Genomic DNA, 57,671 nt, shown 5'->3' on the forward strand with positions numbered 1-57,671 from the left:
CCGGCTTGGTGGATGCGGGCGAAGGCAACAATGGTTCTGCCGTATCTCTGCAAACCGGTGACGTGTCGGGCGACGTTGTCTCGGCGGTTGTTGTGAACGAAGGTACGCTGCAAGGTCGTGGCGACGCGGTTGAAGGCAACCAGGTCGGGGACGGTCTGCGCCTGTTCACCAGCCAGGATGACGCCTCTTTTGCGGGTGTTGTGGTCAACGAAGGTCTGATTGCCGGGTCCGAAGACTCGGATGCTGCCGCTGGTATCCGCGTCGATGGCGGTCTGAACCTGCTGGGTGCAATCCTAAACGAGGGCGAGATCCGTGGCACGGTCAATGCCATCGACGCTTCAGATGCAGGCACTGTTACAATCGTCAACGACGACGCAGGTGTGATCAACGGCAATGTTCTGCTGAGCGCTGGCGACGATATCTTTGTCGATCTGGGCACCACCAATGGCAACATCGACGGTGGCGCTGGCGATGATGTTCTGATCGCCGGCGATGCAGACAACGTTCTGACAGGTGGTCTGGGCAATGACTTCATCGACGGTGGCGACGGCAACGACACTGCGGACTTCTCGGAGCTGGATGTTGCGGTCGAAGTTCGTCTGGACGCCAACGGCAATGGCACGGCCACACGTGACACCGGGTTCAACGTGTCTATTGAGAATGCAGTCGTTGCTGCGCCGGATCAGTTCGGATCAAACATCACCGATGGTGCGGCTTTTGTCGAACAGGCGGCTCAGGGCAACCTGTACTATAACATCCATACCGCGGACTTCCCCGGTGGTGAAATCCGTGGCCAATTGCTGGTCGACAGCGACGTGACGGAACACGGTATTCGCACAGTGACCCTCAGTGGTGGTTTGGATGCAGCGCAGGAACCTGGGCCAACTTCGGACAGCGAAGCCACAGGTGACGCAACTGTTGTGATCACTCAGAACCTGGCCACCGGCGAAGTCACGTATTCAAGTGAACTGAGCGTTGTGGGGCTGAACGAAGCTGACCTGAACACTCCCATCCCTGGCGTCGTGTCGGCCATCCATCTGCACAATGCACCTGCTGGTCAGAACGGACCGGTCGTGCAGGATACGCTGGTGGATGCAGGGGCCACGCTGGACGTGAATGCTGAAGGTGGCACCGGTGTCATTGGGCAGGACGTCATCGAAAACCAGATTGAAACCGACATCCTGCGCTCCATTGAAAACGTTATTGGGTCCGATGATGGCGACGTGATCATCGGCAGCGATCAGACTAATGTGCTGAACGGTGCGGACGGTGATGACCTGCTGAATGGTGAAGGCGGTGACGACGTCCTGATCGGTGGTGAAGGCGCGGATACGTTCCAGTTTGGCACGAACTTCGGAAATGACACCATCGAGGATTTTGAAATTGGTCGGGATCAGCTGCAATTCGGTGATTTCGGATCCGATTTTGGCAACCAAGTCAACGTGGCCCAAGACGGTGACGATGCGGTGATCAGCTTCGGAAACGAAGGTTCGGTCCGTCTGGCCGGCATCAACTCAGCTGACCTGAGCGAAGACGATTTCGTCGCTTAAGCAAGCAATAGGCGGGGCGGCTTGAGGTCGCCCCGTTTTTCCAAACCGGAAAGGATCAACACGATGTTGCAGAAAACCAATCCCGTCAAAGCCGCTTGGGGGTCGCTGCGCAAAGGATTTGTTGCGGTCGCCTTCTTTAGCCTGTTTCTGAACCTGCTGATGCTGGCCGGACCAATCTATATGCTCCAAGTCTATGACCGCGTGCTGACCAGCCAGAATGCTGACACGTTGATCGCCCTGTCGTTGCTGTTGGCGGGCGTCTTCGCGGTGATCGCCTGCCTTGATCTGATCCGGATGCGTATTCTGGGCAGGCTTGCGGCCCGGTTCGAAATGAATGTTGGCGCCCCCGTTCTTGGGGCCGCCATGAAACGCCGGGTACAGGGTGAAGCCGCTGCGGGCGACAATCTCGTTGAAGACGTGAACGGGTTTCGCGAGTTCATCTCGGGTACAAGCCTGACCGCCTTTTTGGATGCCCCTTGGATACCGATTTACCTGTTGGTTTTGTATGTTCTGCATCCCCTTCTCGGGCTGCTCGGATTGGCCGGAGCCCTGACGCTGACCGCGATGGCCCTGATTAACAATGCCCGTGCACATCAACCGATGCAGCAGGCCGCAGAGGCCCGTGGGCGCTCGGACGCGTTGTTTCGAACCGGGGACAACAATGCCGAACTGGTCCATGCTCTGGGCATGAAGTCCGATCTGGTTCGGCGCTGGACGGCCCTTCAGGTTGATGCGCATCGCCAGAAGGCCCGTGTTGCTGACCGGATTGCTAGTTTTTCGGTCATGTCCAAGACACTGCGCATGGGGCTGCAATCTGCGGCGCTTGGCCTTGGCGCGGCACTGGCCATCACGGGTGAAACCACGGCTGGTGTCATGATTGCGGCCACGATCGTACTGGCCCGTGCACTGGCCCCAATCGATCAGTTGATTGGGCAATGGCGCACTTTTCTGGCGGCACGCGGCTCATATACAAAGATTACCAAACTGACCGAAGAATTCGCAGAAAAACCCGCCAATCTGCACCTGCCCCGTGCGTTCAAATCTTTGGATGTGAAAATCGCACAGGCGGCCCCGCCACGTGCAGTTAATGCCACACTTCGCGGCATTGATTTCAACCTGTCAGCGGGTGATGTGTTGGCGATTATCGGCCCCAGTGGATCCGGCAAAACAACGCTGGGTAAGATGTTGGCCGGGATTTGGCACCCGCAGCGCGGTGAGGTTTTGCTTGACAGCAGCCCAATGTCGAAATGGAACCAAGAAGATCTGGGCAAGCAGATCGGATATCTGCCGCAGGACGTAGAACTGTTTGACGGCACCATCCGCGAAAACATCGGTCGCTTTGCAATGTTCATCGACGACGCCGAGGTGCTGCGCGCTGCTCGCGAGGCCGGATTGCATGAGCTGATCAGCGGCTTGCCTGATGGGTATGAAACGCGCATTGGCAAAGGGTTTTTCTTGTCTGGCGGACAGCGACAGCGTCTTGCTCTGGCCCGGGCGCTTTATGGTGACCCGTTTGTGTTGGTGCTGGATGAGCCGAACTCGGATCTGGATGCCGATGGCGAAAAAGCGTTGCGCGACGCCATTCTTGCAGCTCAGGCCAGGGGCTCAATCAGTATCGTGATGACCCACCGCCCGGCCACCTTGCAGGCGGCCAACAAGGTCATGGTTCTTCGCAACGGATCCCAAACCCAATTCGGCGACAAGGGCGACGTATTGAAGGTCAAAACTCAAAATGTACTTAAATCGTCCGCGCAACGCGCTGCATCTGGCAAGCCCGCCCTTCGCCTTTCAGAAAACACCCGCATTAAAGGAGCCGCCCAATGACCCGGATCGTTCCCTATACTTCGAACAACACCGCGCCCGATCTTCATGATGCGCAAGTTGTTGACATGTCTGAAGCTACAACCGGTATTCGACTATATGTTCTGGTTGGTCTCTTCACTCTGATGGCCTTTGTCGGCGGAAGCATCTACTGGGCGTTCGCATCCAAACTTGACGGTGCTGTTGTGGCCCCTGCATCCTTCGTCGTTGAAGGAGACCGCAAAACCGTCGAGCATCTGGATGGTGGGATCATACGGTCCATTCTGGTCACCGATGGCGCGTTTGTTGAACAGGGACAACCGCTGATCCGCTTGGACAGCACCGAAATCGACGTTGATCTGAACGTCCTGGGCAGCCAAATCGGCGAACTTTCTGTACGCCGCGCCAGGCTGATCGCGCAGATGAAAGGGCAGACACGGTTTGACGAATCCCAAGCGTTTCAGCGCTTTGAACAAGGTATGAGCCGCGTGCAATGGGCCTCTGCTTTTCTGACGCAAAAACAACTGTTTGATGCCGAATACCGCGCCCGCGCGACCGGGGTGGAAATCAACGCACAACGTATTTCGGCGCTTCGCGATCAAATCGATGGCCTCAACGAGCAACGGATCAGCACGCAGAACCAGATGGCCATCACGCAGACAGAGCTGGAAGGCTTGCGGACCCTTTTGGACAAGGGCTTGGTTGCGGTCACACGGGTCAGTGCGCGGCAGATCGAGGTTGAACGGCTTTTGGGCGCCGATGCTTCGCTTCGGACACAGATTGCCCAGGCGGAAAACCAGGTCAGCGAGTTGAAATTGACAATGATCAGTCGGCAAAAGCTGAGGGATGAAGTCCTTGCAGGTGAGTTGGCCGTTGTCGATGCACAGCTTGACCTCTTGCGTCCGCAATTTGCCGGTGTTGTGGAGCGCCGCAAGCGGATCGAGATCCTAGCACCAACCAGCGGTCGGGTTGTAAACCTTGCTGCGTCAACCACGGGCGGGGTGATAAGGCCCGGTGAACACATCATGGAAATCGTGCCCGCCGATCAAGAGTTGATTGTCGAAGCACGTGTGAAACCAGGCGATATCGACAAGCTGAAGGTCGGACAAGCCACGCGTATTCGTATGTCTGCCTTCGCCCAGGCCGACGTTCCCGAAGCGCAGGGCGCCATTTTTGATATCTCGGCCGACGCGTTGGAAGATGAACGGACCGGCGAAGCCTACTACAAAGCGCGGGTCAAACTGGACGATCAGCAATCTGACGAGGTTGCGGCACTGGACCTGGTGCCCGGAATGCCTGCAGACCTTTTTGTAACCACTGGTGAGCGCGCAGTAATTGCCTTTTTGGCGCAGCCCATAAGTGATCGCTTGGCGCGAACATTTATCGAGTAAAGGATTTCAAAAGGCTTTTGGAATTAAGCTTATCTGTATCGAGTGTTTTGGTGAGTGAACGATGGTCGACGTCCTGTTCAGGGCGTTGGCCATCACTTTTTCGACGGTCCGCACCCGTAGTTAGCCATAAACATGTCCACAGCCTGCGTCGCAATTTCATCGATTTCGTCTTGGCGAAAGCAGTTTTGAATACCAAATGCAGCGCGCGACCAGATGCGCACCTTGCACAATTCCGAGAATTGTTCCGCTGCAATCTGCACATCCTCGATACACAGCTCTCCCTTGGACACCGCTTTTTCGAGGTACGCTGCCATTTGTCTTTGACCGTTCTGCGGTCCGGCCTCGTAAAAGGCACGGCCCAGTTCGGGGAACCGATCCCGCTCGGCAACACAAATCCGAAACACTTGCTGTGCGAATTCGGATACAAGAAAGGCCGTAAGCTGCGTGGCGGCGATCTGTAGGACTTCACGCGCAGGTTTGGTCTCATCAATCATTGAAAGAATGCGCTCAGACATCAGGCGACATTCGTTTTGCGCCACTTCCATGAACAAAAGGCGCTTGTCCGGAAAATAGCTGTACAGAGTTGCTTTCGACACACCGGCAGCGCGGGCAATGTCGTCTACACTTGCGCCTTCAAACCCGTCCGCCATGAAAACCTCTCGGGCCCCGCGCAAAACCTGATCAAACTTACGGCCTGTGCGCAGGATGGTGGCGGTCTGGGTCATGTCATCTCCGGGATTGAACGTTGTACCAGTTTATAAACCGCTCGGTTCAGATACAACGATTTTCGGACTCCGTCTTAGTCGAACCTTCCGCGCGCTCTACGAGGCCACCGACTTGCAGCGAAGACAAACCATGTTAGGAGTCGATCCATGGTCGATGTCTTTCTGCGCACCCTACCCTTTTTTGCGATAATCGGCCTGGGATACTGGGCGGGGCGCACGCGGTTTTTCACCGCCGAGGCCACCGCCTATCTGACCAAATTCGTCTTCTTCTTTGCTCTGTCAGCTATGCTGTTTCGCTTTGCGGCCACTTTGCCTTTTGCCGAAATCTTCAATGCGCGCCTCGTCGTTGGGTATTTGATCGTCACAATAGCAGTTTATGCTCTGGCGACCTGTGTCGCATGGATGCGCGGGCTGGATGTTCCAACGGCAGCCGTCGAGGCACAATGCGCAGCTATCGGCAATGTTGGCTTTTTGGGGCTGCCCATGCTGGCGCTTTTGTTCAGCGAGGCTGCGATCGGACCGGTAATGGTGGTCCTGACAGTGGACCTGGTTGTTTTTTCGTCCCTCATCGTGATCCTGATTAACGGAGGCCGCGATGGCAAGTTGACCCCCGCAACCTTAAAACTGATTGGGCTTGGGTTACTCAAAAACCCGATGATTGTGTCCATCTCGGCGGGATTGCTCTGGTCATCGATGGAAATCCCGGTCCCTGTACCTTTGTATGATTTTCTAACCATTCTTGGCGGTGCTGCTACCCCGGGTGCGTTGTTTGCCATCGGAGCGTCACTAGCCGACAAATCTGCTGAACGTGTCGAAATCGCCGTTTGGTTGAGCTTTTGTAAACTGGTGATTCACCCAGCCTGTGTTGCGGTTGCACTGATCTGGCTGGTGCCGATTGATACCTTTTCGGCCACGGTTGCAATCGCGGCCGCCGCTTTGCCGGTAGCAGGTAATGTTTACATGTTGGCGGCACATTACGGGGTAGCCCCACACAGGGCTTCGGCCGCCATTCTTCTTTCGACGGTTGCCAGCATCCTGACCGTGCCGCTGGTCATCACCTGGCTGAGCGGTCTTTGACCTTCAGCATTTCGAAAAATACTCTTGCCGAAGGTGGTCGGACTTTACGCGGCGTCTTTGGATCGTTAGCCATGTCGCGACTCGAATGTAAGGACTATGCCTGATGGAAACCCTCTCGGAAAACGCCTGTTTTGGCGGAGTGCAGGGCGTATACCGCCATGCCTCTTCGGCTTGCCAATGCGACATGACCTTTGGCCTTTTTCTTCCCGCCGAGGCAAAGGACGGACCGGTTCCGATCTTGTGGTACCTTTCCGGGCTGACCTGCACGCATGAAAACGCGATGACCAAAGCCGGTGCGCAGGCTTGGGCGGCAGAACAAGGGATCGCCGTTGTATTCCCCGATACCTCGCCGCGTGGCGAGGGGGTCGCTGATCATGAAGACTATGATCTGGGACAGGGCGCAGGGTTTTATGTAAACGCGACGCAAGATCCCTGGGCCCCACATTTCCAGATGTGGGATTACATCGCCGAAGAACTGCCCGCCTTGCTGGTTGAGAACTTTGCAATCGACAGCGAACGCCAGGCCATCACCGGGCATTCCATGGGCGGTCACGGAGCCCTGACTTTGGCGATGAATCTGCCCGGACGGTTCCGCTCGGTTTCCGCCTTTGCACCGATTTCGAACCCTACGGGTGCAGATTGGGGCCGCAAACAGTTAAGCGCCTATCTGGGCAGTGATGAAACCCTGTGGGCCAAGCATGATGCATCTTTACTGATGAAGGAAAAAGGGTTCGACGGCCCGATCCTGATCGATACCGGTGCCAATGACCAGTTCATGGATCTGCTGCGCCCCGAAGCGCTGGCCCAAGCCATCGCCGAGCGCCGTCAGCAGGCAACCTATCGCTTCCAGCCCGGTTATGACCATTCGTACTTCTTCGTTTCCACATTTATGGAAGACCACATCACATTCCATGCGGAAGCGCTGTACGGAGACTGAGGCATGAGCGAATATGACTATGACCTGATTATCATCGGGTCCGGCCCTTCGGGGCGGTCAGCAGCCATTCAAGCCGGTAAACTGAAGCGTCGCGTTCTTGTGATCGACCGCAAGGATCGCTTCGGCGGTGTTTCGGTTCATACCGGCACCATCCCGTCCAAGACCCTGCGTGAAACGGTTCTGAACCTCTCGGGCTGGCGTGAACGCAGCTTTTACGGCCGTTCCTATCGGGTCAAAGACCAGATTCGCGCCGAAGATCTTAAGGCCCGCCTGCATATGACGCTCGATCATGAGGTCGATGTGTTGGAACACCAGTTCAACCGCAACCATGTCGATACGCTGGATGGCCTGGCCAAGTTCGTTGGACCTCATGAGGTCGAAGTTGCGACCGACGCTGGCGAGACTACGCGGGTGACGGCTGCCAAGTTCCTGGTCGCAACTGGCACCAAAACCTATCGCCCGGAATATGTGCCTTTCAACGGCAAGACCGTGGTCGATGGTGACGAATTTCTGGAAATGGCGGAAATTCCACGATCCTTGGTCGTCATTGGTGCGGGCGTCATTGGGGTCGAATACGCCACGATGTTTTCGGCCCTGGACGTAAGGGTGACATTGATCGAACCGCGCGACACGTTTCTGGATTTCATCGACAGCCGTTTGATCCATGATTTCACGCATCAGATCCGAGAAAATGGTGTTGACCTGCGATTGGGTTCGGCTGTTGAAAAGATCGAAGATGCCGGTGAACATGTGGAAGTGACATTGGATAACGGCCGCCATGTTCGGGCAGAAATGCTTTTGTTTGCTGCCGGACGCATGGGCGCGACATCAAAACTCAATCTCGATGCCGTTGGGCTGGAAACAGATCACCGCAACCGGATCAAGGTGGATCGTAAGACATACCAGACAGCAGTGCCGCATATCTATGCGACCGGCGACGTGATCGGGCACCCATCTCTGGCCTCGACGTCTCTGCAACAAGGGCGCGTGGCCGCCTGTCACGCACTTGAAACACCCACACTGCCGGAAAGCCCGTGGTATCCCTACGGCATCTACTCGGTTCCCGAGATTTCAACCTGCGGCATGTCCGAAGAAGAACTGCAGGAACGCGGTATACCCTATGAGGTCGGCGTCGCCCGGTTCCGCGAAACATCGCGCGGGCATATCATGGGGTTGGAGCACGGGATGCTGAAAATGCTGTTCTCGCTCAAAACCCGCCGGGTCTTGGGTGTGCAGATTGTTGGCGAAGGCGCGACCGAACTGATTCACATTGCTCAGGCCGTGTTGAACCTTAAGGGTACCGTGGATTATTTCGTTCAGAACACGTTCAACTATCCAACCCTGGCCGAAGCATACAAGATTGCAGGTCTGGATGCGTTCAATCGGATGCCTATTCCTGAAGAATTCAAAGTGCGTAAAAAACCAGCTGAACCCGCCAAGAAAGAGGCTAAGAAGGCGTGACCACGCTTTATGTTGACGGCGACGCCTGCCCTGTGAAGGCCGAAGCTGAACGGGTGGCAACACGGCACAAAGTGCCCGTGGCGCTGGTGTCCAATGGGGGGCTTCGCCCATCGGCCAATCCGCTGGTGCAGGTTGTCATCGTCTCAGAAGGCGCTGATGAGGCCGACAAGTGGATCGCCGAGCGGTGCGGTAAAGGGGATGTGGTTGTTACGTCCGACATCCCTCTGGCTGCCAAATGCGTTGAAGCAGGCGCACGGGTCTTGCGCCCCAACGGCGAGACTTTCACCGCAGCCAATATTGGTCAACAACTCGCGATGCGCGACTTGATGGCTGACCTGCGCGCCGCCAACCCACTTGGAGCGAGTGGTGGTGGACGACCCTTCAGCAAAGCAGATCGGTCGCGGTTTCTGGATGCATTGGAACGGGAAATACGCGCCGCTACGCGTGGCTGACTATAACGGAAGCCGATCCAAAATACTGATACGAAATCAGAAACGACCGTTTACAAGGCCCGCGTAAGAACGCACGCTGTGTTTGAATTCTGATCAGACCATTCGAACACGGAGACTGCATTATGCAAGTACAGGGCACTCACTACAGATCGATTTGGTGGGACAAGTCACAGGGCGAGGTTCGGATTATCGATCAACGCTGGTTGCCGCATGATTTCCGGGTCGTAACCTTGAAAACGTTGGATGAGTTTGCAGCTGCAATTCGGGATATGTGGGTCAGGGGCGCACCTTTGATTGGCGCGACAGCCGCTTTTGGCATAGCTGAACAGATGTCCCGTGATAGCTCCGAAGCGTCGTTTGATGCGGCGTATGATGTTTTGCACGCAACGCGGCCCACCGCAATCAACCTGCGTTGGGCTTTGGACAGATGCCGAGAGGCCCTGATGCCGCTGGCTGTGTCCGATCGTGCCGAACGCGCATGGGTCTTGGCGCAGGAAATCGCTGACGAAGACGTCGAAATCAACGCCGCAATTGGTCGCCACGGGCTGGAGTTGATCAAAGAGATTGCCGCGCGCAAACCCGCGGGGGAACCAGTGCGGCTGTTGACCCATTGCAACGCAGGATGGTTGGCGACAGTCGATTGGGGCACAGCCACAAGCCCCATGTATCATGCGCATAACGAGGGCATCCCCCTGCATGTTTGGGTGGATGAAACCCGGCCCCGCAATCAAGGTGCGCTGACCTCATGGGAACTGGGCGAGCACGGCATCCCCCATCGCTACATCGTGGACAATGCCGGGGGGCACCTGATGCAGCATGGGTTGGTTGACATGGTTATCACTGGCACCGACCGCACCACGGCACAGGGTGACGTCTGCAATAAGATAGGCACCTACCTCAAGGCGTTGGCAGCGCATGACAACAATATTCCATTTTATGTTGCCCTGCCTTCTCCGACAATAGATTGGACCGTGCGCGATGGCGTAGCTGAAATTCCAATCGAAGAACGCGATACACGCGAAGTGACTCATGTCCTCGGTGTTGATGAGCACTCCGCGATTTCGGATGTGCGCGTGACCCCAGTTGGAACGGAGGGGGGCAATCCGGCCTTTGACGTCACCCCAAACCGGCTTGTCACCGGGCTGATTACCGAACGTGGTGTTTGCGAAGCCTCAGCCGCTGGATTGGCTGGCTTATTCCCAGACAGGGCTGGTTAGCACATAGGTCTGGCATCGCGTTGAAAAATTGGGTCGCACCAGGTGCTTGCCGTTTTTGGTTTGTTGATTAGGAAGATTTTAGGCCGGAAGGGCAGAACGATTTTCGCGGATGGGCAGATGCACGATTGCGCTGAATGCTCCGATCGCGACGCCGATCCACCAAACCATGCTGTAATCGCCGAATTGATCATACAAGCGACCACCCAACCACACACCCAGAAAGCTGCCAAGCTGGTGGCTGAAGAAGATGATGCCATAAAGCGTTCCCATGTACCGCAAGCCGTAAAGATGCGCCACAAGACCCGACGTGAGTGGCACAGTGGCCAACCAAAGCGATCCCATCACCAGCGAGAATACGATGACTGATAGAGGAGTGATCGGGAACAGGATAAACAAAGCCGCTGCCAATGTGCGCCCCGTGTAGACCCCAGCCAAAAGGTATTTCTTGGGGAAGTGGTTCCCTGCCCATCCCGCCAGCAACGTACCACCGATATTGGCCAGACCGATCAGCGAAATCGACACGGCCCCAAGCGCTGACGTCGAGGTGATACCGACGGAATGCAAAACACCACCGGGCTGAATCGGGCCACACATTTCGGTCACAAATGCCGGGAAATGGGCGGTGATGAATCCCAACTGATACCCGCAGCTAAAGAACCCCATAAAAATCAAAGCATAAGAAGGATCGCGGAACGCCTTGCCCAAAATCTCGCTCATGCTTTCTTGCAGTTCCGTCTTGCTGGCACTTTGCGGCGCGCGCATGAATGGCAGAGCAAGCACAAGCGCCAGGATCGCGACCGCAAACACGATAAAAACCTGCTGCCAAGGCAGGAAGGTCAGCAGCCACTCGGCGGTGGGGGCACCCAGCACCTGCCCGAAACTTCCTGCGGCTGTGACGATAGCAAGCGACATCGAGCGGTTTTCGTCTGAAGACGCGCGACCGACCACAGCAAGAACCACACCAAACCCAGTACCTGCGATGCCGAAGCCTACCAACCACGCATACATCTGATGCTCAAATGGAGTGACGGACCATGCAGAAAGCACCATACCGGCAGCATAGGTCAAAGCACCCAGAATGATCGCCTTGCGGTCGCCAATCTTCTCGGCAATTGCACCAAAGATGGGCTGTCCGATGCCCCACGCCAGGTTTTGAATTGCAATCGCCATTGAAAAGTCAGTGCGCAGCCAACCGAACTCATCCGCGATTGGAATCTGGAACACGCCGAACGATGCACGCACGGCAAAACTGACCGTGATGATAATACATCCGACGATCAGGATCGGATTCAGCAAGCGGGCGGATTGTGGCATTGATATCTCGGGCGTTTCGTCCAAAGGACCGTATCGCTTTTGCGGGCGACGTCAATTCAGCAGATTTGCAGTCACGGATAAGCAAATTTGATGTGCCAAAAAAAATGGTTTCTTTTCAACGGGCGGTCGGGCGGGTAAGGCTCGGAATTATGACGGATCTAATATCGCTATACGAGGCCCGCGTCGCGGATGGAACCCTGACCCGCGACGACGCACAAGAGGCCGTTCTTCCGCAATTCGAACGTATCCGTGCCGCGCTGTCAGAGCCAGTTAAACGCGGTTTTTTCCGCAAAGTGCCTCCACCCCCAAAAGGATTGTATCTTTGGGGAGGAGTCGGGCGAGGAAAATCGATGCTGATGGATATGTTTGTCGAAACGCTCGGCGACATACCGGCGCGACGTGTCCATTTTCACGCTTTCATGCAGGAAATCCACGCTGGGATGCATAAAGCTCGGAAAGAGAACGTCGAAGATGCACTGGCTCCTGTGGCGAAGGATGTGGTCAAATCCGTCCGGCTGCTGGCATTTGATGAGATGCAGATCACGGACATCACCGATGCGATGATTGTTGGACGTCTGTTCGATCTGTTGAATGAGGGTGGCGTGGTGGTTGTGACGACCTCGAACCGGCATCCAGATGATCTGTACAAGGATGGGCTGAACAGGCAGCTGTTTCTGCCGTTCATTGCGCATATCAAGGAACAGCTACGGGTTTGGGAACTGGTTTCGCCCACCGACTACCGCCAAAACCGGCTGGAAGGTGCGCCGGTCTATTTTTCGCCAATCGGCCCAGAAGCCCGGCAGAACATACGAGAGGTTTGGAAGGATCTTGCAGGCGGCCCCGCCGAACCGCTTGTTTTGCAAGTCAATAGCCGCGCGGTTGAGCTGCCTGCCTTTCGCAACGGGGTCGCGCGGGCATCATTCTACGACCTGTGTGGACGGATGTTGGGGCCTGCTGATTACCTGGCAATTGCCGATGCTGTGAAGGTGCTGGTGCTGGAAGACATCCCACGCTTGTCGCGCAACAACTTTAACGAAGCCAAGCGGTTCGTAACCCTTATCGATTCCCTATATGAGGCCAGGGTCCGCTTGATCTGTTCCGCCGCAGCTGAGCCCGAAATGCTTTATGTGGAAGGCGAAGGGACCTTTGAGTTTGAACGCACAGCCTCACGCCTAAGGGAGATGCAGGACAAAGACTGGGGTGCCTAGGGGGCGCTGCGCGCGCCTCCCCAAAGTATTTCGAGCCAGGTGAAGGGCGCGGGGCGTGCCTAGCCGTTTTCGCGCAGGATATTGCCCGCAAGGTAAAGCGAGCCGCAGATCAACACACGGGCTTGGGGGTCGTCGGCTGTGATCGCCGCCAACGCTTCCGATACATTGTTTGCCGTAGACGCAGGCAAGTCGACTTTGGTCGCTGCAGCTGCAGTTTCTTCTGCACTGAGTGTCGCGGCTTCACCCGGAATTGAAACGGCGGTTAGGCTTGTGGCCTGCCCGGCCAAAGGTGAGAGATACCCGGTTACATCTTTTGTGTTGAGCATACCGCAGATCATGTGCGTCGGTTTCTGCGGTAGTTTGGCCAGTACATCAGCCAGAGCAATTCCTGCTGCCGCGTTGTGACCGCCATCCAGCCAAAGCTCGGCCTGTGGTGCCTGTTCGATCAACGGGCCGGTTTTCAGGCGCTGCATACGGGCGGGCCATTCGGCTTTGGTCACGGCAGCCTCATAGGCGTCATCGCCCATGTCCAGATGGCGCAAAACGGCCACGGCCGCACCCGCGTTCTGAATTTGGTGCGCACCCAGCAGGTTGGGCAGTGGAAGATCCCGCAAACCGGTTTCGTCCTGATAGATCAAGCGTCCGTTTTCTTCATGCACATTCCAGTGTTGCCCATGAACCAACAACGGAGCACCCAGTCGAGCGGCTGTATATTCTATGACCTCAAGGGCTTCGTCCTGTTGGGGCCCAACGATGCAGGGCACGCCGGGTTTGATGATCCCGGCCTTTTCAGCTGCGATCTCGCCCAATGTGTTGCCCAAAAACTGCTCATGATCGATCGATACCGGCGTAATCACTGTTACTACAGGATTATCGATTACGTTAGTGGCGTCCAGTCGTCCGCCCAGACCAACCTCAAGAAGAGTATAGTCTGCTTTTGTACGGGCAAAGGCCAACAGAGCCGCGCAGGTGGTGATTTCGAAATAGGTGATGTCTTCACCTTTGTTGGCGGCATAGCACTCGTCCAAAACCGCCGTCAGATCGGATTCCGAGATCAATTCTCCAGCCAGCCGGATGCGTTCGTGAAACCGCGCCAAATGGGGCGAGGTATAGGCATGTGCCGAGTGCCCTGCCCCCTCAAGCCCCGCGCGGATCATGGCTTGGGTCGAGCCTTTGCCATTGGTTCCGGCAATATGGACAACCGGGGGCAGCTTGAGCTGTGGATGATCCAGCGCAGCCAGCAAACGCCAAACGCGGTCCAAGGTCAGATCAATGATCTTGGGATGTAGCGCCATCATCCGATCAAGAATTGCGTCAGATGTTTGTGCGGTCATTTCTGGCTGGTCTCTTCGGCCGGTGCCTCAGCTGCTTCTTCCGGTTCTGGTGCGGGCAGTTCGCCAACAATTGCCGGAGGCTGGTTCGTAAGCATCCGGGTAATGGTAATCAGCTCATCACGCATTTCGGTACGCTTGGTGACTCGGTCCAGCATACCGTGATCCAGCAGATATTCGGCGCGCTGGAACCCTTCAGGCAGCTTTTCCCGAATCGTTTGTTCAATCACACGGGGGCCGGCAAAGCAGATCAACGCGTTGGGTTCCGAGATATGCACATCGCCCAGCATCGCGTAAGAAGCAGTTACACCCCCAGTAGTGGGATGGGTCAGAACGACGATATAGGGCAGGTTCGCTTCTTTCAGCATCTCAACCGCAACAGTGGTACGCGGCATTTGCATCAGGCTTAGGATACCTTCCTGCATCCGGGCTCCACCGGCGGCCGAAAACAGGATCAGCGGGCGTTTGAGCTTTACCGCCTCTTGGGCGGCAGCGATGATCGCGTTGCCCACATACATGCCCATCGAGCCGCCCATGAAAGAGAAATCCTGCGCGGCAGCAACAATCGGAGTGCGTCCAATTTCGCCCACGGCCACCAGCATAGCCTCTTTTTCACCGGTCTTTTTCTGCGCCGCTTTCATGCGGTCCGGGTATTTTTTCTGATCACGGAATTGTAGTGGGTCGTCCTTGGGGGCCGGGACCTCAACTTCTGTGAAAACGCCGCCGTCGAACAGGTGCTTGAACCGGTCACGCGGGGTAATTGCCATGTGGTGGCCGCACTGGGTGCAGACATTCTGGTTCTCGGCCAGTTCGCGGTGGAACAGCATCGTTCCGCACTCGTCGCACTTATGCCAGAGGTTTTCGGGAACCTCGCGGCGCGAAAAGATCGAGTTGATCCGGGGGCGGACGTAGTTTGTGATCCAGTTCATGTGGGAACCTTGGCTTTTGCGGTGTTGTCGTCAAATAAGGCGCAACGGAAGGAAATGCAATCAACGCCTGAGCGCAAGCCGCGCGGCCAACCAGCAAACGAACATAACCGCCAAGTCCACCAACAGCCAAGGGCGCAGCTGTTCCGGGTCAGACGTGTCAAAGGGCAGCACAAAAAGTGCCAACCCGCTGAGACTGTCGGGCAATGAAATGAACAGCAAAGCGATGAAATTGTTGAAAAAATGAAGGGCGATGGCAGGTCCCAAAGTGCCTGCTCTGGCCGTCAGATCGGACGCCAGCAGCCCAAAAACAAAGGCCCAAAGCGCGATCAAGAGCGCATTGCCCCCCGCCGCGTCTGGTGAATAATGGCCTGCTGCAAACAAAATGGATGGCAGGCCCATCCAAATGATCGGTGAACTGAACCGCGCTGCAAGAGTTTGCTGGATATACCCGCGAAACAGGATTTCTTCGGCACTGATTTGAATCAGGACGGCGCAGGCCGCAATCGGAAGCAACAGTGCCCATGTTGTCAGCGGCAGCTTTTGCGTCAGCTCTCCACCCATCCCGTAAGGCGGCAGCAGAAACCCGATCACGCCGAGGATAATCAAGGCTTTTAGAACTTTGAAAAACTGCGCTATGGCAATGCTGCGGTCTCCAATTATGGACCAAAGTGTTCTTTGTTGAATCTTACGGGCGGCGATGGCCACAGCTAAGGTTATGAACCCGAAACTCATCAGCAGCAGAATTAATGCAAGCGGCGAGCTCCCCACCAAAAGTTCCTGTGCCCATTCGTCTGGGCCCATCTCTACGAGCACGGCAAAGAACACCATGTTCAGGAGGCTGACCAATATACCGATCAACAATAGGCCCAGAAGCAGACGCCAAACCTCGGGCCGCTTGCGCGCGGTTTCCGTCAGATAGGCGTGTGGGGTGTATGCCTCAGGCATGGTTGTTTGAACTCTCTGGCTCTGTGTCTTGGGACACCGAGGGCAACACGTCCTCGGCGTTTTGGGCAGCCGAGATCCTCGTGGAAAGCGTTGTCAGATAACCGGCAACGGTTCTGAGCAACTGCGTAGCAACGGTTGCATCGCTTTCAACCACGGCACGCAGCTCCTCGGCCCCGATGCGCAGGAACAGACAGTCTTCTGTGGCGACCAGATCCAATTGGCGGTCTTCACCTGTAATGATCGACAAATCTCCGATGAGGCGCCCTGGCTCGATGATCGAAATCGGACGCTTAGTTCCATCATCGTTGAACCAATCCAACCGAGCCTGGCCCGAAATGCACAGATATGCGGCATCCGGGGCCTGCCCGCGCGAAAATATGACTTGTCCAGCTTTGACCTCGTACCATTGGGCTGAAAATGCAAGGAGCCGCTGGTTGCGCCCATCCAGACTTGAAAACAACTCCGTGGCCGAAAGGATTTCAAGCTTCCGGCTCAGATCATCCGAGGTGCTGCCCGTATGTTCAGATTTGCTTCGGGAAACGCCGTCAATTCGGCCCTCCTTGATTTCAATAAACAAATCATAGGCTTCGGGATGAGCAAAGTGATCTTCCATGAATATCATAATCGAGTCGGGCAAAAGCTCGCGCAGTTTCAAACGTGTGCGCAACCGGCTTTCTGAATCGTGACTGGCCAATGCCTTGTCCAGAATCAGGACATCTGGGCGTTTGATCCCAGCGCGCGAAAACGCGGCGCGTTCCTGAAAAACGGTTGGCAGATTGTTACCGCCCAGACCGGATGGCAGATCATAGATGATCGCAGCGGCTCTGCGACGAAGCCCCGCTTCGTTAAGGGCTTCGGCGACCACATCCTCGATTTCGTCCGCATGTGCACCCGCCATCAGAGAAACCCGACCATAGATCGCGTTCTCCATCACGGTCAGTCGGGGCACGTAGAGATCGGGCGTGACTGGCATGAACAATCCGTCCATTGCACCCCGTAACCGCTCGGCGTGGCTTTTTCGGATCGTCAGGATTTTGTCCTTATATTCCTCGGGGAAGTCCGGTCCGATCTGCTCGGCGGTCAAAAGGAAAGGCACCGTCAACAGCAAAGCACGGTCTTCCGGGCTGAGTGCCATATCACCTTTGGCTTTGCGCTGATCCTCGATGTCGAGCAACCTGTGGAACATGTCTTTCGACATTCCGAGCCGAAGGAACAAGGGGTGGTCCGCGCCGTCCCGCCCGAAGGTTTTACTGAGTGTGTCCAGAACCGCATTGGAAATGCTCAGGGCTTCTTCTGCCAGATCATGCACAGTGAGCATTTTCAGGAAACGGGCATCCTCGACCAGATAGTCGGGTGAGATTTCCCGCGACGGTGCCGCGAACAGCAGGTTGCCGCCCAAAGGAACCGCCGGATTAAACCGATCCGGATCAAAGCGATAGACATAGCGGTCCAGACCTTTGTCTTTCAGACGCTCGGCAATTGTTTCCCGCAGATTGACCACTTCGCGGGCCAAAACGGGATGAATTCCGGGGTCAAACTGCGTGCGCAGCGTGCGACGGAACATGAACTCGTCAATCCCCATGGCTTCGACCAATTGGAACCACCAATCGCGGATATCTTCGATATCGTCCAAACCCGCCAAACCAGGGTCGATCCATTCATCGTTCAAAGAGTCGACCGGATTACCGGACCGGGCAGCTTCAATCTGCTTGCGAGTCGGAGCTTTCTGCGCTTCGGCATCGTGCTGGGGATGCGTGCGTAACGGCATCATCAGGTTATCACCCAGAGTTCCATCAAACAGATAGGGGCGCGAATACGCATAGCCGATCCGGGCCGCAATCACAGCCTGGTGTAGGTCGTTCAGGTTGTGGCCGGAAACGATCACTTCCCCCTGAACAGGCAAGATTTCTCGGGTTAAAAGCTGACCTAGCGCACTGCGTTCTGAGGCGTGAGTTGACTGGATGGCAACGCGGGCGCCGTGGGGTATGGTTAGATCCAGATCTTCCAAAATGGTTTTGCCGTCGCTGTCGCGGACTGTCACATTGCGCAGCTCTATCGCGCCGTCCAGGCGCGGGATTGACTCGGGTTCTCCGGAAAACAGCTCTTTGGGGATCATGTGGTCAGGGGCGAACCGTTCGGTCACAATTTCCCACCGCAAAGACATGTCCTGAACCTGGTTGTAATAGGTCAGCAAGTCCTTCCAGGGGCCGCTCAGATCCTTGTAAGCCCCCAAAGCAGCGACCAGAGCGCCCACCGTCACCTCACCCGTAATCGCCAGATAACCACCCACGGAATAAAACAGAAAGGGCGTCATCTGAGTGATCAGATTGTTGAGGAACTTCATGAAGAATTTCTTGTTGTAGATCTTAAAGCGGATCTCGAACAATTTTCCTAATCTGTCGCTGAACTGGGCCAGACGATAGCGCCAGCCGCCATTGGTGCGCAGGTCACTGATCCCCGCAGCGCTTTCACCGATTTCCGAGCTTAGGCGCCGGACTTCCTGAATACGGTCTTTGTTCAGCAGGTTGATCTGTCGCTGCAATTTGGGGATCAGCCATGCCTGCAAGGGGATCAAAGCAATGCTGGCCAGTCCGAACCACACGCTTTGCATGAACAGGAATGTGACGATCGTCATCATCTGACCGAACTGGAACACGGGCTGAGCGATCGCGTCACCCATAAGGCCACCCATCGGTTCTGCTTCGGATGTAATCATCGAAACCAGCTCGCCCTGACTGGTGGTGGCAAAATAAGACTTTGGAAAGCGCATCGAACGTTCAATCAGCGTGAACCGCAACCGACGCAGCATGCGTTCTGCCAGGACACCCTTCATCGTGTTGATGCGCATTTTCATCAGGCCGCTGGCAATAACAGTCCCAAGAAACGCAACACACAATATCAACAGGTAATGAACTTGCGTTACGGTGATGCCCCAGATGGTGACCGTATCAGCCGGAGCGCCGATGGCATCGTTGATAATCTGCTTGGGCAGTTCCAACGAGGCGTAAAGGAAGGGAAATGACAGCACTGTCAGCAACAGCAAGACCAACTGCTGCTTCTTCGAGTACTTCCAAATGAAAGAAAATAATGTGGGCTCCATTTCACGGCCTTATAGATAGCTAAACGGATGTGTGGCTAAAACTGGGTGACCCATGTTGCAGGGCCTGACGGTACGCCGTGACTATGCCCATTGCAAGGCAAGACGGGCGCGCGCCATTCGTTGGCGCCTAACCCAAATTTGCGCCTGACCCAACTGAAAAACACGGCATGAAGATCGCGATTTCGTTATTGCGGTTTGTTGCTTGCACCATCTTGACTAAAGAGGCTGTGTATCGGACGACGAGGCCATGGGCAGAATTCTGGATCGTTATTTTCATCGCAAGGCACTGGACCGTTGGCGGCGGGCGGTGCAAAACGCGCAGGATGTCGGTCAAGCAGACTTGAAAATACAACGTGATCAGGCGCGTGTACTGCGCGGCCAACTCGATCAGTTGATTCAAGTGGCCGATTCCCGTCTGATCCGTCCCAAGATCGGATCCAGGCAGTTTCCAAAGCCTGTCGGCACCGACTGGAGCTGCAGGCCGGATTTGTGGCGTGGCCCTTTGGCGCAAACCGGCATAGCCTCAGCCCCACGCAAATCATCCCTTGATGCGCAGGTCAGCCTGTTTCATGACTGCCCTCTATCCGAGATTGCCGTACGGCAAATTCGAAATCGCGATGCACGCGATTTAGCCCCGTTTAGTCTGGCTGTTGAAGTCTTCAGTTTTGAAGGCTCGTTCCTTTCGGTGTCCGTCGATCTGCCAGAGGACGCAATACAGGACCTTTCTCGCGAGCATCTGATACGAATGGAGAGTGTGATCAATTGCGAAAAACCCTCTGGCATGTTCGCCCGCCTCAATATTCAGCACGGCCCCAATTCTGAGCAGGTGCTACGGGAATTATGCCCTTCAGAGTCCCAAAAAGCCGTAGATTTCGACCTGGCTCATCTGCCCCTGAACGAGCGTCGGATCGAAAAGATCTGGGTTGATTTGATCTTTGAGACCCCAAAAATGAACCGGATGGTTGTGCGGGACCTGACGTTCTGCCGCTTCCATCGTGCCGATTTGTGAGACGACCGGACATGACGCAATCAAAACTGACTTTCATCCGGTTCGAAAACGGGGTTTGGCAAGCCCATATAGGGATCGACCAGGAACCGGCAATTGAGGTTCAATACCTTGGTGAACCGCTGAACTCTGCCAGTCTTTCGCCGGCGGAAAATGGCTGGGATCTCAGTATCGAGGTACCCCGGTCAGCCCTGTCCGAAGGGGTTCATAGCTTTGTCATCTCGAATGCTGCAACGACTGAAAAACTAGGTGACTTTACTATTATCGCCGGTACCCCTGCTGCGGATGACCTTCGCGCCGAGGTTGCGTTGCTTCGCGCGGAACTGGACATGCTGAAAAGAGCGTTCCGTCGGATGTATCGCGACGACGACTGAGGCGTTAAGGCTCCCAAACTATCTTTTCAGCTATTTTCCGTGCATCATGGTCGCATTCAAAGTGGATCGCGCCCGACATGGACCGCAGCAGCATTGTTAAAGTCATCGCATTAATGGTGACAGGATTTGGGATCGGCATCGATTTTACCGGTGCTCTGATGCTGGTGCCTGCAATCGAAAACAGTTTTGATGCAGACATCACCAGCACTCAATGGGTTCTGAACATTTACGCCCTGTTTTTTGCCATGACTATGGTTGCGGGCGGGCGACTGGGTGACATGTATGGCCATCGTAAGATGATGATCATCGGACTGTGCATTTTTCTCTTCGCTTCAATCATGTGCTTTGTCTCGCCTAGCCTTGATTTTCTGGTTCTTGCCCGTGCCCTGCAGGGAATTGGCGCAGGATGTGTTTGGCCCTGTACACTGGCCTTTGGCGCGACCAAAGTGTCCAGACCAGAACACCGGGCCCTTGTTATGGGCCTGATCCTGGCGGGTGTGACCACCGGCAATGTGTTTGGACCTATGATCAGCGGATTGGCCGTAAATCTGGGAGAATGGAGGTATTTCTTCCTAGCCAATGTCGTTTTCTCATGTATTTCGATGGCCACCGCCCTAATCCTGATGGAACGCGAGACGCAGCACAAAAAGGACGAACATCTCGACCTCGCTGGCATGGGTCTCTTGGCGTTTGCGGTTCTGTTTTTGCTTTACGCGCTGGATGTTGGTGCGGATTGGGGATGGACATCAGTTCCGCTGTTAATGCTGTTTTTCATCAGCGCGGTGCTGTTCATTTTGTTCCCAAGGATAGAAAAACGTGTCACAGAACCGCTGCTTTTGCCCCAAATGATGCAGAATCGCCAATTCAGGATCACGCTTGGCCTGAATATGTTTAACGTCTCTGCCGCGTTCGTCGGGCTGCTCTACTTCCCTCAATACATGCAAAAGGTTCTAGGCTGGTCGGCCTTTGAGTCCGCTCTGGGACTGGCGCCACTCACGGTGCTTCTGGCTGTGGGATCGATTGTCTCGGGCACGTTGTATAATGATTTCGGACCCAAGCGACTTTTGTTCTGGGGTTATATAATCGCCACAATCGGGGCCGCGACAATTGTCGTTATGCCAAGCGATTTGGGGTATTTTCGCATTTTGCCCGGCATGGCAATGATCGGGCTGGGCGCGACCCTGACCGTTGGCCCATCTGGAACGGCAGCCGTCTGTGCAGTCAAACCCGAACGCGCTGGCCTTGTCGGTGGGCTGAGTTTCATGACGCATCTGGTGTATGGTGCCATTTCCGTCGCTTGCGCCACCGCCATCATGTATGTCGTAAGCCTATCCAAATTGCGTGAAGGTTTGACCGCGGCAGGGATCAAGTTGAACGGGTCGGACCTGAAGGCGATCAATGGCGGTACACTGGATGCACCTTCGGCCCAGGCGGTGATCGGCCATCTGAGCGAAACTGACCTGGAAAAGGTTCATTTCGCCCTGTCCGCTGCTTTCAACAGCGGTATGAGCATGGCGTTCGTCTTTTCGACCGTGTCCGTATCGGTGGGTATCGTGCTGGCGCTTCTGCTGGATGAAAAAAAGCTACACAAGATCGAAGGTTAGCCCGATTTCACATACAGTTGAAACGCGCCCCGCCAGCGGCCTCTGAATCCGAATTCTATCAGTGAGGTTTGCACAAAGAAAAAGGGCCGCGTTGGCCGCGGCCCCGTTTTGTTATTGAGACGGCCCGTCGGGGTTAAACGCCGAAAGGCCTTTGAGGATGTCGATGGCATATGCCAACTGATAATCCTCTTCCCGCAGTTCAGCCGTGGCTTCGGCTTTGGCGCGGTCTTCTTCAATCTGGCGAATTTCATCTTCGCTGAGGCTGTCATTGTCCAGGCTGCCGCGCAGCTCGGCCTCTGATCGGGTAAAGCGGCTATCCTCTTCCTCTTCAGTCTCGGGCTGCGGCCTTGGCTGTTCCACGATAATATCAGGGCTGACACCAAGGGCCTGAATAGAACGACCCGACGGTGTGTAATAGCGTGACGTGGTCAGACGCATGGCCCCGTCACCGCGCAGAGGCATAACCGTTTGCACGGAGCCCTTCCCGAAGCTTTTCGTGCCGACCACAATCGCACGGCGGTGATCCTGCAATGCACCTGCCACAATTTCGGACGCCGATGCCGAACCACCATTGATCAGAACAACGATCGGTTTGCCTTCAGCCAGATCGCCGGGCGAAGCATTAAAGCGCTCTCCCTCTTCCGGATCACGGCCGCGGGTCGAAACGATTTCGCCTTCGTTCAGGAACGCATCCGAGACTTTGATTGCCTGCGTCAGCAAGCCGCCCGGATTGTTGCGCAGGTCGAGGACAAATCCATTGACCTTATCGATGCCACCGGCTTCCTCGATCTGTTCCTGCAAACCTTCTTTAAGGTTCGGGAAGGTCTGGTCGTTGAACGTGGTCACTCGCAGAACAACGCTGGTGCCTTCGGTGCGCGCACGAACAGCCGTCAGTTTGATCGTGTCCCGGATGATCGTGACGTCGAAAGGATCCGGCTCACCTTCGCGAACGACAGTGATTACAATCTCGGAACCCACCGGGCCACGCATCAGGTCAACAGCCTTATCCAGCGTAAGGCCCAGAATGCTTTCGCCATCGACATGAGTGATGAAGTCCCCGGCCTCAATTCCGGCTGCGTCTGCAGGGGTATCGTCAATCGGCGATACGACTTTGACAAAACCGTCTTCCTGCGTGACTTCGATACCAAGCCCGCCGAACTCACCCCGGGTCTGCACGCGCATCTGTTCGGCATCGTCGGGCGAAAGATAGCTGGAATGCGGATCAAGCGAGGTCAACATGCCATCAATGGCTGCCTCGATCAGCTCTTCGGGTTCGACCTCTTCAACATATTGCGCGCGGATGCGCTCAAAAATGTCGCCAAACAGATCCAGTTGCTCATAGACGCTGGCCTTGTTTTCGGCCTCCTGCGCCAGCAGTGGTCCCGCTATCTGGGTCGTTGCAAGAATTCCTGCCACAGTTCCGGCCAGACCGGCCATCACAAATCTCTTCATACTCGTTTATCCATCCTTGTCGGTCCGGAACCATGTTTCCGGGTCCACGGGGCTATTATCTTCTCTTACCTCTATATAGAGCGTTTCTGAGCGATCAGTTCCAGTGCCATCACCGCTTGTTGACAATATTGCGCCAATTTCGGGCGTTTCACCGGGCATCAAGCCCACCGGAGTGCCCTCGGGGATCACCTGACCGGGGTGGCCATAGACCTCTTGCAACCCGGAAAACACAAAAAGCAGCCCCGGCTGCGGTTCAAGAATAACCAGATTCCCCAGATCCAATAAGGGACCCCGATAACGGATCGTGGCCGCCGTGGGCGAAGTAACCAGCGTACGCGGACGTGTTCCAAGCACCAAACCGGCGCGTGTCACCCCCGCAGCGTCCGTTTCGCCAGCTTTGTGCAACAAGACGCCCTGGACCGGCAAAGAAATCTGCCCTTTCTGACCCGAAACATCCGCATCAGTTTCAATGATCTCGCCTTCCGAGATTTCAGATAGTCCACTTGCAAACCCGTCCAGCGTTTCGGTCGAGGAAATCAGAATGGCCGTGCGCACTGGGTCCTCGACAAATCGTCTGGGCAGATCTGTGCGATCGGCGATGGCTTCGCTCAGGCGCGCGCGTGCATCCTGAACGCCTCTAAGGCCCTTAGTCAGGGTTTCCGACGCGCTTTGTTGCAGCAGGCGCAGTGTCTGTACCTCGTTCAGATCATCTGCCAGAGCCTGCGCTTTGGCGTTCAAGCCCGGAGTGACCTCGGACAGCATCATACCGGCCCGCGCCGCGCCCAATGGGCCCGATGGATGCAACATCAAAACCGGAGGCGCCGTTGTTTCAATGGTTTGCAAAACGCCGATCAACTGCCGGACGTCCTTTTCGCGCGCCTGCAACTCGGCGCTCAGCTGCGCCTCGCGGGTTGCGGCCTGGCGCAGCCCTTCCCGCATCGCGCTCAACCCCGCCTCATAGGCTTGGATCGTTTGGGTAAGCGCACGTACGCGGTCTCGGGCACCGTCAGCCTCGCTTAGCGAGATTGAGGCGTCCTCCAACATCTCTGCGGCTTTCAATGCCGCCAGCGATGAGTCCGACTGGGCCAGCACCGGAACGGCTGAAATCAGGAAAGCCGCAAGGGTCGCCAGTTTCATGACAAAAGGCTTTCTCCGGTCATCTCTGGTGGTTTTGGCAGGCCCATCAATTCAAGCAAGGTTGGGGCCAGATCCGACAAACGCCCCTGCCGTAATTGCGCCCCTTCAGGCCCACCGACCAGCGCCACCGGCACCGGGTTCAGTGTGTGGGCGGTATGCGGACCACCCGTCTCGGGATCAAGCATCATTTCGCAATTGCCATGATCTGCGGTGACAATCATCGCACCGCCGGCCTTTTCCAGTGCAGCAACAACTTGCGCCAGACCCTGATCCACAGCCTCACACGCTTTGATCGCCGCCTTCAGATCACCGGTATGGCCCACCATGTCAGGATTGGCATAGTTTGTGACAATCAGGTCATATCCGTCTTCGATAGCCTCAACAAATTTAGCCGTGACCTCGGCCGCCGACATTTCGGGTTGCAGATCATAAGTCGCAACCTTTGGCGATTTAGGCATAAAACGATCTTCACCCTGCTCAGGCGTCTCTTTGCCGCCGTTCAGGAAGAAGGTTACATGCGGGTATTTCTCGGTTTCGGCCAACCGGAACTGGCGCAACCCCTGTTTGGCCACCCATTCACCCAGAGTATTCACGATGGCCCGCTTTGGAAAAACCGTGGTCATATAGGCGTTGTGGCCGTCCGAATATTCGACCATGCCCAGCAGCGCCGAGAGATTGGGCTGCAGCCCTGTATCAAAGTCAGAAAATCCCGGCTCTCCAATGGCGCGCAGGATTTCCCGCGCCCGATCAGCTCGAAAATTGAGGCAGAAAAACCCGTCGCCGTCTTGAACGCCCGTGTAACCATCAAGAACGGTCGGGGTGATGAACTCGTCTGACTCAGACTGGTTATAGGCATGATCGACGGCACCATGGGCGCTTTGCGCCGCCCTTCCCTGCCCTTTGATCATCGCGTCAAAGGCTTCGCTGACACGCTCCCAGCGATTGTCTCGGTCCATGGCAAAATAGCGTCCGCAGACGGTCACTATGCGCGCGTTTTCAGGCAAGCGCTCTTCCAGTTCCGCGATATAGGTCAGCGCCGATTTTGGCGCTACGTCCCGCCCATCGGTGACTGCGTGCAGCGCAACAGGGACGCCAGCATCGGTGATCGCGGTCGCCGCGGCGACAATATGGTTCAGGTGCCCATGCACGCCCCCGTTCGAGACCAGCCCCATCAGATGTGCTGTCCCGTCTGCCGCTTTCACTTTGGCGATAAATTGTTGCAGGGCTTCATTTTCCAAAAATGACCCATCTTCGATAGCCAGATCGATCTGACCCAAATCCATGGCGACAACGCGGCCTGCGCCGATATTGGTGTGGCCAACCTCTGAATTGCCCATCTGCCCGCTGGGCAGTCCAACATCGGGTCCGTGGGTGATCAGCGTTGCATGAGGGCCTTTGGCCATGATCGCGTCAAAGGTCGGGGTGCACGCAAGATACGGCGCGTTGGCTTTGGTGTCTTCGGACAGCCCCCACCCATCGAGAATGCACAATACAACAGGTTTGGGCGCGGCCATAGAATTTCTCCGATTACTGCTCGTGCGCTTCTTCTATCGCCTTGCCCTCGGCGGGTGAACCACCTTTGGGCAGGTGAAAAAGATTTAATAGACGCAGAGGCGCTATTCCTTAAGGTAGCTCTTGTATGGACGTGCCTTTCGATTGCGGTACTTCACAGTCAGGTCCAAAGGCGCGTCGTTTTCGTCGTACACACCCAAGACAATGCCTCGGCCTCTGCTTTTGGTACGCATATCTATCAATTGCTGTTCCGACCTCGTGGTGCGTTGTGACGGTCGCCGCGCCCATGCGAACAGGTGATCATACATTTCAGCGATCACGTTTGCATGCTCTGCGCTGTTGCCCAGATCATTCAGTTCCTGAGGATCGTTTTCCAGATCAAACAGGATCGGTCTGTGCCCACCTTCGCAATGGATCAGCTTCCACTTTTTGTTGGCCACCATGAACATCACCGCTTCGCGAACCGACACTCCCACGATATCAGCGATCGGTGAGCCTGAGTAATCGTATTCGCAGATGACAAAGTCCCGGGGCACCTCTTCTGCTGACCCATGCAGGATGGGCAGCAACGAATGACCTTCAAGGATATGAGTGGCAACGTCACCGCCTGCCACATCAACAAAGGTTGGAGCCAGATCGATGGACTCGACCAACGCATCACTGACCGTCCCGCGTGTCGCATCAGCCTCGGGCGATGGATCATAAATGATCAGGGGCATTTTGGTCGAAGCATCGTGAAAAAACGTCTTCTCACCCATCCAATGATCACCAAGAAAATCACCGTGATCCGAAGTTAGAACGATCATCGTGTCGTCCATCCGCCCGGTTTTTTCCATCCAGTTAAACAGACGCCCCATCTGATTGTCGGCTTGATTGATCAAGCCCATATAGGCTGGGATCACCGCCTCACGCACATCCTGTCGGGAAAAGGTCTGGCCAATCTTTGTGTCCATGAAAGCCTTGAGCACCGGGTGCGCATTTTGCTGCTCAGCCTCGGATCGTACCACGGGCAAAACATGCTCTGGACCATACATTGAGGCATAAGGTTCTGGCACGATGTAAGGCCAATGCGGTTTGATAAAGCTCAGGTGGCAGCACCACGGGCCATCATGCGTTTCCATAAACTCGATACCGCGCCCTGTCAGATAAGGCGTTTCACTGTCTTCTTCGGCGATATTTGCGGGTTCCGGCGCATTTTTCAAAAACCAGCCGGACAGAACATTGCCATCTTCATCCAGACCTGAGTTGGCAAAATCATGCCAGGGATTGTCGCTCTCATACCCCTTGGCCTTGAGGAACTTGTTGTACTCCTTCGCTCCGTCCGGATCGTAAAACCCGTCGGGACCCTCGGGCAACATACCATCATCGCGTTCGAATACGTCAAAGCCGCATTCGGCAACCCGGGCACCGATCAGGCTGTCAGGTTCCAGCCCCAACCGCGCCATGCCTTCTGCGTCCGCCCGCATATGAGTTTTGCCGACCAGCCAGCAGTCCATTCCCGCCTTGCGCAGATGGTCGCCCATCGTGATCTCGCCGACTTTGAGCGGAATACCGTTCCAAGACGCCCCATGCGAATGCACATAGCGCCCGGTATAGGTCGACATGCGCGAACTACCGCAGATTGGGGATTGTATGTAAGCGCGGTTAAACCGAACGCCTTTGGCTGCCAGGCGATCGATGTTGGGGGTGTGCAGGTGTGGATGCCCGTAACAGCTCAGGTAGTCCCAGCGCAGCTGGTCGAACATGATGAACAGGATGTTTTTTGCCTTGGCCAATACCACGCCCCCAAACCTTATGGAGACCTAGTTAGCCATTTCCGTCCGCAGTGCGAAGCAAAACTTTGCTTCAGGCCTGACGCTCCATCTGCTCCAGCATCTTCTTGGCGCGCTTGCATTGCAACTGATCGCGCAACGGGCTGTTGGGATCCACGTCCTTTTGGCAGACAACGCATTTATCAGCACCCGAGATTGCATTCAGACCACCACAGCTGCCTTTGATGGTCTTTCCCATCAACATGACGCCGAGTGACATACCCACCATGACGAGGGCGAGAAGAATAAAAGCCAGAATAAAAGTGCTCATCTCAGCTCCACCAGTCAGTTCGATTCCAGCGCGTTTTTGAACGCGGTGCTATGGGCAGTAATATAAGCTTCTTCACCGCCTGTCACATCCCGCGAGATGAAATACACGGCAAGTTTATGCTCTTCCGCCAGTTTCAGGCCCTTTTCCTGACCCAAGGCCAGCATCGCGGTGGCCCAGGCATCGGCCATCATCGCGTTTTCGGCCAAAACAGTGACAGAGGTTGTCCGGTGCGTAATCGGGCGTCCCGTCGTCGGATCGATGATATGCGAATAGCGCACGCCGTCCTGTTCGAAGAAATTCTTGTAATCGCCCGAGCTGGCCATGCCCAGGTCATTCACTGACACGATCAGCTGAATGCTCTGACTGCCCGTTTCCGGTTTTTCGATGCCGATGCGCCAGGCTTCGCCCTTTTCGTTCTGACCCATGGCGACCAGATCACCACCAATTTCAACCAGGTAATTCTCGATTCCGGCGTCCCTTAAGGTTTCGGCAACCGCATCGATGCCATATCCCTTGGCAATTGCAGACAGGTTGATACCGACCCTGGCGTCAGATTTCGCCAGAGTTCCGGCTTCGGTATCCAGCGTCAGCAGACGGCTTTGGCCAACGCTGTTTAACGCGGCCTGGATGTCAGTATCAGACGGCACCGGATCTTCGGGCTTACGAGGGCCAAACCCCCATAATTCGATCAGTGGGCCAAGGGTCACATCGAAAGTTCCACCGGTTTTTTCGTGCACGTCGTTGGCAGCAGCGATGACCAAAGCGAATTCGTTTGAGATAGTCATTGGCTCTGTACTGGCCGACGCCGAAAAGACAGAGACCTCGGAATTCGGGTCCCAGTTCGACATCTTCGCGTTTACCTCAGCCAATGTCTCATCGACCGAGGCCGCAAGTTTGGTCTCGTCCAGATCTTCGCCTATGGCAGTGATATTGAAGGTTGTCCCCATCGTTTCACCGGACAACCGGACCACTTCGGGCTCCTTGTCCAAAAAGCAGCCGGAAAGAAGGGCAACAAGGGCCACAAAAGGCAAAAGACGCATGGGGCGAGCTCCGGGATTTTCTGTGCCCGGCATATGCCAGTGACCCTTGTCAGAGTCAAATCGGCATCACAGCTTTAACGGCAGAAAACCTAATGCCAAAAGCCCAACCCCAGCCGGAACTCCGAACAGCCACGCTCGCTTCTGCCACCCCGGGGCCTGTTGTTTCCAGGCCATGCGAAAGTTGTGACCGCATACGACAACCGCAAAGAATATCAAAGCGGCCACCGGAGGGGTAAGGTAGAGTTCACTCACAAGCCTGATCGTCCTTTGCTGACCACGGAATCCACTTATTCGAGCAATTGCACCCTATACAGGTCATTTAGCTGCGCTAAGGTGAAAGGGAAAGATATTGCAAGATCGAATAAGGAGATTGCCCATGGCCCCAACCTCGTACCAGGCACCGATGCGCGGTGACAAAGAGGAAAAGACAACGTACAGCCAAACGACCGGGTCCAATCTTGCGCAGTCAAAGACAGCAGTGTCCAAACTGCTTGAGGGCAAAGGGGGCGATGTGTTTTCCGTCCGCCCCAACGAGACGATTCATTCTGTCGTCAACATTCTCAAGGAAAAGCGGATCGGTGCCGTCTTGGTGACGGATCAGAACGGTGCGTTGCAAGGCATTCTGTCAGAGCGCGACATCGTGCGGCGTATGGCGGACACACCCGGACAGACCTTACCTCAATCCGTCGAAGATCTGATGACCAAAGAGGTTAAGACCTGTACAACCGACGATCTGCTGAACGATGTTCTGAAGACCATGACCGAAGGTCGTTTTCGTCATATGCCCGTGCTGCGTGACGGCAAATTGTGTGGCGTTATCACTATCGGAGACGTCGTTCATTTCCGCCTGAAAGAACTGGAATATGAAGCCTTGCGCATGAAGCAGATGATCGTCGGCTAAGGTCAGCCAGTCGAAAGGAACCTGATACTGCCGTCCTGAATTTCAGCTGCCGTGAGTCGGCCCGAGGCAAAAGCGCCCGTGTCAATTGACAACACCCTATTTCTGACACGGGGGTGATCTACGATTGTGTGGCCGTGCACCACCCATTGCCCGTCGCTGCGCGGCAGTCTTGGGAACATTGGATGTCCCCAAAGACAAATCTGGCGATCCTGGGCTTCGAGCGATTGGCGTGGGTCCAACGCTGCGTGAACAAATGTAGCGTTTCCACTGGTCCAGGTCAGCGGTCGGTCGGACAGCCAGTTAAGCAGAGTTTGACCCATCGCTTGACGCAGGCCATCTGCCAATTCTTTCGCTTGCTGAGTGTCTTCTTTGTCTGGGGTCAGCTTGAGGCCGAATGAGGCAAGCGTTTGTACGCCTCCATTTCGAAACCAAATCGGGGCGTATTCCTCTGGGGCATCTACAAAACGCAACAGCATCTCTTCGTGGTTGCCAAGAAGGCAATGAACTCGTCCACCTGACGCTTGGCTCAGATAAAGCAAATGGCGCAAAACATGAGCACTGTTCGGACCACGATCGATATAGTCGCCAACAAAAACCAATGGATCTTGATCGTCTAGACGAGGCAAAAGCGCGTGCAGCAGATCCAGGCGGCCATGAATATCACCCACCGCTGTCACGCGCGTGCCGGGGGAGATGTCGCAAGACACTGTTTCGGTCGCTGGACGCGCCGAACGGTTGAACCGTGATTTGATCCATTTCGTAACCATGCGCCCTGATCCCTACCCTTCCGAGCAAATGGCGGCAATGAACATCTGATTGAACCGGCAAAGTGTTGACCAACACCCTCGTGTTGTCCGATATGACCTTCAAAGTGGTCGAAAAACGTTGATCTCAGGCGCGAAACAAAGTCTTTCGGTCAACGGTGATTTCGTGGTGCGTTCTGAGGGTTTTATGAAACGGGTTTTGATTACGGGCTCTGCGGGGTTCATCGGGTTCCATCTGGCCAAGCTGCTTCTTTCAGAAGGGTTTCAGGTGCATGGCTATGACGGGATGACCGACTATTACGATGTGACGCTTAAACAGCGTAGGCATCAGATCCTGCTACAAACCCCAGGCTTTACCGCGACCGAGGATCGATTGGAAAACTATGACCGGCTGGTGCAGGTGGCGGAGGAATTCCATCCCGATGTCATCGTCCACTTGGCGGCCCAAGCCGGTGTTCGGCACAGCCTCGAATACCCCCGCAGCTATATCGAATCTAATGTCGTTGGCACGTTCAACGTGATGGAAATCGCGCGCCAGCATGAGGTCGGACATCTGTTGATGGCTTCGACCTCGTCCATCTATGGTGCCAACGAAGAGATGCCGTTTACCGAAACGGAAAAAGCGGACACGCAATTGACCATCTACTCTGCCACCAAAAAGGCGAATGAGGCGATGGGGCATTCCTATGCGCATCTGTGGAATCTGCCGACCACGATGTTTCGGTTTTTTACGGTCTATGGCACCTGGGGTCGGCCCGACCTGGCCTATTTCAAGTTTGTGGCCGCCATTCTCGAAGGCCGTCCGATTGACATTTACAATCACGGAGACATGTATCGGGACTTCACCCATGTTGAAGATTTGGTGCGCGGGATCAGATTGCTGATCGATGTACCCCCGGTCCGGCCTGCCAGCCGTGAAGACATCGAGGATGGCGATAGCCTTTCAACGGTTGCGCCCTATCGCATCGTCAATATCGGAAATGGCGACAAAGTGCGTCTGATGGACTTCATCGAAGCCATCGAAGAGGCGGTTGGACAGACGGCCATCAAGAACTTTATGCCGATGCAGATGGGCGACGTTCATGCGACATGGGCTGACAACCGCCTGTTGCAGCGGTTGACCAATTACCGTCCACAGACGGACCTGAAAGATGGCATAGCCCAGTTCGTTTCCTGGTATCGGGATTACTACGGAAAATAGCGTTGGCTAAAAGTTGAATGAAAAAACCGGCGCTGGCTGCGCCGGTTTTTCTATTATTAACCGCCGAAATCGTCCAGCATGATGTCTTCACGATCCACGCCCAGATCCAGCAGCATGTTGATGACCGACTGGTTCATGATGGGCGGACCACACATGTAGAACTCGCAGTCTTCTGGCGCGGGATGGTTCTTGAGGTATTCTTCGAACAGGACGTTATGGATGAATCCGGTATAGCCTTTCCAGTCATCCTCGGGCTGCGCATCCGAAAGCGCGACATGCCATTCGAAATTGTCGAACTCTTCGGCCAGTTGGTCGAAATCCTCGACAAAGAACATCTCTTTCTTCGACCGCGCGCCATACCAGAAGCTGATCTTGCGATCGCGGTTTTCAAGGCGCTTGAGTTGGTCGAAGATGTGGCTTCGCATGGGGGCCATGCCGGCACCACCACCGATGAACACCATCTCTTTTTGGGTCTCACGCGCGAAGAACTCGCCAAACGGACCCGAGATTGTAACCTTGTCACCCGGTTTCAGGTTGAAGATGTAGGATGACATCTGACCCGGCGGGATGCCTTCCGAGCCCGGAGGCGGCGAAGCCACACGGACGTTCAGCATGATCATGCCTTTTTCATCCGGGTAGTTGGCCATCGAATAGGCCCGTTCGATCGGTTCCGCGACAACCGACTCATACTGCCACAGATTGAAGCGATCCCAATCCTCGCGGTATTCCTCTTCCACATCGAAATCGGTGTATTTCAACTGGTGTGCGGGGGCCTCGATCTGGATGTAGCCACCGGCGCGGAAGTTCACATCCTCGCCTTCCGGCAAGTCTAGGGTCAGTGCTTTGATAAAGGTTGCAACGTTTTCGTTCGAACGAACGGTACATTCCCATTTCTTGACGCCGAAGACCTCTTCCGGGACTTCGATGTCCATATCCTGTTTCACGGCCACCTGACAGGACAGTCGGTCACCGCACGAGGCTTCGCGTTTGGTGATATGGCTTTCCTCAGTGGGCAGGATCGACCCACCACCCGAATGCACGCGCACCCGACATTGCGCGCAGGTGCCACCGCCGCCGCAAGCCGAAGGAACAAAAAGCTTCTCGGCCGCCAGCGTTTGCAGCAATTTGCCGCCTGCGGGAACGGAAATGGTTTTCTCGCCGTTGATGGTGATGTTCACGTTGCCGGTCGACACCAGCTTGGACCGGGCGGCCATGATGACGGCCACCAGTGCCAGAACGATGACGGTGAAAAGAGCTACGCCTAGGGTAAAGGTTTCCATTGACGCCTCCTTACAGTTTCACGCCCGAGAAGGACATGAAGGCCATGGCCATCAATCCTGCGGTGATGAAGGTGATGCCCAGACCCTGTAGGCCGTCGGGAATGTCCGAATATTTCAGCTTTTCGCGAACACCCGCCATCGCAGTGATCGCCAACGCCCAACCAAAGCCCGAAGACAGGCCATAGGTTGCGGCCTCGGCAAAGTTGTAGTCACGTTCCACCATGAACAGCGAGCCGCCCAGGATGGCGCAGTTCACGGTGATCAGCGGCAGGAAGATCCCCAGCGCGTTGTAAAGCGGCGGGAAGTACTTATCCAAAACCATCTCAAGGATTTGAACCATCGCCGCAATCACGCCGATATACGAGATCAGGCCAAGGAAGGTCAGGTCCACATCCGGGAAACCAGCCCACGCCAGCGCACCCGGCTTCAGCAGATAGTTCAGCAGCAGGTTGTTGGCGGGAACGGTGATGGCCTGCACGACCATGACAGAAATACCCAGACCCAGCGCAGTCGAGATTTTCTTCGAAACGGCGATGAAGGTACACATCCCCAAGAAGAAGCTGAGCGCAAGGTTTTCGACAAAGATGGCCTTTACGGCCAGTGAGATCAGACCTTCCATCAGTGGGCCTCTACCTGCTGAATTTTGTATTCACGCTCTTCCACCTGGTTCGGCTTCCATGTGCGGAACGCCCAGATGATCAGACCGATGATGAAGAACGCCGACGGTGGCAGTAGCAACATGCCGTTGGGCACGTACCAGCCACCGTTGTTGACGGTCTCCAGTATGGTAACGCCGAACAGCGACCCGGCACCGAACAACTCACGAATGAAGCCAACCAACAGCAGGATCAGGCCATAGCCCATCCCATTGCCCATCCCGTCGATGAAGGACGCGACCGGAGGGTTCTTCATCGCAAACGCCTCGGCGCGGCCCATCACAATACAGTTGGTGATGATCAGACCGACGAAGACCGACAGGGTTTTCGAGATCTCGAACGCGTAGGCCTTGAGGATCTGGTCAACCAGGATCACCAGCGAGGCGATGATTACCATCTGCACGATGATCCGGATCGAGCCGGGAATCTGGTTGCGCAGGCACGAGATGAAGAAGGACGAGAACGAGGTCACGAAAATAACCGCCAGCGCCATCACCATCGACACCTGCAGCGACGAGGTCACCGCCAGTGCCGAACAGATGCCCAGCACCTGCAAGGTGATCGGGTTGTTGTCGACAAGCGGGTCGACCAGCATCTCTTTCTTGGTCTGAGACATTAGAACTCTCCTGCTTGCAGCTTGGCCAGGAACGGAGCATAGCCCGCGTCGCCCATCCAGAATTTCACCAGGTTATCGACACCAACTGAGGTCAGTGTCGCCCCTGCCAGAGCATCGATATAAAATTCCGGTCCGGCAGCAGGCTGGGACTTGGCAACGGTGATTTGCAGATCACCCGCATCATCACGCAGCTTCTTGCCGTTCCACAGCGCTTTCCAACGTGGGTTGTCCACTTCGGCCCCAAGGCCAGGGGTTTCACCGTGCTGATAGAATTGCAGACCGTAGATATCGTTGCCGTTGTTTTCCAAAGCGATAAAGCCGTAGAGCGTAGACCACAAACCATAGCCGTGCAGCGGCAGGATCACCTTGTCCAGATCGCCTGCGTCGTCACGCAGCAGATAGATCACGCGGTATTTCGACTTGCGACCAATACCAGCGGGGTCATCGTCCAGCGCAACGCTCAGCTCAGGGTCGCTGGCGGCGGCGATGTCGTCGAAGGTGGCCGGGTCGAACTGATCATCGACGAAGTCGCCGGTGGACAGTTCCAGCACATGCGGCTCAAAGGCGGCAAAGGCTTCGGTCACATCGATGCCGGGTTCAAAAACGCCCGCAACTTGCAGAACGTTGACCTGTTTGTCCTTCAGGCGGTTGGTTTCCTGCACCGGGCGCAGGCTAACAGCGGCTGCAGAGACAACCATCGAGGCGACAAGACAAACGGCAACGGCGATGAAGATCGTCTTGCCAACCGAATCTGGCGAAGCTGCCAGAAACTTGGCCAGTGCGCCCTTTGGAGCGTCGTTGTTGTCAGGGGATTGCGTATCAGACATGGCGACGCGCCCTCCGTTTAATGTTGGCCTGAACAACGAAATAGTCGATCAGCGGTGCAAAGACGTTTCCGAACAGAATTGCCAGCATCATACCTTCGGGGAAAGCCGGATTGATCACGCGGATCATCACAACCATGACACCGATCAGCGCGCCATAGATATAGCGACCTACGTTGGTATGGCTGGCCGAAACCGGTTCGGTCACCATAAAGGCCAGACCAAAGGCATAACCGCCCAGTACGATGTGCCAGTACCAAGGCATCGCGAACATCGGGTTCGTGTCCGATCCGATGAGGTTCAGCAGCAGGGTAAAGCCGATTGTTCCGGCCAGACAGCCTACAATCAGGCGGTAATTGGCGATCTTTGTCGTCAGCAGGAAGGCCAGACCGATCATACACGCCAGCGTCGATGTCTCACCAAAGCTGCCCTGAATCTGTCCGAAGAACGCGCTTGACCAGGTGATGCCTTCAGCGGCCAGAGCCTGAACGCCGTCCGCAGCCGAGACCGCCAGTGCAGTTGCGCCCGAGAATCCGTCAACCGGGGTCCAAACCGCATCTCCTGACATCTGTGCGGGATAGGCGAAGTAAAGGAAGGCGCGTCCAACTAGTGCCGGGTTGAGGAAGTTCTTGCCTGTTCCACCAAACACTTCTTTACCGATCACGACCCCGAAGATGATACCCAATGCGACCTGCCATAGCGGCGTGGTTGCAGGCATTATCAGCGTGTAGAGCATTGATGTAACGAGGAAACCCTCGTTCACCTCATGCCCGCGCACAGTTGCGAAGATAACCTCGAAAATGCCGCCAGCCACCAGCGTGACGATGTAGATCGGCAGGAAATACATCAGCCCGTGCATGACGTTGGCAAAAATGCTTTCCGGGTTCAGCGAGATGCCAAATGTCTGCAGAATGGCAATACGCCAACCAGTGGCCGAGTCAGGCCCAAGCGTGGCAATAGCCGAATTGGCTTGGTAGCCGGTATTGTACATCCCCCACAGAATACAGGGGATCGTTGCGATCACGACATAAGTCATGATCCGCTTCATATCCACGTAAGACCGTGCATGAGGGGCAACGGTGGTCACAGTTTTCGGAGTGTAGATAAAGCTTTCGACCATCTCGTAGATGGGGAAATACTTTTCGTACTTGCCGCCCTTGGTAAAGTTCGGCTCGATCCGATCGAAGAAGCTGCGCAAACCCATTTGGATCAGCCCTCCTTTTCAATCTTGGTCAGGCAGTCGCGCAGCGCCAGCCCGTATTCATATTTTGCCGGACAGGCAAAGCCCACAAGACCCAGATCCTCTTCGTCCAGCTCCAATGCGCCCAAGGCTTGGGCGGTGTCGGTATCCATCACCAACAAGGCGCGCAGTAGCTGTGTGGGCAGGTAATCCTGCGGCATCAACTCTTCGAACACTCCGGTCGGCACCATCGCACGACGCCCACCATTCAGGTTGGACGTGAAGGCATACAGTTTTTTGGCGAATGCCGATCCCAAAACCGGCTGGACCGAATATTTCGACGGCATTGGGCGAATCCAACCCATCGGAATTTGGTCGTGATCCTCTCGGATAATGCTGATCTGACGTGCGAAACGACCCAAATAGGCCGTCGGGCCATCTGCGTGCTGACCTGACAGGATCGAGCCGGAAATGATCCGAGGTGTTCCGTCGACATTCACCTCGTCACGGGTAAGATCATCCGTGGATGCGCCCATAACGGTACGGACCAGACGTGGCTGACGTGCTCCAGGACCAGACAGAGCGACCACGATGTTCGGATCAAGATGACCAGTCAGCAAAAGTCGGCCAATGGCAATGACGTCCTGATAGCCAATGGTCCAGACCTGCTTGTCGCCCGTAAGGGGTTCAAGAAAATGAATATGGGTTCCCGCCAGACCCGAAGGGTGGGGCCCAGAGAATGCTGCGGTTTCCACGCCGTTCAAGTCTGCGCCGGGGATCGCGTCACCCTCTTTTTGGCATAGGTACGTCGCACCCTCTGTCAGCTTGCTGATGGCACTCAGACCGGCAGTGAACGCGTCGGATGCTTCTTGAATAACAGCCGCCGCATCTGCCGCCAACGGATCACTGTCCATAGCGGTGACAAAAATCGCAGCCGGTGCGCTGCCCGGTTCAGGCATTTTCGAATAAGGCCGTGTGCGAAACGCGGTCCACAAACCAGCAGCGCACAGTTTGGCAGACACGCCCTCAGCCGTATCCGCATCGCCGACGCCAGAGAAATCCACTCCTGTGTCATTTGCGTCCGACACTTCGATCACGACGCTTTGCAGAACACGACGGGCACCGCGGTTGATGGCGACAACCTTACCGCTGACAGGCGCAACCATCATCGCATCTGGCGCATCTTTATGACAGAACAACGGAGCCCCCCGCTGCACCGAGTCGCCTTCCTGTACCAACATCTTTGGCTTAAGGCCGATATAGTCATCCCCCAACACACCGACAGTCTTGTACTCCGGCCCCGGATGGATGGTCTGGTCAGGAGCGCCTTCAACCGGCAGATCCAACCCTTTTTTCAGTTTGAAAGTTTGCATGTTGCTACGTTCTTCCAAGCCTTTTTTGCTGCGCCTGCATTGTCGACGCCCTTTCGGGGTCATGCAATACCGCGGAAATTCTTACCATTCGTCGCAAAAGCGTCAAAATGTGTCCAGAATCCGCTGGCGTTATTCCGATCATGGACCCTTTACGCGGGGATGCCTCTAAACGCAAACCTGTTACCGCCAAAAGTTATCTTGGGACTACACATTCCCGCTATTTCCCCGGCAAACTGAAACATTTCAGCCGCAAAAAAAGCGTGTCGCACCCGCTGTACTTCCGGTGTAAGCAACTCGAATGGAAAAAAACGCAGACCTCGACATTTTTTTGATCGCAACACCCGGCCTGGAAGCACCACTATGCACTGAGGTGCAGGCGCACGGATTCGCCGGTGCAAAAGCGGTTCGCGGTGGTGTGACGTGTCGCGGGTCCTGGTCAGAAGTCTGGCGCGCCAATTTGACCTTAAGGGGCGCAAACAAGGTTCTTGTGCGTCTGGGTAGCTTCCCAGCGGTGCATCTGGCTCAGCTGGACAAACGCGCCCGCAAATTTCCCTGGGGCGCGTTCTTGCGTTCCGACATTCCGGTAAAGGTAGAGGCAACCAGCCGTAAATCCCGGATTTACCACGCAGGGGCCGCCCGGCAAAGGGTTGAGCGCGCGATCTCTGAGACGTTAGGCGCTCCGATTTCATCCGAGGCTGGTCTTAGGGTCTTGCTGCGCATCGAGAAAGACATTTGCACTTTGTCGGTCGATAGTTCGGGCGAGCTTTTACATAAGCGCGGACATAAGGAAGCAATCGCCAAAGCCCCAATGCGAGAAACGATGGCCGCTATGTTCTTACGAGAATGTGGGTTTACAGGGGAAGAGCCTGTACTTGACCCAATGTGCGGGTCGGGCACCTTTGTCATTGAGGCTGCCGAAATTGCACTCGGACTACTGCCCGGCCGATCGCGCCGCTTCGCGTTCGAGGACCTGGCAGGCTTTGATTGCGATCAGTGGCAGTCGATGCGCGAAAGCAATTCCAAAAGAGAAAGTGCAATGACCTTTTGCGGTTCGGACAGGAACGCGGGTGCTGTCGAAGCGGCAACCGCAAACGCCAATCGGGCGCAGGTCAGCCATGTGACGCGCTTTCAACTGCGATCCGTCAGCGACATTAACCCCCCCGAAGGCCCCGAAGGCCTGGTTATTGTTAACCCGCCCTATGGAGCACGTATCGGGGATGAAAAGCGCCTGCGTTCAGTCTATGGTGCACTGGGCAAAGCCCTGATGAGCCGGTTTCAGGGATGGAGAGTTGGAATAGTGACCAGTTCTGCTTCCTTGGCTAGGTCAACCCGTCTTCCACTATTGGCGCCAGGCCCGGTGGTCGACCATGGCGGCACAAAAATTCGCCTGTACAAAACGGATCCACTCGGCTGACTCCGATTATCAAATTGCCGTGCCCTGTTCCGCCAACGATTTCCCACGTCCAAGCCCCAAAATCCTCTTGCGCATCGGAACCGCCGGGTATAGATCACCCGCCACGGTCGGAGTGTAGCTCAGCCTGGTAGAGCACTGTCTTCGGGAGGCAGGGGTCGGAGGTTCGAATCCTCTCACTCCGACCAACGCAACTGCTTGATGTACATAGATATCTCGAAGCAGTTGCAGGCAACGACACAACGTTGCACGTCCGAACGCTGCACTTTCGCTGCACTGATCACGCCAACAGCAAATCATCGCTGCATCGAGCACGTCCCTCATCGCACAAGGAGAGATGCGAGATGGCGACGATCAACAAGCGGCCAAGCGGCAAGTGGCAGGCAACGGTTCGCAGCGGTGGCAGGTCTGCGAGCAAAACTTTCACCAAGCGCGCAAACGCTTACTACGATGACTTTGGGAAAGGCGTTGTACCAGTTAGCAGACCAGATGACAGGCGAGCGGTGGCGTGACCAGCGCCTGCATGAGGCCAAGTCTTCGACAGTGGTCCGCGAACTGTCGTTGATGCAGTCAGCAGTGGACCATGTGCTTGGTGACAACGCTGACGCAGACACGAACTCGAACCCGTTGCGGCACGTGAAGCGTCCGCGTGTTGATGATCGTCGCGAACGCAGGCTTACAGACCGCGAGTGGAAACGGTTGTTGAACGCAGCGGGCGAGTGCTTGAACCCGCTGATGCGACCACTGCTTGTGCTGGCTCGCGAGACTGCGATGCGCCGGGGCGAGTTGCTGTCGATGGAGTGGAGGCACGTTGACAGCGAAGGCGCTTCCATGCAAGCACTTCGAGATCAAGCTGGTCACCCAACCGTCGGATGGTGGACATGTCCGATGTATCAAGACGGTGGAGATGCAGCCCGACGAGTTGGACGATGCTTGGAAGCAGTTCGGAAGATGCTCAGGGCGTCGATCACGTCGGTCGAGTTCAGCTTGCGCTTAACCCGGATCGCCAGGCATTCCCGGCTGAACTCGTCGAGGATGTTCAACGTATGGAACCGGGCTTTCGCTGCGGCAGGACCAAGGTCCGGTATCGCAAGGGAGAAAGTAGGCGCTCAGCCTGAATGCTCCTTGAGATCAAGGCATTTGCAAATCAGGCCTTAAGGTGTCCGATACGTTCGAAAACCCATTGCCTCGTAGTAGGCCAGCGCTTCGGGATTATCGTTTGAGATGGATGCGTCGATTTTTTCAATCGAGGCATCGTCAGCGGCCTTCAGACTGACAGCAAACAACGCCCGCCCATACCCTGTCGAGCAGCGGAGGGTCGGATATGTGTGCCGATGATACCCCAGCCGGGTTCAACACCATACGTGTTTCCAGCGTCAGCACGTATCAGAGATTGAACGCCAAGGATTACGCCGTTCTCCTACGCGACCGAGCATCTTATTTTCCTGGGGTCCTCTAGGTAATGGGCGCGAACGAAAGCTTCGTTGTCTGGGCTTTTCCGTTTCCCGGACGCAGTCAACTCTTTGAGCAACCCGCTCATCTCTTCGGCATTTCCCAGCACAGCTTCTCGGATTTTCATGATGAACCCATCTATACCTTGTGAGGCCTTGAGCCCCTGCTTTCAGCATAAACCGCTGGCGCAGACCTCTAAAGCCGCCATTCATTCAAACCGCAGCATCACGCATTTTGGGCTCTCGGCAGTCGTTCGCTGCGCACTGTTTCAAGTTCGGCTCTAGTCCGCAGCCGTCATTGGCTCCAGCAAAAGTCAGCGGCCGCTCAGCGGACGAAACGGCCGGAAAATGCCTGGCACGAATTGGACTTTTGGATGCTTCTGTCAGGGCGCATAGTACCAGCCAATAGTGAAAGCTCCACATCACAGCTTGTTTTCCAAGTTTCGAATTATTCGATGCGAGAAAAAGAAGTCTATCTTGTCTCGCGTACGATCTCCAGGCCTTACCGCTGGATCTCACTGCCTTTTCAGCTGAGACTGATAGGCCGACTGGTAGCAACTACTGCAGGCGAATATTCCCTTGCTGTAAAGCAATTCAATGCGAGTATCACTCGGTTCGGTAACCGAACGCCCGAAAGTCCTCAAAGTAAACCGAACTGGCAACTCGCGCGACATCTTCATCGAAGTATGACTGCCATCGACCCCGTTTCGACGGGTTAAGGTGAACGGCAGGGTTCATTGCAATTCCCAATTGATCGGCAACGCGACCGAGATCTTCCTCAAAATTCTCAAAACGGCCAATGAAATTAAGAGGGCGCGATCCATCCCGGTCAGTAAGCCACGTCACCTGCGGGCGAAAGTGCACATGAGTTGCTACTTCGGACAGCCCATCGAGAACGAAATGGCGGAAATCACCAGAGTAAGTTGCTAAATGTTCGTCTCTAAAGCGTCGGTCATGCTGGTTCAAACCACCCGCGTTCAGGAAGAAAAATGCGGAAACCAATCGGTCGAACGGGTGCCTTACGAAAGCAAACCTGAAAAAATCATGGAACCAAGGTTTGTTTGAGTAGGTCTCAATAGATGTGTGACCGTAGGGATCCTCAAGCCAAGGTTTAGAACCATCGTAGTCAATTCCCAGAAGAGGAAGGCCAAAGAGTGAGAGCAGGCTTTTGCCGGCTGTCTTAGGAACATGGATATATAGACAGTGGTGTTTGTGCGATATCATGTCATACTCCTCTGCCGTCGCGCGTGCACAATTTCGGGCGCCCTTTAATCCCTAGCTTTCCGCAATAGTCCGACTTGAATGGCCTCACAATCGATGAGTGCGGATAGCGCAATTTCAATTCCTCGGAGTCTCCAATCGGTTCTTCTTGGAGTAAAGTTCTTTTCAGGCCCAGCACATCAATCTAATAATACAAATCAAGTAGAACGAGTATTCTCGATGGTCGAGAACAGATAGCCTAAAACAGTATGAGATAAATCTTCGTCGAGCGTCCCGCGTCGATCAAGCTTGTAAACACTGCTTCGACCTGCGTTTATGTGGTCTTGTACTTCTTCTGAGATTGGTGAACCAAACCCAGCCCTTTGGATCGCGAGCGCATTGGTCGCACCGATCTCCGGCGTATTGGCCCAACTGCGCTCAAACTCAGGATCGATCTCAATCAGCGCCCGAAATGTCTGATGCAGCCAAAAGTAATAGGCACTACTTGGATGATCGGTCAGGTTTTTTCCTACGTCCTGTGGCAACCGGCGGAGCGACAAGCCCAGCTTATTGAATAACGTTGTCAATGACCTGTGGTTTTGTTGAGGCTGTAGCAATTTGCGCCAATCTTTAACGTCTTCGCTAAACAGTTTTATCAGCGCAGCTTCGCCCATTCCGTAGACGTATTCTGACCAAAGTCTGTCCACGGCCAACCGCAACTTTGAAACCAGCAAATTGTTCGGTTCTGACGCGAGAAACCAACTTGCCATTGGGCGTGTTTTGGCAGGCTTCGCATAAGCGAAAAAACCCGATTGCACCGTGGCGTCGTCAATCCAGTCATCCAGTGAGCGCGCGCACCAACTGGTTGCATCTGCCCAGACACCGCCGTTTTTTTCCAAAAGCCTAAGGCGAACGATGTCAGAGAAACTGGCGAGCGTTAGCCCTTGTATTCTCGAGTAGAACGATGGCAACTCAATCAACTCGTTGAGGCTCTCGGAACTGATGCAGCGGACATCCCAGTGAGTGTTTCGAACCTCCCAACTCTTCCGGCAACTGTTGACGATTCTAGGCACATCTTTCCAACCTTGGTGCCAGTAGATCCAAACCGTCCGGGGCAACCGAGGCTGGGAATTTCTCTCCATGATTGGTGGTGTGCGCGCGTCACTTTCCATCTAAGTACTCCATTTGTGCCGCGTCCTGCCAGACACTCTCAACATATTTCATCTAAGCGTTGCATTAGACATTCTCAGGCAAAGCATCTTACTAGTGGAGACTAGCTCAGTGAGGTAACGTCAATTTCCGTTCAGCATTAAGTGGCGGGTTTGCGAGACTGCCAGTGCTATATTGTACGGCGCCACACCACATGTAACCTCGCCGCTTGGATTAGACAATTAAGTTATCGGAACTCGGTGGAGCTTCGATGTTGACCGCCGCGGGTTTTGTCCAATATCTCCGTGTTATCCGACTTGGCACTGTTTTTTTGATCATCTTCCCCTCTGTCGGTGCCGAAAGACGGCTTTCAAATAAGCATAGCCGCTGCGCAGAAGTCGCTCTCTCTCGGCCTCCGCGCTTCTGGTCGCGGCGATGGCGCTTTCTCTCTCGGCTTCCGCGCTTCTGGCCGCGGCGATGGCGCTTTCTCTCTCGGCTTCCGCGCTTCTGGCCGCGGCGATGGCGCTTTCTCTCTCGGCTTCCGCGCTTCTGGCCGCGGCGATGGCGCTTTCTCTCTCGGCTTCCGCGCTTCTGGCCGCGGCGATGGCGCTTTCTCTCTCGGCTTCCGCGCTTCTGGCCGCGGCGATGGCGCTTTCGGTTCGGCCAAGTAAAGCCACCAGAAGTTCGACCGTATCGTTCAGCGTTAATGCTGGCGAACATAGGTCCAACCACTCTGCTTCGGTTTGTACAGGTGCCAGAAGTCGCGCAGCCTCTTCGTTGGAAAGATAATTGTCTGCAAGCGCTTCGTTCGACGTTCGGTACGAATTCATAATTTTCAAACGTTGCGCTGGCGAAACCAGGCGTACCTTTTCAAATCGCGAAAATCTTGTCGAATCAAGCACCTCGCGAACGACAAAATTGAACTCAGGATGCCGGTGGTAAGCAATTAGGCGCGCGTCGGCGAACACTCGAACAGCCAGCGAATTGAGGGACAAGTTTTCCCTAACTTTGTCCGCGTCCTGGCCCGAAATTTCACCAAGCCCGAGAGCTTGGAGGAACGTTGGCACTACGCTTCCCGCAGAAAACAACGCCGGATCGTACAACCGAACAGTCAAAGAATCGCGTCCCACAACGCCAGCAATCCGCTCGAGCATCGCATTGAAATCGAAGAAGGCCGGGGGACGCGCGAGATACTCCTCAAGCGTACCAGTTAAATCATTCCCCTTCGCACGCTCCTTAAAGTGCGACTCCGCAAGGTTATCTTGCCGTCTTACAAAACCCACGAAATGCACGCGTGCAGGCGCTACTCGCCGCTTGATGAAGTCAACCACATCGGCGCCATTGTCCTCACCAAAGAGATCGGGAAACCGCTCGGAACTGATGATCGTCGTTCCATTGAAACTGTTGACCTCTTCGGAGAGGTAGTCCCAAGCCGAGTCGGGTGTGATCGGGAAAGTTTCTGGGTTTAGCCAGCCGGGCCACTTGTGCCGAAGAATGTGGTGGTTCACATCGTTGATGTGATTGTCCCGCGCATAGTGTGTTGAAGCGAAGCGCGCTCCTTTCTCTTCAAGACTTGACCGATTGTGGTATAGAAAGCGCTGAATGCTGGTCGACCCAGTCTTTTCGATGCCAAAGTGGACCACGAGCGTAGGTTCACGTTCTGCCACAGAAGTTGTTTGCATCATGGTTGCTCTCTTTTGAACCAACGCCTTGGAGCAGTGTGCCCCAACTCAGTTTTCAACAGTTAACCACCGGAGGCCAGTAGTCGTATACGGGCAACTACACAAAATTAGGCCGGTTTTGCAATCGCCCGACATATGGGGTGTGTAATTCGCGCAACGAATTGGGCGATTGTAACCGAAATCGGTTACTGTCTCGTCTGGCCAACCGTGTTTACAAGTTACCTGTCCCAGAAACCATCATCTCAATAGACCGTCATACACTAACGTTCAAAGCGGCCACTCAAGTGGGAGTGGAATGCCTCCTCAGAACTGGTCCACCGTTATGTTTGAGAAACGGAGGACAGAGAATGGCGAACAAACGGCACAAGCCCGAGGAAATAGTTCAGATGTTGCGGCAAGTTTATGTGCTTGTCGGTCAGGTGGGGGATGCAGCGCGTGGACGCGATCCGTGAGGTTGGCATCACCGAGCAGACCTATTACCGCTGGCGCAAGCAATATGGTGGGATGGGAAGCCTCGCGCGCGAAGCAGAGTATACAGAGCTCTAAAACAAGGAAGAATACCTGCACCAGATCACGAAGCTTGCGCTCAAGGACTTTGAGTTGCATCCAAGATTATCACGGGAGCATCCGTTGCAGTAGCCGAGCGCCGCTTTTGTGTTTTCGGGCGCGATGCCTATTGACGCTGGTACTCATACGAGCAACGCACGGTCGGCCCACATAGAAGCACGTGCATCCTTTATCTGCGTTTGAGAGTCTTGCGGCGAAACGCTTGCTGTGGCGGCAACCGAACCGTACTACTCGAGCGCCTTTGCTTGGCAGACGCTACTGGCGTTCAAACCAGTTGGAGCCAACCGGGTCAGTGCTGGATGTTGGCACCAAAAAATGTCAGCACAGTCGCCTTGCAAGCCTTCCATTCATTTTCGAAAGTGTTAAAAAACTTCGAGTTCCCGGGGGTTCATGCCGTGACAAGCAAGACTTTATTTTTTCATGTTGGGACGGTCAAAACCGGGTCGACGTCGGTACAAAGAGTATTGTGGGAGAACCGCGACAATTTGCTCGCATGTGGTGTGGCGTATCCTGCGGTTTCGGAGCCGAGACTCGACCTTCCTCGTTTCGCAAATGCCGATTTCCTGTTTCAAGAGGACTTCGACCGCGCTGCAGCGAGAGATGCTCTAGAGTCTGCGGGCGCGGAAAACCTCGTGATATCTGAAGAAGCGCTTTGGGGAAAGCCGCATGTCATGCTGGATTCAGTCTTCGAAGGTTTCGAAAAAGTCATCGTGACCTATGTTCGCAACCCAGCCGATCTTGTCGCGTCCTGGGCCGCAGAGAATGCGGAACCCTATAATGCCATGACGAACGGATTGGGCAACGAAGTAGATGGCCCCTTGCAGATAGATTTGGGCCTGGAAGAGTTCACAAAAAGATATAACGCAAATTTTCGTAAATTCCTTGATTCAACGGATGACATGCGGAGAAAAGGTTTCCGAATTGTCTATAGGCCATTCGAGAAAGACCAATTGGTTGGCGGGAATGTGGTGTTGGATCTTTTTGATGTCATTGGGATGGATCCAGAGCAGGTACCACGGCTGAGGAATACCTGGGCCAATAAAAGCAGGTCAAGGAAATTCTGTGACGTGTCCACGTATGTTTGGGAGTATGTGAAAGATACCCCTAACCGGGCGCGATACAGCTTGAGACTCGTAGAAAACGTTTATAACCAAACCGAAACGGGCGACGACCGGGCGGTGATTGCAACAATGGACGACGCATCGATCCGCAAGATCGTGGATGATTGTGCGCACATCGAAGAACGCATATCTCGCGATTACCTCGAAGGCCGTCCGCTCTTGCAAAACCCATTTCCAAAGGTCTACAGCTCTGATCGGGAGCCTTACGCGCCTGTGTCTGAGCGAGAGCTCGAGGCGCTGTGCGATAAGGGTCTTGTAGAAATATTGATGAAAGAGGTTGCTGAGCTGAAAGATCTGAGGCGGAAAATGGTCGCGGCCTTTGTTGAAAAGGAGCGAGTAGTTTCCGAAAGGGATCATGCGATTGCTGAAAGAGATCATGCAATTGCTGAAAGAGATCATGCGATTGCTGAAAGAGATCATGCGATTGCTGAAAGAGATCATGCGATTGCTGAAAGAGTTCATGCGATTGCTGAAAGAGATCATGCAATTCGATATCCCTGGAAGTACGTTTCTCGCGCTATGTCGGTGAGGATAGGTCGCAAACAGTCCAATTAGAGGCGCCCGGCAAGCATCGCAAATGCGTTCTGGCTATTGCGAGGATTTTTTGGTTGAGGCGAAAGCAACCTCAGAGAACACTGATTCCTTTTGTTTCGAGCCGTCAGTGCTCCTCATTTCCAAGCGAAGCATCATGCCGACTTAAGCCTTTACGATTGATGAATATCATTCCATTAAGAACATGCTTGTCGTCCGCCCGAGGCTTTCCTTAAGACTTCGGAAATAACGGTTTCAGACGCGGCGTTTGCGCGTCGATAAGCCAGAAGAAATCGCTCATGTTGCCGCTCCGGCGTCTGTGCCATGAAACACGCCGCGCGACGAACATTAATCCATCCTGAACCAAATTGGCAGTGGCGTGCCCCCATCGGGTGGTCCGGCAGAGGCCAGACTCAAGTCAAACCTTGTTCGTTTGTTACATGGCGACTAAAGATAGGCGACAACGCAGTGACAAATATTGAGAAACAAATGACCAAAGCTTTGGCAGGCCAAAAAGGTGGCACTTCAATGAAATTTGCATCCCGCCCGGATAAGATTAGCCAAGATGACGCGCTGCTCTATGCTTCGCAATATATGAATGCACCGATGCTGAACCACTTTAAGTTCATCCTTACAAATGTCTTTTCCCACCTCCCTTTCATTTCACCTCAAAGGCGTGAAAAGTTCATTCGATCTGCTAATAAGAGAAACACCAAAATCCTTTCATCTGCTATTCTAAATTACAAAGACAACCATCCCTTACCTGATGATTGCGACATCGACGCTCTACTCCTGGCGGAAACTCACAAAAAGATGCGGTACGAGTTCGATGAAAACTACTATGTGGAACACAATGAAGGCCTCGATGTGATGGCTGAAGACCCTTTCCTCCATTTTTTGACGATCGGCTGGAGAGAGGGCCGTAACCCCAATGCTTGGTTTGACTGCCAAGCGTATTATAAATGCTACCCCGACGTTGCGTTGGCTGGCGTCAACCCGTTTGAACATTATATAGCGTTTGGGCGTCAGGAAGGACGGGAACTACCAGACAGTACCATGTTCATGCCAAGTTTGCCAATTTTAAAGGCAAAATACAAGGTTCAGGATAGTACTTTCAAACAAAGCCTCGAAGACGCGGAGAGGATTCTTGTAATTCTTATCCCGGAGCATAACGAGATGAGTGGTGGGATATTTTCATTCTTCTCTATTGCAAACGCTGCATACAAGCTCCGCCATAGGCATAATTTCGAAATTGTCTTGATGACGCGTCCCAACAAGATGGGCGAAACTTACCTTCGCCAAAGGAACTTTAGGAACTCGGAGGACGTTTTCCGATTTGAGCAGATTGTACGGTGTAAAAACGCAAAGACCGTTTACATAAATATTCCGGAATACGCAGCTTCTGAATTTGTAGATAGTTTGAATGACGAAACGCTCGAGTATCTCGAGGCGCGAGATAATCTTTTTATTAATATATTAAACCAGAAAACGGATATCATGCCAGAGCCAAGCGAGTACGAGGATTTACGCGCACTCAGCGATCAATTGACCCAGTCGGTCGCACACCACGCATATTTTGGGCAGTCATTTGCGGATCATTATGGAACACCAATGCTTTTGCTACCGGCCTACACTGATCTGAGCAATTATGAAGCCGTGCCACGGCACGAGAAGGAAAAGCTTATAATCTACTCTCCGGATGAAGTCCCTTGGAAGCAGAAAGTACTTGACGTTCTTGCCGCTGGCTTGCCCGACTACGAAATGTTGAAGATCGAAGGGATCACCTTCGATGCGTTCATGGACTTGGCTTCCAAGTGCCGTTACTCAGTAACGTTTGGTGAAGGTTTCGATGGCTATCTTGCACAACCCATTTATCAGGGCGGCGTTGCGTTCGCCGTTTATAATGACGAGTTCTTTCCGTCAGAGCGTTTGAGGGACTTTTATAACATCTTTCAGTCGGAGGAAGAGATGGTCCAGAGTATCGTCGATCGCATCCGCAAAATGGACGAGGATCCGGAACTCTACCAACTTGCCAACGACAAGATGATGACAGTTTATGATGGTCTGTATTCGCGCGACGATTACCTGCGGCGGATTGAGATGCTAATAAAGCGGGAGTTCGAGTTGCAACCGCTATACACCGAAAGCTGGAGTCAAAGTATCAAACTGTAAATAGCTCGAAATTCGAGGGTTTCCGGATAAAGATGTTGACAGCATCTTATTGAAAAATTTAACGCTTTTTTAGTATCGGCGCCGGCGGGATGGGAACTGACCTACTCAAAGAGCTCAAACGGCTTCAGAAGAAGAGCGAACGGCTTCGGAAGGGAGACTCCGACCTAGCAATCGATAAGCTTAACCTGAAGGAGGCCGCCCTGTGAAACTTATTGGCCCTGCCCGCTGGCGCGCCTGCATTAACATAGTCCGAAACGAGATGAAGGTATCGGAACGCCGGATCTGTCGTGTATTGGTTCAGATCGCCCGAATGGCGCGGTTGCCCTTGCACATCCCCACTATGATCGAACAAATCTCTTCCGCGTCGACCTCGGAAATTGCACCGAAAAACGGCAGACACAGTACTTGAGATTTCACGGTTTCGACATACGGTCGATCCTGAGCGGAAATAATTGGGAAACCTCTGTACGGCGCAAAGTCTGTGCAGATCGGGTGGAAGTACTTTCGGGCGAAAATATTGCGGGACTTCAACTTCTCATAGATATCGTCTCGCGAGCAACCGAATAGAGATTCCTCTATGACCAATGGGTAATATTGCTCAGAGCACGTCACACCTTCTTGGCGCACTTGGGTTCGTAGTCCCGGCAATGCGGAGAGCTGTTCGTCATAAAAAGCACGAAGCTTGCGGCGTTTGCTTCGTTCCTCGTCGACATGGGGAAGGTTAAGGAGACCCACGGCAGCCTGAACCTCGTTCATCTTTCCGTTGATGCCAATATCCACAACTTCCTCTTCGTTGAGTATTCCAAAGTTCCTGAGGTAGTAAAGGCGTTGCTGATCCTCGGGTTTCGGCGTCGCGACAAGTCCTCCTTCAAGCGTGGTGAACAGCTTGGTCGCATGAAAGGAGAAGACGGACGCGTCCCCGAACATGGCGATCGGACGGCCCTTGATTTCTGTTCCGAATGCGTGAGCGGCATCATAAACCAGTTTGAGCTCATGTGCGTTGGCAATCTCTTGTAGTGCGTCTACATCGCAGGCAGTGCCGTAAACATGGATGCCGAGAATAGCTGAGGTATTACTGGTAATCGCGCACTCTACTGACCGTGGATCAAGGGTCAGCGTTTCAGGAGATACATCGGCGAAAACCGCGCGGAGCCCGTTCCAATGGATCGAATGCGCGGTTGCCGCGAAAGTCAATGGTGACGTTATAACTTCGCTACCCGGGGGAAGGTGGAGTAACTTCAAAGCCGCAAGAAGCCCGATGGTCCCGTTGCCAAACAGCATTGCTGTCGGCACTCCTAGGTAATTGGCCATGTTCTCCTCTAACAGCCCATGAACAGGCCCCCCATTTGTCACTACACCTGACGCCCAGATGTCGTCGATCATTGCCTTCAAGTCGTTCCTGTCGGGAAGCATAGGCCGAGTGACATAAAGTGGGTCGCGCATTGTTCACCTCAATCATTGCCTCGTATTAAAAAACAAAGCTGTGTCTCTATACCGACTCTGCGGCGTTTCAAGTGCTGTCGATGTTTTCCCCGACAAGTTTTTCCTTACTAAAGTAGGCTTTCCGACAGCGCAAACGTTCACTTCTAGCGAGTGGCTTTGTGTGTTCCAAGCAACGAGCCCGAAACCGATGCGCTCTTCATTTCGGCGGCGCCTTGTTCGGAAGTGCTCAGTTGGCGAAAAATTGACCAGCAAGACTGCGTTGAACATCCGCGATAGCCTTTACGAGGCCGTGCCTAACCAGAACCAGAGTGCACACATTCCCCTTCGAATGAGGGAAATAGTTTGATTCCGGAAAGCCTCAAAGTACGTCATAAATGTTCCTGTCAAGGAGCCTTTGGTATAAGGATGAGAGCTCCTCTTCTGAAGAAGTTTCAAAGAAGGCAACTCCGCAACGGCTTGCCTGTTTGGGTTGTACCTCTTCCCCTACTCTTTGTAACGGGTAGTATCCAACGAGTGGAAAAGGTTCAAGCGCCCGGATACCACCAAAAATGCCGTGGTCTCCCCCGGTGACCGTATGCCGAAGCACATGCCTTTTCCGACAGCCGTCCGATACTCGATCGCCGCCGACAAAGTAGCTCGCATAATGGGCGGCGAACCGCGAACCAGTGCTCATCTCTATTAGCAATGAATAAAGGTCTCCAGGGCAACGTCGCGAGCACTCGATAATGTAAGCGCGATCGCCATCGAGGATGAACTGGGTGTGCAAAAGTCCGTCCAACAAACCGATAGCTGAACAGAGCTTGGACAACCCCGACTCCAGGCACTGCCGCGCTTCCACCGGAACATCGTGGCAAACATAGCTAGTGTCTACCGCAAAAGGGTTCACACTCGAACCTTCGATTACGTAATGCGGATCGACGAGGCGGCGGTTTTGCACGAATCCGGTGCAACTGTATAGCTGGCCTTTCACGAACTCCTCGACAAGATATTTCCCAGTGGGGCTGGCGCGGCTGGCGCATTGAACGGCCTCATCGAACGAAGCTTGATCCGCACCGGAAATGACCGAGATACCACGGCCGCTGAAGGAGTCGGCCGGCTTGCAGATCCACTTTCCGTCCGTAGGTCTTTCACCGGGCGTGATCGCACGGGGTGCGGGTAGATCGTATTCTCGACAAAGTTCACGAAACATTGCCTTGTTGCTAAGTAACCGAACGGTTTGAGCGGAATCCACGCGCCCATTGCAAATGGGAAGTTCGGAACAAATGGCAATCGACAAGTCGGTACAGCCGGGAACGACACGTTCGATACCTATCCGCTCTACGTGATGCTGTACCGCTGCCAGATTACTATAGTCCTCTTCAATCCAACGCTTCCCCGCGCGCTTTGCTAAGAGATCCCCGGCGCGATTTCCAATGGTCCAAACCTCGTGGTTTTCAGAAAGGAGATAGTCATAGATCGGACCTGCGGCAAAAGAGGAGTCGAGAAGCAATACTTTCACGAAATTTATCCGTATACCAATTGGCTTTCAAGGTTTTCGATTAGAACATTGTGCTGACTTTCCAGCGACATCTTGATCGCCTCGATGACCAGGACATTCTTGTAACCGTCTCGAGCCGATACCCTTGGCTGGGTCTCACCCCTAATTACTTGCAGGAAATGCGCAAACTGGCTTTCCAGCGGATCGCTACGCGTCACCTCCAGTTTGTTCTCTTGAAATGGAAGCCACCAAGAAGCTCCTGCACTCCCAAGGTAGCTTCGTACATGCATGCTCGGGAAGTCGATCGAGCCCATTGTGCCGGCGAAGTGATAACAGCTCTCGTCTGCATAATTCGGATAAGCTGGGTTTTCCCCGCTCGTCATTTCCCAGCTCTTTGAGCTGGCCGCCGTGTCAGAAAGTAAGAAAGAGCCGATCGCGCCACCCTCAAACGCGAATGTGAGCGCTACCGTGTCTTCCACATCGAATCCTCGAACTGCGTTGCTAGACAAGGCGAACACAGAGACGATCTCACCACAGAAATGGCGCATCATCCCGATCTCGTGGATGAGATTGATCAGGACCGGCCCACCGCCAGGACGAGTGCGCCATTCGCCTTCGAGAAAGTAATCTTCAGGTTTGTAAAACAGTGCGGTTCCGCTTACGCAGACTAGCTGGCCAAAGCTGGGCGAGTTCAAGAATTCTTCTACCGGCGCGAGAAGAGAGCTGTGCGTCCTGTGGTGACCGACAAGCACAGGGACACCCTTCTGCTCGGCGGCCTGTTCTAGCTTGCGAGCAGACGCGAGATCATCTGTGATCGGCTTCTCAACGAGAACCGGAATGTGCCGATCGATGCAGGCCATCGCTTGTTCGAAATGCCACGCGTTAGGCGAGCTAACTATTGCGGCATCAATCCCACCGCCTTCAAAGGCTTGATCCAATTCGGAAAAGAATTCAACTCCGCAGCTATCGGCAAACGTGCGGTTCTGGCCGCGGTCTGGGGCAACGATGGCAGCGAGACGAGCGCCCGGATTTTGTTGAATGATTTCAGCGTGTTTCCTACCTATCAATCCGGGGCCTATGAGCAGAAGATTCGACTTTTTGCTCAACTTATTCTCCATTCGAACGTCCAAATTAATAAACCCACTCCACCGGCAGCAGAGCAATGTCACAAACCGAACCCGTTGTATGGCTTTATGTCTTGTAGGTCAATCGGAACTATGTTGGAGACCTAAATCAGAACGACGCTCGGACGTGACGTCCTAAGTCGGGATCCGACCTATCCAACCGCGGCAACCTAATTCGGGAGTTTGCCTAAGAGGAGGGGGCCCGGGTCTCGTTTGGAAATACTCCTAAAAACTGAACTCAAGATAAAAGTTGGATAGGTTGGGTAATCAAAGGGCTATGCTGAGGGACGTTCGACATTACCGCAGCAGGGCCGCCGCACAGGGAACGGGGTTTTGGTTTAGGGCGGGGGAGTGTTTCTGAAGTCTAGTAGGGATCGTTCACACGTGCTCCGGTTTTACCGCTGCAGTGCGTAACACTTCTGACCTTATTTGGCCGATCAAATCGTGTGTTTGCCGTACATGCACGTGCACTGCTGAACACGTCGCGTCTTGCACTTCATTGTACGGCGTGCAACACTCAAGTCATTGACAAAATGGACGTTCTTGCTCAGTGAAGTGAGTGCAAAGAAGACGTGCAGTGTAGTCAGCGTCAGACAAACAGCCGCCCGTGCACTGTCTTCGGGAGGCAGGGGTCGGAGGTTCGAATCCTCTCACTCCGACCAATAATTCCAACAGCTTAGCGGATTTGAACTTTTGCGGCCGTCGTGCGGGGCACCGCTACGGACACCGCCAGTCGAGAGTTGTGCGTACTCGTTTGTTTTGGGCTCCTTGTTCGATGTATATACCAAAGAGAGGCTGGCCTCCCCTTAACACAAATCACCTAGCGACCGTGTCGAATAGCAAGGGTCTAACATGAAGATTGCGATGATTGGTGCCGGCTATGATCCAGGTGGCCAAGCAGTACGGCCGATATGGCTATCGCAGCGCATCGTCATCTCTCGGTGTCGGCCGGTATTGCAGCGAGCTCCGCGCGAGACCAATCACCCGGCCCGTCGGCCCCTCGGACGTGGCGAGTTTCTGGCGTGTGTGAATGACGGCCTGACGGAGATCCTCTGTGGTCAGGCCCTGTGCTTTAGATAGTTCACGCTCTCCTTGACAATGAGTTTGTCCGGTTCGAGCTCGGCGACGATCTTCTTTAGCCGCGCGTTCTTTTTCTCCAAGCTCTTCATCTCCGACAACTGAGCGCGTCCGATCCCGCCGAAACGCTTCCGCCAGCTGTAATACCTCGCATCGCTGATCCCGACACCGCGGCACGCCGAAGCCACGTCTTCGCCCGCATTGAGCTTCAGCTCGATCTCACACAGCAGCTTCAAGATGTCTTCGTCGAAATGTCGCTTCCTCGCCATGCCAACTTTCCCTCGCGCGGGCAATATAGTGGCACAGTTTTTTGGAGTCAGAACACGAATACTACTGGCGTTGATTCGATCGGCGTTGCCAGTCCAATAGAACTTGACATCACCGGCTCAGCAGATAAAGCCGTTCATGTTTAGAATATATCATGAGAATATCCTTGAGACGTCTTGGTTTTCGAAAGAATGGTCATCCACGACCTTGGTTGCGCAGGCTCCTAATAGACCAAAGTGGGAACCCGCGCTCAACCTTTCGACGGGTGGTTTTGAAGAAGAACGGTAAGGTGCGGCCACAGCATGCTGTCTGGTTTTATTCCGTCGAGAATAAAACTGTCCAGAACTGGTTGGATGACCGGTGGCAGTCGCTGCGCCCGCTTACGATGTTTCCCGAAACGAGTAACCCGCCGCCGCGTCGGATCACCCTCGTGACCGACAGCGTCGGCCCCACTAGCCTGTTCGGCGGCGTGGCCACGGGCCTGATCCTGGCCGCGCAATGGGCCGAACGCACGGAATCCGATCTGCGCATCGTCACCCGGACCGAAACCCCAGTGACTACGGCGCTGTCCGGCGTGCTGGCGGTCAACGACCTTCAGTTTTCCGGTGCGGTCGAGTATCTCCATGCCCCTGATCTCCATACCCCTCATGTCGGAGCGGCCGAGATTGCCGTGAGCGATCGTGACCTGTTCTTGGCCACCTCGTGGTGGAGCGCGCGCTGCCTGCTCAACAGTGTTCCCGCCGACCGTATCGTCTACCTGCTTCAGGAAGACGAACGCATGTTCTACCCCTTGAGCGACGACCACTTGATGTGTAGCCAAACACTGGCTGAACCCTTTGGTTTTGTTGTGCTCAACTCCGGTCTGTTGCACCGGCATCTGACGACTGGAGATGATGCCGTTCCCGGTCTGGAAACGCGGTCGATGGCCTTCGAACCGGCTTTTCACTATCCCCGGGCGCCCCGGCCCGAGCGTGCGAGCGATGAGAAGCGCAAGCTGTTCTTCTATGCGCGGCCGAACAACTCCCGCAACCTGTATGCCACCGGCATGGCCCTGCTCAACCAGGCGGCGCTGCGTGGCGTGATCGACCCGGTACAGTGGGAGGTCCACCTGGTCGGGCGCGACCTGGAACACCTGCTGTTCGATAACGGGCTGTCCGCAGTCTATCACGATCCGATGCCGTGGCAGGACTACATGCGCTTTCAGCAGGACATGGATGCCGGGTTGAGCCTGATGTATACGCCGCACCCCTCGTATCCTCCGCTCGACCTAGCGGCGATGGGCATCCCGGTCCTGAGCAACCGGTTCGGCCTCAAGACCGGGCTCGAGATGTATTCCAACAACATCGTGACGGCGGACCTGGACATGGATTCGCTACTGGATGGCATGGAGCGCCTGATGGCCCTGGCGGACGACCCCGATGCCGTGGCGCGCAACCTCGATGGCGATCACATCAACCGCGATTGGACCGCGGCCCTTGCGCCGGTGATCGACCGCCTGGCAGAGCTCAGCGACGCAGAAGGCTAACATGTACAAGGATCTCCTGCCCGAGCCCGTCTTTTTTCGCACACCGTGGGAAGTCGAAACGCTGCCCGTGCGGCTGGCTGAGGTGCTGTCTGGAACAGCGCAGCGCGTCGCCTACGTGTACGACACGCCCGATACGAGCACCTTTCGCTATCGGGTGTTCAACGTCATTGAGGCGCTGCGCGCATCGCCTGACAGCGGGATCAGAGCAAGTTGGTTTGCGGTATCCGAGATCGCGTCGCTGCGGCAGATTCTGCCACAGCTTACCACCTTGGTTCTGACCCGGACGAAGATCTCGCGGTCGGTGTCGGACCTAATCTCGGCAGCACGGGCGCACGGGGTCCGCGTCCTGATGGACTGCGATGATCTGGTGTTCGACCTGCGCTATGCGCAGCTTGTATCGGTCAACAACGACCAGCCCTTCGATTGGGAGGCGCACCTCAATGACTGGTATGCTTATGTTGGCCGCATCCAAGCGGTAGCGCAGCAATGCGACGGCGGGATCGCCACGAACCCGTTCCTAGCCGAAAAGCTGGCCGCGACGTGCCAGGGGCCGGTGTCGATCATTCCGAACTTCCTGAACAAGCGTCAGCAAGAGGTTTCGGCGCGCCTGCTGGCCGCTAAGGCCACGCGCGGCTTCGACCCCGGCAAGCGTGTCATGATCGGCTATTTCAGCGGCTCTCCGACACACAACCGGGATTTCCAGGCGGCGCTGGATGCGCTGATCCAGTTGATGGACGAAGACGACAGTGTTGCGGTGCGGATCGTTGGCTTCATGAGCGGGCACGAGCGGCTGGCCCGGTTCGGAGACCGCGTCGACAAGATCGACCTGCAGGACTGGCTGAATCTCCAAGTCAAGATTGCCGAGGTCGACATCAACATCGCCCCCCTCCAGCTCAATGATTTCACCAATTGCAAAAGTGAGCTGAAGTTCTTCGAGGCGGCCATTGTCGGCAGCTACACCATTGCGTCACGCAGCTATACGTTCAAACGGGCCATCCACGGGCTGGAGCAAGGCATGGTGATCGACAATGGCGA

47 protein-coding genes, 2 tRNA genes and 3 pseudogenes (2 of these 52 running past the window's edge) are annotated in these 57,671 nt (G+C 54.9%); 24 read left to right on the forward strand and 28 right to left on the reverse strand.

Translation table 11 applies throughout. The features are described from left to right. The 3 genes from I9187_RS08125 to I9187_RS08135 form a co-directional block, all read left to right on the forward strand. Positions 1 to 1,550 carry the 3' portion of a CHRD domain-containing protein gene (locus I9187_RS08125; RefSeq protein ID WP_171721322.1) on the forward strand. The gene continues 1,651 nt to the left of window position 1, outside the view, so only the last 1,550 of its 3,201 coding nucleotides appear in the window; its start codon lies beyond the left edge, outside the window; the stop codon is at positions 1,548 to 1,550. 63 nt (positions 1,551 to 1,613) lie between these two features. Continuing rightward, positions 1,614 to 3,374 carry a type I secretion system permease/ATPase gene (locus tag I9187_RS08130; RefSeq protein WP_209940137.1) on the forward strand — a complete coding sequence of 587 codons (1,761 nt, stop codon included), beginning with the start codon at positions 1,614 to 1,616 and terminating at the stop codon, positions 3,372 to 3,374. Further along, complete coding sequence (locus tag I9187_RS08135) at positions 3,371 to 4,741, forward strand: HlyD family type I secretion periplasmic adaptor subunit (protein ID WP_171176895.1); 1,371 nt, start codon at positions 3,371 to 3,373, stop codon at positions 4,739 to 4,741. The genes I9187_RS08130 and I9187_RS08135 overlap by 4 nt, the downstream gene beginning before the upstream one ends. A 92-nt stretch (positions 4,742 to 4,833) precedes the next feature. Here I9187_RS08135 and I9187_RS08140 read toward each other — a convergent pair whose 3' ends face one another. Further along, positions 4,834 to 5,466, reverse strand: coding sequence for a TetR/AcrR family transcriptional regulator (locus I9187_RS08140; protein ID WP_171176892.1), 633 nt, complete (start codon positions 5,464 to 5,466; stop codon positions 4,834 to 4,836). 147 nt (positions 5,467 to 5,613) lie between these two features. Between I9187_RS08140 and I9187_RS08145 the strand changes: the two genes are divergently transcribed. The 5 genes from I9187_RS08145 (at position 5,614) to mtnA (ending at position 10,610) form a co-directional block, all read left to right on the forward strand. Then, positions 5,614 to 6,543, forward strand: a complete 930-nt coding sequence (locus tag I9187_RS08145; protein WP_171176890.1) for an AEC family transporter — start codon at positions 5,614 to 5,616, stop codon at positions 6,541 to 6,543. Between the two features lie 103 nt (positions 6,544 to 6,646). Next, positions 6,647 to 7,480: an S-formylglutathione hydrolase gene (gene fghA / locus I9187_RS08150; RefSeq protein ID WP_171176888.1), complete on the forward strand. Its 834-nt coding sequence runs from the start codon at positions 6,647 to 6,649 to the stop codon at positions 7,478 to 7,480. Positions 7,481 to 7,483: 3 nt separating this feature from the next. After that, on the forward strand, positions 7,484 to 8,941 hold the full coding sequence (sthA, locus tag I9187_RS08155; RefSeq protein WP_171176886.1) for a Si-specific NAD(P)(+) transhydrogenase: 1,458 nt from the start codon (positions 7,484 to 7,486) through the stop codon (positions 8,939 to 8,941). Further along, positions 8,938 to 9,393, forward strand: coding sequence for a YaiI/YqxD family protein (locus I9187_RS08160; protein WP_171176884.1), 456 nt, complete (start codon positions 8,938 to 8,940; stop codon positions 9,391 to 9,393). Before sthA ends, I9187_RS08160 begins: the two co-directional genes overlap by 4 nt. 122 nt (positions 9,394 to 9,515) lie before the next feature. Further along, positions 9,516 to 10,610 carry an S-methyl-5-thioribose-1-phosphate isomerase gene (gene mtnA, locus I9187_RS08165; protein WP_171238315.1) on the forward strand — a complete coding sequence of 365 codons (1,095 nt, stop codon included), beginning with the start codon at positions 9,516 to 9,518 and terminating at the stop codon, positions 10,608 to 10,610. Between the two features lie 78 nt (positions 10,611 to 10,688). On the opposite strand, the gene I9187_RS08170 is transcribed toward mtnA, so the two are convergent. Continuing rightward, complete coding sequence (locus I9187_RS08170) at positions 10,689 to 11,924, reverse strand: MFS transporter (RefSeq protein ID WP_171176880.1); 1,236 nt, start codon at positions 11,922 to 11,924, stop codon at positions 10,689 to 10,691. Between the two features lie 149 nt (positions 11,925 to 12,073). Between I9187_RS08170 and zapE the strand changes: the two genes are divergently transcribed. Beyond that, a complete protein-coding gene (gene zapE, locus I9187_RS08175; protein WP_171621021.1) occupies positions 12,074 to 13,132 on the forward strand; it encodes a cell division protein ZapE in 1,059 nt (352 codons plus the stop codon). Positions 13,133 to 13,191: 59 nt separating this feature from the next. Here the strand turns inward: zapE and I9187_RS08180 are convergent, their stop codons facing one another. From I9187_RS08180 to I9187_RS08195, 4 genes are read right to left on the reverse strand one after another with little or no spacing between them, the layout of a single operon-like run. Beyond that, positions 13,192 to 14,466: a folylpolyglutamate synthase/dihydrofolate synthase family protein gene (locus I9187_RS08180; protein WP_171176875.1), complete on the reverse strand. Its 1,275-nt coding sequence runs from the start codon at positions 14,464 to 14,466 to the stop codon at positions 13,192 to 13,194. Beyond that, on the reverse strand, positions 14,463 to 15,392 hold the full coding sequence (gene accD, locus I9187_RS08185; RefSeq protein WP_171235192.1) for an acetyl-CoA carboxylase, carboxyltransferase subunit beta: 930 nt from the start codon (positions 15,390 to 15,392) through the stop codon (positions 14,463 to 14,465). Before accD ends, I9187_RS08180 begins: the two co-directional genes overlap by 4 nt. A 60-nt stretch (positions 15,393 to 15,452) precedes the next feature. Beyond that, the gene (locus I9187_RS08190) at positions 15,453 to 16,337 is read right to left on the reverse strand and encodes a CPBP family intramembrane glutamic endopeptidase (protein WP_171176871.1); all 885 of its coding nucleotides are present in this window, start codon (positions 16,335 to 16,337) and stop codon (positions 15,453 to 15,455) included. Beyond that, positions 16,330 to 19,437 carry an ABC transporter transmembrane domain-containing protein gene (locus I9187_RS08195; protein WP_171176869.1) on the reverse strand — a complete coding sequence of 1,036 codons (3,108 nt, stop codon included), beginning with the start codon at positions 19,435 to 19,437 and terminating at the stop codon, positions 16,330 to 16,332. Before I9187_RS08195 ends, I9187_RS08190 begins: the two co-directional genes overlap by 8 nt. Positions 19,438 to 19,684: 247 nt before the next feature. On the opposite strand from I9187_RS08195, the gene I9187_RS08200 reads away from it, so the two are divergent. The 3 genes from I9187_RS08200 to I9187_RS08210 all read left to right on the forward strand — a co-directional run bounded on the left by I9187_RS08200 (position 19,685) and on the right by I9187_RS08210 (position 22,421). Further along, positions 19,685 to 20,446, forward strand: coding sequence for a DUF6478 family protein (locus tag I9187_RS08200; RefSeq protein ID WP_171238318.1), 762 nt, complete (start codon positions 19,685 to 19,687; stop codon positions 20,444 to 20,446). Positions 20,447 to 20,457: 11 nt separating this feature from the next. Continuing rightward, positions 20,458 to 20,817 carry a hypothetical protein gene (locus tag I9187_RS08205; protein ID WP_171176864.1) on the forward strand — a complete coding sequence of 120 codons (360 nt, stop codon included), beginning with the start codon at positions 20,458 to 20,460 and terminating at the stop codon, positions 20,815 to 20,817. Positions 20,818 to 20,894: 77 nt separating this feature from the next. Continuing rightward, the gene (locus I9187_RS08210; RefSeq protein ID WP_171176862.1) at positions 20,895 to 22,421 is read left to right on the forward strand and encodes an MFS transporter; all 1,527 of its coding nucleotides are present in this window, start codon (positions 20,895 to 20,897) and stop codon (positions 22,419 to 22,421) included. Positions 22,422 to 22,532: 111 nt separating this feature from the next. On the opposite strand, the gene I9187_RS08215 is transcribed toward I9187_RS08210, so the two are convergent. The 6 genes from I9187_RS08215 to I9187_RS08240 form a co-directional block, all read right to left on the reverse strand. After that, the gene (locus tag I9187_RS08215) at positions 22,533 to 23,873 is read right to left on the reverse strand and encodes a S41 family peptidase (RefSeq protein WP_171176860.1); all 1,341 of its coding nucleotides are present in this window, start codon (positions 23,871 to 23,873) and stop codon (positions 22,533 to 22,535) included. Positions 23,874 to 23,879: 6 nt separating this feature from the next. Beyond that, positions 23,880 to 25,010, reverse strand: coding sequence for a peptidase M23 (locus I9187_RS08220; protein WP_171176859.1), 1,131 nt, complete (start codon positions 25,008 to 25,010; stop codon positions 23,880 to 23,882). Beyond that, on the reverse strand, positions 25,007 to 26,524 hold the full coding sequence (gpmI, locus tag I9187_RS08225; protein ID WP_209940138.1) for a 2,3-bisphosphoglycerate-independent phosphoglycerate mutase: 1,518 nt from the start codon (positions 26,522 to 26,524) through the stop codon (positions 25,007 to 25,009). The genes I9187_RS08220 and gpmI overlap by 4 nt, the downstream gene beginning before the upstream one ends. Before the next feature lie 102 nt (positions 26,525 to 26,626). Continuing rightward, complete coding sequence (locus I9187_RS08230) at positions 26,627 to 28,297, reverse strand: sulfatase-like hydrolase/transferase (protein WP_171176855.1); 1,671 nt, start codon at positions 28,295 to 28,297, stop codon at positions 26,627 to 26,629. A gap of 70 nt (positions 28,298 to 28,367) precedes the next feature. After that, positions 28,368 to 28,604: a (Na+)-NQR maturation NqrM gene (nqrM, locus tag I9187_RS08235; protein WP_171094920.1), complete on the reverse strand. Its 237-nt coding sequence runs from the start codon at positions 28,602 to 28,604 to the stop codon at positions 28,368 to 28,370. A gap of 14 nt (positions 28,605 to 28,618) precedes the next feature. Next, positions 28,619 to 29,644, reverse strand: coding sequence for an FAD:protein FMN transferase (locus tag I9187_RS08240; protein ID WP_245223155.1), 1,026 nt, complete (start codon positions 29,642 to 29,644; stop codon positions 28,619 to 28,621). 376 nt (positions 29,645 to 30,020) lie between these two features. On the opposite strand from I9187_RS08240, the gene I9187_RS08245 reads away from it, so the two are divergent. Then, on the forward strand, positions 30,021 to 30,545 hold the full coding sequence (locus I9187_RS08245; RefSeq protein WP_171176851.1) for a CBS domain-containing protein: 525 nt from the start codon (positions 30,021 to 30,023) through the stop codon (positions 30,543 to 30,545). A 2-nt stretch (positions 30,546 to 30,547) separates the two neighbouring features. Here the strand turns inward: I9187_RS08245 and I9187_RS08250 are convergent, their stop codons facing one another. Beyond that, the gene (locus I9187_RS08250) at positions 30,548 to 31,312 is read right to left on the reverse strand and encodes a metallophosphoesterase family protein (RefSeq protein ID WP_171176848.1); all 765 of its coding nucleotides are present in this window, start codon (positions 31,310 to 31,312) and stop codon (positions 30,548 to 30,550) included. A 184-nt stretch (positions 31,313 to 31,496) separates the two neighbouring features. On the opposite strand from I9187_RS08250, the gene I9187_RS08255 reads away from it, so the two are divergent. After that, the gene (locus I9187_RS08255; RefSeq protein WP_171176846.1) at positions 31,497 to 32,510 is read left to right on the forward strand and encodes an NAD-dependent epimerase/dehydratase family protein; all 1,014 of its coding nucleotides are present in this window, start codon (positions 31,497 to 31,499) and stop codon (positions 32,508 to 32,510) included. Between the two features lie 56 nt (positions 32,511 to 32,566). Here the strand turns inward: I9187_RS08255 and nqrF are convergent, their stop codons facing one another. Genes nqrF through I9187_RS08285 form a run of 6 tightly spaced genes read right to left on the reverse strand, consistent with a single transcriptional unit; the run spans position 32,567 to position 38,439 of the window. After that, on the reverse strand, positions 32,567 to 33,790 hold the full coding sequence (gene nqrF / locus I9187_RS08260) for an NADH:ubiquinone reductase (Na(+)-transporting) subunit F (protein WP_171176844.1): 1,224 nt from the start codon (positions 33,788 to 33,790) through the stop codon (positions 32,567 to 32,569). Positions 33,791 to 33,800: 10 nt separating this feature from the next. Beyond that, complete coding sequence (nqrE, locus tag I9187_RS08265; RefSeq protein WP_050603817.1) at positions 33,801 to 34,409, reverse strand: NADH:ubiquinone reductase (Na(+)-transporting) subunit E; 609 nt, start codon at positions 34,407 to 34,409, stop codon at positions 33,801 to 33,803. Beyond that, complete coding sequence (locus I9187_RS08270; protein ID WP_152460184.1) at positions 34,409 to 35,062, reverse strand: NADH:ubiquinone reductase (Na(+)-transporting) subunit D; 654 nt, start codon at positions 35,060 to 35,062, stop codon at positions 34,409 to 34,411. The genes nqrE and I9187_RS08270 overlap by 1 nt, the downstream gene beginning before the upstream one ends. Continuing rightward, complete coding sequence (locus I9187_RS08275; protein ID WP_171176842.1) at positions 35,062 to 35,889, reverse strand: Na(+)-translocating NADH-quinone reductase subunit C; 828 nt, start codon at positions 35,887 to 35,889, stop codon at positions 35,062 to 35,064. Before I9187_RS08275 ends, I9187_RS08270 begins: the two co-directional genes overlap by 1 nt. Then, positions 35,882 to 37,090: an NADH:ubiquinone reductase (Na(+)-transporting) subunit B gene (locus I9187_RS08280; RefSeq protein WP_171176840.1), complete on the reverse strand. Its 1,209-nt coding sequence runs from the start codon at positions 37,088 to 37,090 to the stop codon at positions 35,882 to 35,884. The genes I9187_RS08275 and I9187_RS08280 overlap by 8 nt, the downstream gene beginning before the upstream one ends. Positions 37,091 to 37,095: 5 nt before the next feature. Beyond that, on the reverse strand, positions 37,096 to 38,439 hold the full coding sequence (locus tag I9187_RS08285) for a Na(+)-translocating NADH-quinone reductase subunit A (protein WP_171176838.1): 1,344 nt from the start codon (positions 38,437 to 38,439) through the stop codon (positions 37,096 to 37,098). 298 nt (positions 38,440 to 38,737) lie between these two features. Between I9187_RS08285 and I9187_RS08290 the strand changes: the two genes are divergently transcribed. The 3 genes from I9187_RS08290 to I9187_RS08300 all read left to right on the forward strand — a co-directional run bounded on the left by I9187_RS08290 (position 38,738) and on the right by I9187_RS08300 (position 41,008). Continuing rightward, entirely contained in the window at positions 38,738 to 39,853 is a 1,116-nt protein-coding gene (locus I9187_RS08290; RefSeq protein ID WP_171176836.1) for a class I SAM-dependent RNA methyltransferase, read from the forward strand. 108 nt (positions 39,854 to 39,961) lie between these two features. Continuing rightward, positions 39,962 to 40,038 (forward strand) — tRNA-Pro (locus tag I9187_RS08295). A 301-nt stretch (positions 40,039 to 40,339) separates the two neighbouring features. Continuing rightward, complete coding sequence (locus tag I9187_RS08300; RefSeq protein WP_171721314.1) at positions 40,340 to 41,008, forward strand: hypothetical protein; 669 nt, start codon at positions 40,340 to 40,342, stop codon at positions 41,006 to 41,008. On the opposite strand, the gene I9187_RS22095 is transcribed toward I9187_RS08300, so the two are convergent. The 4 genes from I9187_RS22095 to I9187_RS08320 form a co-directional block, all read right to left on the reverse strand. Further along, positions 41,005 to 41,136, reverse strand: a complete 132-nt coding sequence (locus tag I9187_RS22095) for a hypothetical protein (protein ID WP_256368722.1) — start codon at positions 41,134 to 41,136, stop codon at positions 41,005 to 41,007. The genes I9187_RS08300 and I9187_RS22095 overlap by 4 nt on opposite strands. A 771-nt stretch (positions 41,137 to 41,907) precedes the next feature. Next, entirely contained in the window at positions 41,908 to 42,525 is a 618-nt protein-coding gene (locus I9187_RS08310) for a sulfotransferase family 2 domain-containing protein (RefSeq protein ID WP_171721313.1), read from the reverse strand. Between the two features lie 194 nt (positions 42,526 to 42,719). Then, on the reverse strand, positions 42,720 to 43,673 hold the full coding sequence (locus tag I9187_RS08315; RefSeq protein WP_171721312.1) for a capsular polysaccharide synthesis protein: 954 nt from the start codon (positions 43,671 to 43,673) through the stop codon (positions 42,720 to 42,722). 312 nt (positions 43,674 to 43,985) lie between these two features. Next, complete coding sequence (locus I9187_RS08320; protein ID WP_171721311.1) at positions 43,986 to 45,335, reverse strand: hypothetical protein; 1,350 nt, start codon at positions 45,333 to 45,335, stop codon at positions 43,986 to 43,988. 344 nt (positions 45,336 to 45,679) lie between these two features. Between I9187_RS08320 and I9187_RS08325 the strand changes: the two are divergent. Next, positions 45,680 to 45,845, forward strand: a pseudogene (locus tag I9187_RS08325) (transposase); the annotation flags it as partial. Positions 45,846 to 46,198: 353 nt separating this feature from the next. Continuing rightward, complete coding sequence (locus I9187_RS08330) at positions 46,199 to 47,575, forward strand: hypothetical protein (RefSeq protein ID WP_209940139.1); 1,377 nt, start codon at positions 46,199 to 46,201, stop codon at positions 47,573 to 47,575. A gap of 142 nt (positions 47,576 to 47,717) precedes the next feature. Here the strand turns inward: I9187_RS08330 and I9187_RS08335 are convergent. Then, a pseudogene (locus I9187_RS08335) lies at positions 47,718 to 47,852 on the reverse strand (IS5/IS1182 family transposase); the annotation flags it as partial. Between the two features lie 188 nt (positions 47,853 to 48,040). Between I9187_RS08335 and I9187_RS08340 the strand changes: the two are divergent. Further along, positions 48,041 to 49,723, forward strand: coding sequence for a hypothetical protein (locus tag I9187_RS08340; RefSeq protein WP_209509375.1), 1,683 nt, complete (start codon positions 48,041 to 48,043; stop codon positions 49,721 to 49,723). Between the two features lie 61 nt (positions 49,724 to 49,784). After that, a pseudogene (locus I9187_RS21905) lies at positions 49,785 to 50,024 on the forward strand (IS3 family transposase); the annotation flags it as partial. Here the strand turns inward: I9187_RS21905 and I9187_RS08345 are convergent. The 3 genes from I9187_RS08345 to I9187_RS08355 form a co-directional block, all read right to left on the reverse strand. Then, positions 50,021 to 51,166: a DegT/DnrJ/EryC1/StrS family aminotransferase gene (locus tag I9187_RS08345; protein WP_171238084.1), complete on the reverse strand. Its 1,146-nt coding sequence runs from the start codon at positions 51,164 to 51,166 to the stop codon at positions 50,021 to 50,023. The pseudogene I9187_RS21905 and the gene I9187_RS08345 overlap by 4 nt on opposite strands. Positions 51,167 to 51,524: 358 nt before the next feature. Next, positions 51,525 to 52,664 carry a hypothetical protein gene (locus I9187_RS08350; protein ID WP_171238083.1) on the reverse strand — a complete coding sequence of 380 codons (1,140 nt, stop codon included), beginning with the start codon at positions 52,662 to 52,664 and terminating at the stop codon, positions 51,525 to 51,527. A 5-nt stretch (positions 52,665 to 52,669) separates the two neighbouring features. After that, a complete protein-coding gene (locus tag I9187_RS08355; protein WP_171238082.1) occupies positions 52,670 to 53,761 on the reverse strand; it encodes a Gfo/Idh/MocA family oxidoreductase in 1,092 nt (363 codons plus the stop codon). 577 nt (positions 53,762 to 54,338) lie between these two features. Between I9187_RS08355 and I9187_RS08360 the strand changes: the two genes are divergently transcribed. Continuing rightward, positions 54,339 to 54,429 (forward strand) — tRNA-Pro (locus tag I9187_RS08360). Positions 54,430 to 54,825: 396 nt separating this feature from the next. On the opposite strand, the gene I9187_RS08365 is transcribed toward I9187_RS08360, so the two are convergent. Beyond that, complete coding sequence (locus tag I9187_RS08365; RefSeq protein ID WP_171238081.1) at positions 54,826 to 55,113, reverse strand: transposase; 288 nt, start codon at positions 55,111 to 55,113, stop codon at positions 54,826 to 54,828. Positions 55,114 to 55,382: 269 nt separating this feature from the next. On the opposite strand from I9187_RS08365, the gene I9187_RS08370 reads away from it, so the two are divergent. After that, a complete protein-coding gene (locus tag I9187_RS08370; protein WP_171238080.1) occupies positions 55,383 to 56,636 on the forward strand; it encodes a hypothetical protein in 1,254 nt (417 codons plus the stop codon). Position 56,637: 1 nt separating this feature from the next. After that, a protein-coding gene (locus tag I9187_RS08375; protein WP_171238079.1) for a glycosyltransferase family 1 protein crosses the window boundary here: on the forward strand, positions 56,638 to 57,671 show its 5' portion. 157 nt of this gene lie beyond the right edge of the window; only the first 1,034 of its 1,191 coding nucleotides appear in the window; its start codon is at positions 56,638 to 56,640; its stop codon lies beyond the right edge, outside the window.

It is taken from the genome of Ruegeria sp. HKCCE4148 (assembly GCF_017872495.1).
Taxonomy (GTDB): domain Bacteria; phylum Pseudomonadota; class Alphaproteobacteria; order Rhodobacterales; family Rhodobacteraceae; genus Ruegeria.

Excerpts from the sequence above, each read along its gene's own strand:
- I9187_RS08135 (WP_171176895.1), top strand. The coding sequence starts at position 3,371 with ATGACCCGGATCGTTCCCTATACTTCGAACAACACCGCGCCCGATCTT.
- gpmI (WP_209940138.1), bottom strand. The coding sequence starts at position 26,524 with ATGGCCGCGCCCAAACCTGTTGTATTGTGCATTCTCGATGGGTGGGGG.
- I9187_RS08140 (WP_171176892.1), bottom strand. The coding sequence starts at position 5,466 with ATGACCCAGACCGCCACCATCCTGCGCACAGGCCGTAAGTTTGATCAG.
- I9187_RS08270 (WP_152460184.1), bottom strand. The coding sequence starts at position 35,062 with ATGTCTCAGACCAAGAAAGAGATGCTGGTCGACCCGCTTGTCGACAAC.
- I9187_RS08170 (WP_171176880.1), bottom strand. The coding sequence starts at position 11,924 with ATGCCACAATCCGCCCGCTTGCTGAATCCGATCCTGATCGTCGGATGT.
- I9187_RS08330 (WP_209940139.1), top strand. The coding sequence starts at position 46,199 with ATGTTGGCACCAAAAAATGTCAGCACAGTCGCCTTGCAAGCCTTCCAT.
- zapE (WP_171621021.1), top strand. The coding sequence starts at position 12,074 with ATGACGGATCTAATATCGCTATACGAGGCCCGCGTCGCGGATGGAACC.
- I9187_RS08130 (WP_209940137.1), top strand. The coding sequence starts at position 1,614 with ATGTTGCAGAAAACCAATCCCGTCAAAGCCGCTTGGGGGTCGCTGCGC.
- nqrM (WP_171094920.1), bottom strand. The coding sequence starts at position 28,604 with ATGAGCACTTTTATTCTGGCTTTTATTCTTCTCGCCCTCGTCATGGTG.
- accD (WP_171235192.1), bottom strand. The coding sequence starts at position 15,392 with ATGAACTGGATCACAAACTACGTCCGCCCCCGGATCAACTCGATCTTT.
- I9187_RS08280 (WP_171176840.1), bottom strand. The coding sequence starts at position 37,090 with ATGGGTTTGCGCAGCTTCTTCGATCGGATCGAGCCGAACTTTACCAAG.
- sthA (WP_171176886.1), top strand. The coding sequence starts at position 7,484 with ATGAGCGAATATGACTATGACCTGATTATCATCGGGTCCGGCCCTTCG.
- I9187_RS08250 (WP_171176848.1), bottom strand. The coding sequence starts at position 31,312 with ATGGTTACGAAATGGATCAAATCACGGTTCAACCGTTCGGCGCGTCCA.
- I9187_RS08365 (WP_171238081.1), bottom strand. The coding sequence starts at position 55,113 with ATGGCGAGGAAGCGACATTTCGACGAAGACATCTTGAAGCTGCTGTGT.
- I9187_RS08145 (WP_171176890.1), top strand. The coding sequence starts at position 5,614 with ATGGTCGATGTCTTTCTGCGCACCCTACCCTTTTTTGCGATAATCGGC.
- I9187_RS08200 (WP_171238318.1), top strand. The coding sequence starts at position 19,685 with ATGGGCAGAATTCTGGATCGTTATTTTCATCGCAAGGCACTGGACCGT.
- I9187_RS08300 (WP_171721314.1), top strand. The coding sequence starts at position 40,340 with ATGACAGGCGAGCGGTGGCGTGACCAGCGCCTGCATGAGGCCAAGTCT.
- nqrE (WP_050603817.1), bottom strand. The coding sequence starts at position 34,409 with ATGGAAGGTCTGATCTCACTGGCCGTAAAGGCCATCTTTGTCGAAAAC.
- I9187_RS08275 (WP_171176842.1), bottom strand. The coding sequence starts at position 35,889 with ATGTCTGATACGCAATCCCCTGACAACAACGACGCTCCAAAGGGCGCA.
- fghA (WP_171176888.1), top strand. The coding sequence starts at position 6,647 with ATGGAAACCCTCTCGGAAAACGCCTGTTTTGGCGGAGTGCAGGGCGTA.
- I9187_RS08180 (WP_171176875.1), bottom strand. The coding sequence starts at position 14,466 with ATGACCGCACAAACATCTGACGCAATTCTTGATCGGATGATGGCGCTA.
- I9187_RS08210 (WP_171176862.1), top strand. The coding sequence starts at position 20,895 with ATGGACCGCAGCAGCATTGTTAAAGTCATCGCATTAATGGTGACAGGA.
- I9187_RS08285 (WP_171176838.1), bottom strand. The coding sequence starts at position 38,439 with ATGCAAACTTTCAAACTGAAAAAAGGGTTGGATCTGCCGGTTGAAGGC.
- I9187_RS08290 (WP_171176836.1), top strand. The coding sequence starts at position 38,738 with ATGGAAAAAAACGCAGACCTCGACATTTTTTTGATCGCAACACCCGGC.
- I9187_RS08320 (WP_171721311.1), bottom strand. The coding sequence starts at position 45,335 with ATGATGCAAACAACTTCTGTGGCAGAACGTGAACCTACGCTCGTGGTC.
- I9187_RS08240 (WP_245223155.1), bottom strand. The coding sequence starts at position 29,644 with ATGCGTCTTTTGCCTTTTGTGGCCCTTGTTGCCCTTCTTTCCGGCTGC.
- I9187_RS08315 (WP_171721312.1), bottom strand. The coding sequence starts at position 43,673 with ATGGAAAGTGACGCGCGCACACCACCAATCATGGAGAGAAATTCCCAG.
- I9187_RS08340 (WP_209509375.1), top strand. The coding sequence starts at position 48,041 with ATGACCAAAGCTTTGGCAGGCCAAAAAGGTGGCACTTCAATGAAATTT.
- I9187_RS08255 (WP_171176846.1), top strand. The coding sequence starts at position 31,497 with ATGAAACGGGTTTTGATTACGGGCTCTGCGGGGTTCATCGGGTTCCAT.
- nqrF (WP_171176844.1), bottom strand. The coding sequence starts at position 33,790 with ATGGAAACCTTTACCCTAGGCGTAGCTCTTTTCACCGTCATCGTTCTG.
- I9187_RS08190 (WP_171176871.1), bottom strand. The coding sequence starts at position 16,337 with ATGCCTGAGGCATACACCCCACACGCCTATCTGACGGAAACCGCGCGC.
- I9187_RS08345 (WP_171238084.1), bottom strand. The coding sequence starts at position 51,166 with ATGCGCGACCCACTTTATGTCACTCGGCCTATGCTTCCCGACAGGAAC.
- I9187_RS08310 (WP_171721313.1), bottom strand. The coding sequence starts at position 42,525 with ATGATATCGCACAAACACCACTGTCTATATATCCATGTTCCTAAGACA.
- I9187_RS08195 (WP_171176869.1), bottom strand. The coding sequence starts at position 19,437 with ATGGAGCCCACATTATTTTCTTTCATTTGGAAGTACTCGAAGAAGCAG.
- I9187_RS08245 (WP_171176851.1), top strand. The coding sequence starts at position 30,021 with ATGGCCCCAACCTCGTACCAGGCACCGATGCGCGGTGACAAAGAGGAA.
- I9187_RS08220 (WP_171176859.1), bottom strand. The coding sequence starts at position 25,010 with ATGAAACTGGCGACCCTTGCGGCTTTCCTGATTTCAGCCGTTCCGGTG.
- I9187_RS08215 (WP_171176860.1), bottom strand. The coding sequence starts at position 23,873 with ATGAAGAGATTTGTGATGGCCGGTCTGGCCGGAACTGTGGCAGGAATT.
- I9187_RS08355 (WP_171238082.1), bottom strand. The coding sequence starts at position 53,761 with ATGGAGAATAAGTTGAGCAAAAAGTCGAATCTTCTGCTCATAGGCCCC.
- I9187_RS08205 (WP_171176864.1), top strand. The coding sequence starts at position 20,458 with ATGACGCAATCAAAACTGACTTTCATCCGGTTCGAAAACGGGGTTTGG.
- mtnA (WP_171238315.1), top strand. The coding sequence starts at position 9,516 with ATGCAAGTACAGGGCACTCACTACAGATCGATTTGGTGGGACAAGTCA.